Source organism: Mesorhizobium sp. WSM4806, assembly GCF_055811635.1.
Genome location: NZ_JBVVQZ010000025.1, coordinates 42,731 through 100,401, shown reverse-complemented (window position 1 = coordinate 100,401; position 57,671 = coordinate 42,731). Strand labels below are relative to the sequence as shown.

Sequence of the window (57,671 nt, the reverse complement as noted above, 5' to 3'; positions counted from 1 at the left end):
GTTCAGCTGCATGAGCACGTTGCCTTCGCGGGCCGCCAACTGGCCGAGCGCTGTGGCGTGGCGCGGAGCGGCTCGCAGATCCAGCCACTTGTCATTGGGGAGGTGACGCGCACCATGGCGATCGCGGCGGCTCTGCAGGCTCGCGGCTTTGACATACGAGGCATTCGTCCGCCGACAGTGCCGGAGGGTACCTCGCGGCTGCGCATTTCGCTGACGCTCAATGTCGGCAAGGCTGACATTTCGGCCATGGTCGAGACGCTCGTCGAGGTGTTGGGCACGGCATGACCACGCGTATCGTCGTCACCGGAACAGACACCGGAATAGGGAAGACCGTGTTTTCGGCTGGGCTCGCCGGGCTGCTCGACGGCTTTTACTGGAAGCCGGTGCAATCGGGTCTCGATGAGGAGACCGACAGTGAGGCGGTTGAACGGCTCGCCGGCCTGCCGTCAGGGCGCGTGCTGCCGGAAGCTCACCGCTTGAAGAGCCCGCTGTCGCCGCATCGTTCAGCCGAAATTGACGGCGTCTCGATTGAGGCTGCCGATCTTGCATTTCCGGTCCTGCCGACACCGCTCGTCATCGAAGGCGCTGGCGGACTGATGGTGCCGATCAACCGACAGACAAGATTTATTGACATCTTCGCTGAATGGCGGCTGCCGGTCATTCTGTGCGCCCGCACCGCGCTCGGCACGATCAACCACACTCTGCTGTCGATCGAAGCCCTGCGGGCTCGCTCCATCCCGCTGATCGGCATCGCCTTCATCGGCGAAGAGGTAGCCGATACGCAAAGGACAATCACTGAATTCGGCGCGGTGCGTCAGCTCGGCAGGCTGCCACACCTCGTTCCGTTGACGCGCGAAACTCTGCGGAAGGCGATGTTTGCCGGCTTCGACCTCGCCAAGATTGCCGGAGGCGAATGATGTCGCGGTCGCCGGTCTGGCATCCATTCACCCAGCACGCGATCGAGCCGGCCATGCCGTCCGTTGTCCGCACGGAAGGGGCTTGGCTAGAGACGAATGACGGAAGGCATATCCTCGATGCAATCTCCTCCTGGTGGGTGGTCACCCACGGACACCGCCATCCACGGATCATGGAAGCAATCCGGAATGCGACTGAGATGCTCGACCAGGTGATCTTCGCCGGTATCACCCATCAGCCGGCAGAGCAATTGGCCTCCGCCCTGATCGAAATAGTGCCGGCAGGCCTCGACTGGGTCTTCTATTCCGACAGCGGATCCACGTCCGTCGAAGTCGCGCTGAAGATGGCGCTCGGCTATTACCGCAACATCGGCGCGCCGCGTTCGCGCATCGCCGTCATGGAGCACAGCTATCATGGCGACACCATCGGCACGATGAGCGTCGGCGCCCGTGGCGTGTTCAACGCCGCCTATGAGCCCTTGCTGTTCGACGTCGACACCATCCCCTTCCCGGCCGCGGGGCGCGAGCAGGAGACGCTGGATCGGTTCGAGGCCGTCAGCCGCGACCGACGAGCCGCCGCCCTGATCGTAGAGCCGCTCGTGCTCGGCGCCGGCGGCATGCTGATGTATCCGGCCTGGGTCCTGGCCGAATTGAAAAAGATCACTGAGGCCTCCGGCACGCTGCTGATCGCCGACGAGGTGATGACCGGCTGGGGGCGCACCGGAAGCACGTTCGCCTGCGAGCAGGCGCTGATCTCTCCGGACATACTATGCACCTCGAAGGGCTTGAGCGGCGGCGCGATCCCACTGGCGGCCACACTCGCGACCGATGCCATCTTCCAGGCCCATTACTCCGAAGATCGGCAGAAGACCTTTTTCCACTCGAGCTCCTACACCGCCAATCCGATCGCTTGCGCGGCAGCACTCGCCAATGTCGAGATCTGGCGGGACGAGCCGGTGGCCGAGCGGATTGCGGCCTTGAGCGCCGGGCAGGCCCTCGGGCTTCGACGCTTTCGCAACAATGCCAACTTCACAGATTGCCGGGCGACCGGCACGATCGCAGCTCTCGATCTGCGCGCCGGCTCGGCCGGCTATCTGGCCGAGATCGGACCAAAGCTGCGCGCTTTCTTCCTCGAGCGCGGCCTGCTCGTGCGCCCGCTCGGTAATGTGCTCTATGTTCTGCCGCCCTATTGCATCACCGGAGAGGAACTCGACGGATTGTATGACGCCTTCGAAGAGGCCGGCGAACGCTTCGGTCCGAGCGCATGAGCAGATCGTCGCGCTTTCTCGGGTTTGGAGATCATGCGCCGGCCCGAAAGGTGGAGAACCAGGAAATCGAGACCCGTCTTGGACTCGAACCCGGCTGGATCGAGCGGCGCACCGGAATTCGCTCGCGCTTCTGGGCAACCGACCAGGATACGCTGTCGGGCCTTGCCGCGCACGCCGGCGACATGGCACTGGCGAATTCCGGCCTCGACCGTGGCGACATCGGCCTGCTATTACTCGCCACCTCGACGCCCGATCACCTTCTGCCGCCCAGCGCCCCGCTGGTAGCACATCGCCTGGGCTTAGGCCGCGCCGGTGCGATTGATCTCACAGGCGCCTGCGCCGGCTTCATCTATGCCCTGATGTTTGCGGACGGATTCACCCGCCTCCATGGCAAAGCGAGCCTGGTCATCGCCGCCAACATCCTCAGTCGCCGCATCAATCCAGTCGAGCGCGCAAGCGCGGTGCTGTTTGCCGATGCCGCCGGCGCCGTGGTGGTTGGTCCGTGCGAAGAGCCGGATCGGGGCATTCTCGGCGCCGCGTTGGCTTCGGACGGCTCGCGCTACGGCCTGATCCAGATTCCCGCCGGAGGAAGCAACACACCGTTCCACGGCGGCATGGACCTCGAGCAGACCCGCATGACGATCGCCAACGGCCGCGAAGTGTTCGCCAAGGCCGTGGAGATGATGTCTCGCTGCTCGCAGGACGCGCTCTCTGCTGCCCGAATGCGGTCGCAAGACATCGACAGGTTCGTGCCACACCAGGCCAATGCCCGCATTTTCGATGTGGTCGGGAGGAACCTCGGAATCGCCGATGAAGCAATCGTCAAGACGATCGCCGAGTACGGCAACTCTTCCGCCGCGACCATCCCGCTCTCGCTCTCGCTTTCGCATCGGGCGCAGCCGTTTCGGCCGGGCGAAAAGGTTCTCCTTGCGGCGGCGGGTGCCGGTCTCACCGGAGGCGCCCTCATCCTCGGAATTTAGCGGTACGACGGCCATGCACAGGATTTGTCACGAATGACACTAGCAAAACGGGCCCAATGCGAAAAAAATAGTCGCCGGCAAGCTGCATGGGCGCTGGTTCGGTGACGCGAGAGCGAAAACCCTGCAGACGATTTTCTCGAGCAGGACGATCGGCAAGGCTAGCTTGCTGGGCGAGGAGTGGTTTGCGCCAGTCTAGAGAGCGGAGGTATCCAACTCCTCATTGCGATGAAGTCATCCTCGATATGTCGGCCCTTATTGGCCAACATCGTAACGGCAGTAGTGGCAGCCGTGAATTGAATAACCGGCCCCTCGAAGGCATCAACCGTCATGCAGTCCGAAAAAAATGCTCATCTGCCTGTCTCAACAACGCTGGCTCCATTTCGGAACCCGGTGTTTCGCTCGATCTGGACGGCCACACAAATATCCAGCCTCGGGTGGCTCGTGCAAACGGTGGCCATCAGTTGGCTGATGGCCACGATTTCCGCTTCGGATCTGATGGTTGCACTCGTGCAGGCCGCATCCACATTGCCGGTATTCTTCCTCTCAATTCTTGCCGGAGCCATCGCCGACAACTTCAGCCGCCGATGGGTGATGTTTGCGGGGCACTTCCTGATAGCCTTGGCATCGACGACGCTGATGATTTCGGTGGGCCTGGGATTTGTCGATCCCTGGCTCCTACTTGGATTGGGCTTTCTGGCTGGCTGCGGCTTCGCTCTGAATGATCCGGCCTGGCATGCCTCGGTCGGCGATATCTTGGACAAGCGCGACATTCCGGCCGCAGTGACGCTGATGTCTGTCGGATATAACATCATACGCAGCATAGGACCCGCTTTGGGTGGGACGATGCTGGCCTTCTTTGGGCCGCTCGCCGCTTTCGCCCTGGCCGCGCTGAGCGATCTGGTCCCTCTCGGCGCGATATGGCGTACCAAATGGAAGGTTCGCACTTCGCCTCTCCCTCGTGAGCGAATGACGATGGCAATTCATGACGGAGTGCGCTTCACGGTATTGTCCTTGGAGATCAGGGCAGCGATTGCCCGTGCAACCTTTTTCGGGCTGGCAAGCATCTCCATACTTGCGCTACTCCCACTAGTCGTCCGGGATCAGCTGAAAAGCGGCCCAATCGTCTACGGCATCTTGCTGGCCGGCTTCGGCATGGGTGCTTTCGTCGCGGGCATGAGCAATAGCTTTTTAAGGCGGATCACGTCTCAAAACAGGCTGGTATCGTTCGCCTCTGTTGCTTGTGCAGCATGTTGCCTTTCCCTTGCACTCACATCCTCGGTCGCCGTGGCGGCCATTTCGCTGGCACTTGGTGGCGCGGGTTGGCTTATCACCTGGACCGGCATCGACGTGTCGGTGCAGCTGGCAAGCCCAAGGTGGGTCGTCGGCCGCACACTGTCGATATACTACGCCCTGAGCGCAGGGGGTATGGCGGCCGGCAGCTGGATCTGGGGTACTGTCGCACAGGACTACTCCTTAGCCTGGGCTCTGGAGGGCGCCGCAGGCGCTCTGTTGCTGGTTGCAGCTGCGGGTATACTGTTCCCGGTCCGTCCATGGGAAGAAGCGGATCAGGAAAGTTCGGATTTTCACCCGCCGGAGCTGGCACTCGAGTTGAAGCCGAGGAGTGGCCCCATAGTCGTCAAGGTCGAGTATCTTATAGCCGAAGAGAATATCGAGACCTTTCTGGGCTACATGCGCGCAAGGCGCCATGTTCAGAGCCGTGCCGGTGCGCGAAACTGGACACTCCAGCGAAATCTTCAAACGCCTTCGGTTTGGACAGAGACATTCCGCACGCCAACCTGGATGGACTTTCTTCGCCTGAATCATCGGCTCACGGCAGCGGACAAGGAAGTCGGCCAGCGTCTCCTGGCACTGCATGATGGAGAGCGTCCTCCGCAAACAGTGCTTTCGATCGAACGAACGACTGAGGCAGCTCGTACCCGTGCCTCGACAATCTTTTCTCGTCCTCCGAGGTGACGTGATCACGAAAGCGATCGCATCGCGCATTGGGATCTGCCGCGCCGGTCGACTTGAAGCAGCGCGAAGGCCGCATCCCAGTACGCGGAGCCTATGCGTCCGGCGCTCTCTCGCGAATACCCATGCCGCCGCGGGGCTCGAGGCCGGGGGCAGGAACGGTCCGTTCTGGGCCATCTTCGATGCGGCGCGCGACGGCAAGAAGGAGGGCATCGGTTTCGAGCGCTGGTGGTCGCGCCTGCGCACAAGCCGATCAGCATCACGTTCGACGTGCGCTTCAGCAGCGCTGTGCGGCTCAGAGACTGGCAGAGGAGGATCTGACTCGCTACCGGCTGGCGCTGGGCCAGCCGGAACCAGGCCTGTTCGAAGACGGCGCTGGCGCTCGACCTTTCGGCGCCGGACATGGAGTGAGGGTGGGCGACGGAGCACCAGTCGCCTTGACGCCCTTGCAGGACGCCATCTTAACCGCGAACGGCGAGCTTTCAGGGATCATTGCTGCGCCTTTGGGCGGCTTGCCGTTCCCGATGTTCGAACGCGTCGGTGAAGCTATCGAGTTCTTGGGGGGTCATCCCAAGCGCCCGCCCCTCCTCCCGCCATGACGCGACCGCCTTTTCGACTTCTGCGAGTATCGTCTTCGCTCGATCGCTCCTGATCCGGAAATAAGCGATTACCGACATCAGTGCGTCGACAGTCGCTTCGGGCCCAGTTTCTTCGGATATCCAGGTTTTCAGCTCTCGCACGCGCTCAGGGAACGGGTTGATGTCGAATGCAGGCGCCAGGCGCCATTGCCCGCGATGCACATGGAGAAAGCCGTGATTGTGGAGGTGGTCATCGACATTGGTGATAAGGATCGAGAACGCGATGCGCCGCCAAAGCTCTTCGATGTTGGCTGCTGGCTGGCTGCCGTGCTGACGAAGCACATCCACGAGTTCAGTATAGCTATGCTCGCCAACGTCCCCTGACTCTGCGCCGATCATCGTGGCGGCCGAGATATACATGAGTCGATTGCCGTTCGGAGTCCTATCGAAACGCCGTATGAGCGCGACAGGGGCGCCGTCGCTGTCGAGCAGACGTGTCTCAGCAGCATCCACGCCGGCTTTTCTGGCCAAATTCATAGCGAGCACTTCGCCTTTTGTGACAGATCGATCATCGGCAACGCTCGGAAACTTACCGATAGCGAGGCGTCCGTCATCGTCGACGACAGAGCATTTCGGACGAAGGCCCCCAAGAGACGTGCCACGTCCACGCAAATAGGCGAGATCCGTTGCCGTCTCGGTGTTCGTCTCGACGGCGTGCGTGGCTGCGAGGAGTTGACCGATTTCAATGAGCGGCGGCGTGGTGCGTCGACCCTCCTCGGTCGTTCTTTGGTAACGCCCTTCTTCGTCCTTCAACCGGAGCGCACCAATGCGGCTCATGTCGTCCACTGCCAAGAGGTAATCCATCGCGTTCAGAGGCCGCGTTTCGGCGACATTTCCCGCCCGGCGCACCTCTTGGCGACGCTTGGCGTGGTCGCGCTGGATGACACGCCGGGCCCATCCGTCCGGCTCCGTGTCGGCGATCGCGTTGTGGAACACGGATCCGTCGCCGGTCTTTCGATGGAATTGAGGGCCAGTAACGAGTGGCAGACCGGGTTCGATCGAGAAGCCTTCCGCTGCTCTCAGCCAACCTCCATCATATTCAAAGGCAGTGCTCTCGCGCGCACCCTGCTGATCATAGCGCAACGTACCCAGTGGCATCGCTTCTTCGCCAATGTGAACAGCAATAGAACGTCTCATATTGCACCCGGTGGCTTCCGCACCCTTACCCTCTTGGGCAAACGTTCGGCGTCGAGGAGCAGGCCTTGCTCATCGCGATGTGCGTCGATGATCTGCGCCAAAGCCTCATCAAAGCCCAAAACGAAAAAGGTCATGGCGTAGGCCCCCATAGCGACAGTCGGGTCTCCTTTTTCGATCTTCAGATAGGTGCTCTTTGCGACACCCAGTCGTTCCGCCATCATCATCACGGTCAGGCTGCGCTTCTTACGGGCGAGCGCAATGTCGGCGCCGAGCTTGCCAAGCGCCCTCTTGACTCTGGGAGGCAATGTATCTGTCACTGTTGAGCGCATGTTTGTCTCATACAAACGACCTTAACTCGTTCTAGGGTGCTTATATAAGACCTAAACCGTGATCTGTCGAGAGTTGGCCTGTTTGACCGATCGACAAGGCGGTGGCCCTGCAACCAACCACACTCTCGTGAGCATGCATCCATCCGATCCGCAATGGGCGCTAGGTGAGTCGCACGGGGGTGTGAACGATTGCGCCGCTGCAAAACGAAACGGGCCATCCTTGGCACGATCCAGATGTGTGCTGCAGCGGGGCTCCCGCCTGACGTACCGAGCGGCGCCGCCGCATGCTGTCTCGACCCGAGCTTCACAACAAACAGGTGCTGTCGGTATCGAACGAAAGTGTCACATATCGAACATACGAGCCTGTCCCAAAACGTCTGCTCGGTGCTCAGCCTGACCCCCAAAAAGCAAAAAGAAGGGAGCGCGACGAAGTTGCGCCGGCCAATTCAAGTGTCAGCGCGGAGCTACCTCTTCAGGATGGCACGTCGCTTGCTGCTCCGCATCGAACGCCGACGGCCAACCCACAAATAACGGAGATGAATATTGGTTCAGAAATGCTGAACCCCCGGTGTACTGAAAGAATTTGAGGAACGGTTGTGGGAAGCGCGGCAAGGCAATAGGCGATTTTGCCTTTCTTGGATCCGGACGGAGGTCGAATCTCACCTCGTTCGGGCAGTTGGTAGCCAACCACAGTTGTTTCTTCCATAAATCGAACTGCGATAAAGCACAGTACAAGTATCACTTGGCTTACTCACACCGGAACTCCTCTAGTCAACTTAGTATCGCGCATTCCTCAAAGAGGAGCGAGATGCACATGTTTTTGGTCCTGGGATAGGCCGCCGGTTCGCCCTTTGACGCGTCCGCCTTTTATTCTTTGAACTGGAGATTCAGAATGAACGTAAGCAGCCTTCTTCTCGGCTCAGTTGCGGCCCTGATCTCCGTTTCCGTCGCTCGCGCGACGGACGAAGTCTCCGCGCCGGCTCCGACCGAATACGTCAAGATCTGCGACGTCTACGGTTCGGGCTACTTCCATATCCCCGACACCGAGACCTGCGTGCGCATCGGCGGCTACATCCGTTACGACGTCGGCCTCAGCGATGTCCGATCGTATGACGGGATAAGAACCTCCGATGTGAGAACTGGCGAGGCTCAGGGCACCTGGCGAAACAACACGCGTTTCACGTTCAAAACTTGGACGCGCCAGGAGACCGAACTAGGCGCACTGAAGACCTATACTGAAACTCGCGTGAACTTCGGCAACCACAACGCTTATCCGGGTCCGGAAAGCCCTCACAACTATATCTTCAACAGCGGCGTCAAGTTGACTTCCGCCTGGATCCAGCTTGGTGGCCTCCGAGTTGGCAAGGACGATTCGGCCTTCGACACGTTTACAGGCTACGCCGGAAACGTGCTCAATAACGTACTCGTTCCGTACGGCGATTTCGATACCAACGTGGCTCAGTATTACTTCGATGCCGATAACGGCTTTTCGGCTCTGGTTTCACTTGAACAAGGGTCGGGTGTAGTCGGTACTATCGACAGCCATGTTCCGCACGTCGTCTTCGGCGTGAAACAGACGCAGGGCTGGGGCGCGATCACCGGCGTAATCGCTCGTGACAGCGACTACGAAGCTTTGGCCGGCAAGCTCCGAGTCGATGTCAATGTCACAGATGACCTGTCGCTATTCGGAATGTTCGGCTACGGCTCCATTGGCAATCTCAACGATGACCCAACCAACGCGGTCGCCGCTCACGGTCGCGGCATCTACAAAATTTGGAGCGGCAATTGGGCTTTCTGGGCGGGCGCCACTTACACGTTAAACGAGAAAACTTCGTTCAACCTTCAGGTCTCGGGTGATCAGCTCAGGGACTCAGGACTGGCTGCAAACGTCGCCTATATGGTCATTCCAGGTTTCACAGTCACAGCCGAAGTCGATTATGCCCATTACGCCAAGTTCGCTGCCGTCGACCGTTCCGGAATGAACCCGGCTCATGTCGGCAAAAGGAACAGCCTCGGCGGCGTGCTGCGATTCCAAAGCTCGTTCTAACGGAGCGAACCTGAATGTCGGAGGCCCGACTGGAGGCCTCGGTGTCTGGCTTTACGATGTTCAAGATGTGGTTCCGGACGATCATGCCCGGACATTGGTTGCCGGACTTCATAGCCTGATCAGCGAGGCTTCCATAGAGCGCTTAGCAATTCCACTGAATAACTCGTCCAGGACATGTCTCTCGGCCCCATCTGCATCCCTGTTGTGCTACCCTCATTGCGATGAGCGCTCGAGATCGAGAGCTTCGGAGGCACGGCAAGAACGGCTGAGAAATGCCTGGAAGCTTCGTCCAGGCATTCGTCAAGTTTCCTCAGTGGTTCAGAACGACCGTCATTGCAAAATCAGTTCGGTTCAGTAAGATTCTTGTTCTGTTTGGGTCATCTTGAAGGATTAGTGTCTGAGTCGCAGCGGACCGTCCAGAGGCGCGCAAGCCTTTGGTCCTGATCGAACGGAACGCGTGACAGCATAAGCTCGATCTTTAGTCCACGGTGGTGCTACGTTGCCTAGTTCTCCGGCGCGTGATTTGACGCCGAGATATGGCGGATCGAGCCGGCGTCCTCAGCAGCACCGCAAATTGTGCGTGATTGCATCCATGTCGTGGATGTTCTTTATCGAAGCAATCGATTTTTCTGGCTGTCCGATGATGAATATGAAGCGTCACTTGGCGTGGTGGGCGCCATCGGAGTAGTTGCATGGAATGTTTGTCCAGTGTGGCCCGGGTGCCGAGGCGATCTCCGGTGAGGTCGACCATGTGATCAGCAATCGAACGGCAATCGGCGGTCGTGGAGACAATGAGCACGGATTCAGCCAGATAGCTGGGACCATCTACCTGATTATAGCTGCTACAAACCGCATGTGGTCGGCGAGCACGGCTCAGCTGAGGCCCCTGCCGCCGTGAGGGGTCGAAGCACCGCCTGCGAGCTATATTCATCTGCTTCCAAGATCGTGAGGATGTGCTCCGCGTCGCGGAGGCTTTGGGAGCTCATCTCGTCCTGGAAGCGGACCAAGACCAAGTTTGGCAACGGTGTTAAACCGTCCTCATAAGGGGAGAGGTAGGCGTGGCTTTCCTGTTCCAGCAAAATCCGGCCGCATACCGAACCTATAAGGAGCTGGAATTCAGGTCGGACCTTCGCAAGGCGTGCACCACGGATCAAACGCCGTTTCCTTGGGGAACATGGCTCAGTTCCGACAAAGCAATTGTAATCGCCCTAGCTGCCTCGATTGCGCTCTTGGTCGGGACGCAGGGGCCCCAGATCAACGACGCGGTCCTAAGCCAGCTGCGAACGATTCAGATCAACGATGCATTGCTCCGGCGCGACGTCGCCCGCGCTCGGACCGATATGGCATTGGACTACCGTTCGGTTGCTTCTACCGGACAGGCATTGCAAAGGAATCGTGAATACTTGCAACGCCCTCTCGACGTTTCGCCCGATGAGAGCTCCGGGCAATCCAAATTGCTCGCGCAGCTCATAAACTCGATCGAAAACAAAGAGGCTGCCATCTCAGCCTTGATCAAGCAAAATCAGCTTATGCAAAGCTCTCTCGCAGATCTTGCTCGCTCGATTGGTCGCCTCGGGGGGGCACCCTTGGGCAGGGTTGAACTTTCGAAGCTGATCGTGTTTTCGGCTGAACCGGGGCTCACCCTCGCATCACAGATGGATCAGCCTCTCGACCGATTTGCTCCGAACCAGGCCCGAGCTGCCGCGGATGCTTTGGGTAATTTCCTGTCTTCTTTATGGAGGTTGGACGAAGCTGCCAATCAGATCGCATCCCTCGACACGTTCTCCATGGCAGCCGAACTGGAGCGAGAGCATCTGAAAGGCTACAGCTTGGCCAACGCGCAAGCGCAGCGTACGCGACTTTTCTTTGGCTTGGTGTCCATATGCCTTTGCTTGCTTGCGATCATTCGGTCCTCCAGGCAGCATCTGCGGACGAACCGGTTGAAAAGGCGGTTGGAGCTTGAAGAGGCGTTGAATGAGATCGAAGCTCGCTTCAACGATAGTAAAGCAAAGAACGCCTCGGCGCGCTTTTCCGCCGAAGCAGCGCTTAGACTCGTTCAACGCGTTTTCGATGCGGATCAATGCGCGCTTGCTCTGGTGGATCCGAGTCTCAGCAGGCATACCGAGTGCTTTATGGCCAACACGTGCATACCCGTCTGGAACGTCGCGCATATTGATCAAGTCGTTTCACTTGTCCGCCCCGGACGGCCAGTGTTTCGCGTCATTCCGGCGGCGGAAATGGTTCGGACCGCCATAGGCACTTCCGGTGTGTGTCAAATTGTTGGATGCCGGGCCTCCGATCAGCAGGCTGTGGTTTGCATCCTTGTTTTTGAAGGAGATCGCTCACTCCCCTCAGCAGACGACCTCCGGGTTCTTGCCAGTGCTATTGTGCGTTTAAGCAACCATCTTGAAATGCAACGTGTAAATGCGGAATGCGACCTTCTGGTGAGTCGATGGGAGCATGTGGAAAGGCTGAGGACTGTCGGCACAATCGCAAGCGGCGCCACACACGAATTCAACAATATTTTAGGAGCAATAATTGGATACTCAGAGATTGCCCAAAGTCTTGTGCGTCGTCCCTCAAGACTTCGTAACCACATCGATCAAATCATCTTAGCTGGACACCGAGCCAAGCTGATCGTTGACCAGATTTTGTCACTCAGCCGAAACCGACAGCGCGTGGCAGTGCCTTTCAATGTCTCTGAAATTCTTATGGATCTTGCGCCATTGCTGCGGGTCACAGTTCGTGCCGATGTTCAGTTGAACTTCAAGATCAACGAGTGGCAAACGGTGGTCGAGGGCAGCCCAACCGAGATACAGCAGATTCTCATGAACCTGTGCAAGAACGCGTCGGAGGCTGTCTTGAACGAGGGCCGTGTCGAGGTTAGCGTTTCTCGCGCCCAGGTGTGCCAAACCAAGCCGCTGGCTCAGGGAACCTTGAGACCTGGAGATTACGTTCTCATCTCCATCAGCGACAATGGCCCAGGAATCGCAAGTTCGATACTTCCGCATGTCTTTGAGCCCTTTTTTACCACGCGCTCTTGCGTCGGCGGGACCGGGCTGGGTCTTGCCGCGGTTGACAGGCACGTGAGCGCGCTCGCAGGATGCCTTGACGTCACCTCGGCTGTTGGCCGAGGTACGCGCTTTGATATTTACTTACCGGCCTCCGAGGAGGAGCCAGTCAGCGCTGACATCGCTTTCGGTCCCTACGAGGGATCACTCGGCAACGGAGAAATCATTGCAGTCGTGGAGCCCGATCCAGCAGAGTTGGAGATCTACAAGGACAAGGTCGCCGCGCTGGGTTATAAGCCGGTCGGCTTCGCGACCTTCGAAAGTCTTTGCGGCTGGATCGAGAGCGGGAAAGCAGCTGACCTGCTAATCTTGGGTAAAATGCCTTTCCTCGAGCGAGGACAGGCCGAATCCGTATGCCCCACCCTCATGACGGTGCCTGTCATAGTCGTCGGTGAAATCGACCCCATGCCGGTCACATCTGATAATCAGGCCTTCGTCCTTTGGCTAGCGAAGCCGGTCTCGTCCAGGACAATGGAGCATGCAATTCGTACAATGATCATGGCATGATGCCGCCGGCTCGCTCGGGCCTCAAGCAATCCGGGAAGGCCTCTCAAAAGACATCGAAGCAGAATAAAATGACGCGTCACATCACCGACTTATCGATCCCGAGACGTTGTTTCAACCTTAGTGCTTGTTGAGAAGGTCGGCTACTGTCTCTCCCCGTCGCCGGGCATCAGCGGCGAGCCATACTTCTCCCACCTCATACACTTCGCCTTGGGTACTGAACGGGACAATGACGTCAACGGCAGCCGACAGCATGTCAAGAAGCGTGCGGTCTTCCACAGCGGCTCCTTGCGCGCTGCTCTTGACGAGTGAAAAGAGCTTCTTGAAGCCTTGGACCGGATCAGCCCCGTGGATGGTTGATATTGATCCCGCATGGCCGGAGACGACTTCGCTAAGGTAAGCCCAAGCAGCATCATCGCGCATCTCGCCGAGCAATATTCGATCAGGGCGCATGCGCAAGCTGGCCTGCAACAGTTGCTCGGCTGTCACCGCACCTAAGCCTGATCGGTCCTTCGGATAGAGTAACCGGACATGATTCTCGTGCGGGATTGCAAGCTCGAGCGTGTCCTCGATACTGATCAACCTCTCTTGGGGGGGTATAGCATCGATCAAAGTCTTGCTCATTGTCGTTTTGCCGCTTCCAGTAGGTCCGCAAAGCAGCATCGTGAGCCGCCCGCAGACGCAGGCCCGCAAAAATTGCTCCAAGTCACCATGGTCGTAGTGCTGAAGAATCGTTTCGTCCTGCCGCTCCTGGCGCTCTTTTCGTGACCGCCATTGATTCCAACGCGAGTGTTCGTAGCGAGAAGAAACTTCCTTGAGTTCAGTCACACGACTTGAGGGACGCCGTATCGTCAGGCTTATTGTTCCTGAGGGAACGGCGGGCGGCAAACAGATCTGCAACCGCTCTCCGTTCGGCAGCTCAGTCGCACAGAGGGGGCTTTGCGGTCCGACATCTTGCTTGCGCAGCGCTCCAGCGAGGATCGCGATGTCCTCCAGATCGTCATAAGACAGCGGCAGCGGATGTTTCGTGAAAACGCCGGCCTGTCGGACAAAGGCTTCCCCAGGCCGGTTGATAGCGACCTCTTCGGTCCTTGGCTCCTCAAGCCATTTCAGAACGGGCTCGAGAAGCAAACGCAATTGAGGATCAGCCTCCGATTGCATTGTTGTCTCTCCGGCGTTTGCGATATTGGGGGGCTGGCGCCACGGCAGTCGCTCTAAGATCGTATACATCTGAGAAATCGAGGTCCCGAGCCACAAAGATGGATACGGCATCTCCCTGGTTTTTCTTCAGGGTTGGCGGAACGTTGATCGTCGCTCTCAGTGTCGTCTCGACGGCTTGTCCACCATTGCTCTGGAAGCTGTTGATGCCGCTTCCTCCGCCAGAGCTGGCCGCGTATTGACCGGCCGCCTGAAACGCGCCTTGGATGACGCTCATGAGCATCGCTCCGCCAAAGCGTTGCCAGAAGTGATTGTCCACCGTGCCAGGCATTCCGGAGCGGCCGAGCTCGTCAGCGCCCGGCGATGCTATCGAAACGAGGGCATGGTCAGGTGTTTCGATGCGCGTCCACAGCACGAAGACACGCGCATCCCCCTGCTGGAGACCGCGCTGGATCTCGCCAATCACGGTCGTCCCGCGATCCAAGAGCACGACATTGTTGGTGGCGCCGCGGACGTCTTTTGGTAAGACGCACTTCACATAGCCGGGTAAATTTGTGTCGACTGCCGTTTGCAAAATGCAGGGAATGATCGTTCCTTGAGTAATCACGAGATCAGGGTGCGGCATAAGTGTGGCCCGGCTCGGCTCCTGTATATCTGGCTTCAATCGGCCTGACAGATCGCCACCGTTTGAAATCTCATCCGCGGTCGCGGGAGTATCCTTATGGTTGTCTTCGCTCCGCTGACCGTCATTGGGCATTTGACTGCTGCTACTGTAGGCGAAAATTGGCGTTTCCTCGGGCGGCGGATCAGCTGGCGCCGGTGGGGGCGGCGTGGATGGCGCAGCATCTGCCGCCTGGGCCGCCTGTGCGGGTGCTGGAGGTTCGGGAGCAATCTCAATTGGCACAGGGCGGAATGGCTCGGCGTTGGCGACAATTGGCGGTTTTGGCTGAGACGGATCGTCTTGTGTGCCGGGACGACCTCCGAGCCAGATGAGCGATAGAGATGAGACGAGAACAAGAGCAGCGACGGCCAACTTCTGCAATCCCGAAACATGCCGGCGGGCCGGCTCCGAGACCATCGATCCGGATGCATGGACATCATGTCCCGACTGTGGGCCGGTTTCATTCATCGGCCCGAGCCTTTCAAAACGCGCCACACGTCGGGTGTCACTGTACCGGTCACTGGCGCTCGTCCCACAGGATCATAAGCCCTGTTGAAAATGGACAAGACCGTATTGCCATCTCTCAGACGCCATTCCCGGGCGACTGCGGATACTTCAACATAGTCCCCTTTGACCGTGTAATTGGCAGCGGCTTCTTTGCCGTCGGGATTGATAACGTAGAGGGAGGGTATGCGGGAATTGCTTGCGAAGCCAAATACGGTCGTAAAGCCGTTATCGAAAACTTCCAGCGGCGCCAGCGATCGATCGCCCTTTGCGACGTAGTGGAAATTGCTTTCGTCCGGACTGGCAGTTGCGGCGGGCCGATTCAACAGATCCTGAACTCTCTCGTCTTGCAGCACTTTCGCCCGGGCCTGACCAAGAATCGAGCGCCTTTCTGCTTCCTTTCTCTGAGCAGCAGCCTCATCAGCAGGATAGGTGAACTGCACACTGTAATATAGGTCAGGTTGCTGCTCATCGAGTTTTGGCATCGCTTTCGTTGAAATACTGAAGACGTATCTCCGTGTACCGGACTCACTCTCGGCCAGCACGATGACCGGCTGCGGCGGGAGCATCCGGCTAGCCTTAAAAAAGAGATAGTTGGCGCGCGGGAGCGCAGCCAGGTCTTTGCTGTTGGAAACGGCCACGGCTGCGACGGTCTCGTTGGCCGCGAATGTGACAACCAGCGTTGCCCCCACTGCGGTCGATAGGCGCACCACTTCGTCGGGACGGTAAGCCAGGTAGCGCATTCGCGCATCATGCTTGCCGGCAAGTGGCGTGTCTTCCGCGCACGCTTCCATGGTTAGGAAAAGTGAACAGGCCAGCGCGAGAAATGCTCTTTTTGTCATGGCTGCGCATAGCCCAGGTTCGATACGCTATCTTCCGAGGCTTGATAGGACGTGACGAGTAGACCTCCCGGATTGGTGAGTCTCGATTGGCCAGGCAGACCCGTCAAGCGCTCGTAGCGGATGGTAGCTGTCCAGGTGGTCACTATCGGCATCTGCCCATCGACAACAAGCGTACGCTTGTATCGGATCTGTTGAACGTCCGGACTGATGTCGTTTGAGGAAATATGCCCGACCTCGAGCTTGCCGCGCTTGCCGACCGTGACTTGCGGCGAGGTGGGATTCGGATAGTTGAAGAAATCTTGATATTGCTGTTGCACAGCCGGTGCGCTGAAACTGGACACGAGGTCATAGGCATATTGGGCTGTATCTGCTGTGTAGCCCTCGCGCAGGCGTACATATTCCCACAGCGAAGCATTTATGACGGCTCGATCTTGGGTTGCCGGCAGTCGAGAGATTGACACTTCGCTGTCAACGGTCCCATCCGGCCGTACCCAGAGGAACACAGGTACGAGCTTGGCCAACGGGACCATGGCAGCGATGGTAAATGCCTGGGCAACATTTCCTAGGACCGCCGCTGCGGCAAAGGCTATCAGGGCCTTTGACAGGCGCCGCGCAGACTTCGCTCGTGAAGTTTGAAACGCTTCCACCTTCTTGTAGTGGGCGGCTAGCGTTTCTCTCTCCACCAGAAGGGCATGTTCAGGAAATTTCACTTGGGCTCTTCCGCACATTCGACCTGAAGATCCTCAGGGGTGGTTTCCCATTGTCCCACGTTCAGTTGGAATGGCGCACCCGTGCAGGTCGCAAGCCGATCGGTTGTCTTGCAGGCCGCCAAAGCGAGGATTGACAAAAGTAGATAAAGTTTCATTTTTGGCACCGCGCTTGTCGATTGGTTAACCACCCGCCGTTTTGGCAAAGTGGCGATTGAGGTTGTTAAGAGGTTGGTTCGCACCTGCCCAAGAGCCGCCGGCGATGCTGCTGGCGATCGTCGGAAGCGCGACGATCAGAGCGTCACCAGCCAGGAAAAGCATGTCGAGCTCGTAAAGCCCGATGATCTTGGCTGCTGTCGTGCCCGAGAATTTGATCACCCCCAGCATGAATACCAGCGAGGCTGCTTCGGCAGCGATAACTATCGTTGCAACGATATTGAGGAGGAGAAGCAGCAGCCCGTACGAGAGCAGTTGGCCGATCCATCTGGTGGCTATGTCTCGAGTGTGATCAAAAAGGTAGCCTACAAGGACCAGGGGGCCGATCGCCAAGAGCACCTTCGTCAGGATTCCAACGGCATCGTAGATCTCGAACGCTGTCCACAGCGCGCCGTAGAAAATCCATTGCGCTCCCTGGAAAGCAAGTATGTCCTGGCCGTTCATAGGCCCAATTTCGGAAGCAATCACCTGAAAGACATACTGACTTGAAGCAAACATGAAGTCGAGCTTCTGGGGGATCGCCATGAAGGGCAAGTCGCTGCCACTGATGTGGTGAGCCAACCTCGGGATCGTGTCGTCGAAGACCGCTTCAATGTACTGCTGGTAGTTGGCCTGCCCTAAGATAAGAGCAACGACAATCGATACCATGATTACGCGCGAGATACCCCCGCGCGCATCGACTTGACCACGCATGACCAGACAGCCTTGGATTATTATCCAAAGCGTGACACACGCAACCAGAGGCGCACTGACCGCCTCTTGGATCTTTTCAAGCACTTCGTGCAGCCCTAACGTAAAGGCCTCATGAAAGATCGTGTGTATAGCCGTGAATGGCGCGGGAATTTTGAAATTCATGGCGTGAGCCTGATTTGTCCCTGATCAGCGCAGCTGAGCCGAATGAACTCTGCGTGGTTTACGGGAGGATGCTAAACATCTTGGCGGTGTCCTGGCGTTCGCGACGCTGCGTGGCGGCCTCCTCCGCGGCGTGAAGGCTGCCTTGTGCAGTGGCCATCGTCAGCAGACTCGTGGCCTGGGCATTTTGGATAATCGCATCATGAATCTGCTTGAGGACCAGACCGTTGGTCACGGTGGCCTGCACAATATTTCTCGAGCTGGAAAGCTGACCAAGCGTGTTGTCGTTAGCCTTAAGGCGCTTGTCCATTACGCCCAGAGTGTCGGCTGCAAGAGCTGCGGCATTGGCGGCACCAGCGATTTGCCCCTCTAACAGTTTCGCTTCTGCATCGGTGCCGGTGACTCTCCGAGTTGGGTCCTGCGCAATGTTACGCGCCATGGTCGAAACTGGCGCCCGAGCATCAAACATCTGCCCCTCCAGCGTATTGCTCGACGGGTAGTGATTTCCTTGGTTCAGTGTGCCCAGCAGTCCCGTGACACCGAATGACGACTTTAGCATATCCACCATTTCGATCGTGGTAGCGAGCGTCGTGATTGACCTCTCAAGGATCGCCGCATTGGAAATCGCTGTTAAGGTCACTTGTGTTTCTGTTACCGGGTCGCTGACGACAAATTGCGACCGGGCCTGTGTGCTAAGCAGAAAGGAAGCAGCAAGCGTTGTTGCTGCAAGCTTGGCAAATCTCATGAATATTCCTCCGTCAGTCTTGAATTTCGTGGTAACGAGCCATGAACTTGTCGAGCCACCCACTTGGGGCATCTCCGTACTGGTCACGAAGCTGGTCGGCAAAGCGCACGGTGTTGGCCCGCCCCGAGAGTACGGCTACATATTCGCGCATCTGCCCAAGATCGAATTCGCAAACAACACTCCCGCTGTCGCGCTTGAGCAAAAACTTGCGGCTGCCAATTGCCATTCCGTGGCGGATTGCCTCGAACTCCTGCGTAGTGCACTTCAAGCCATCGACATACGCCGCTCGGTCCGCCGTCGGTGATGGGTAGAAAATCTTCGTCATGCATTGTGCAACGAGACTAGCTCCGAGGGGCGATTCAAGCACGTGTTCAGGCTGCTGCGTTGCGAGTATCAACATCCCGTTGTTTTTGCGGACGGTGAGCAAGAACTTGTCGATAACAGCCGAGAACTGGGGGTTGAGCAGATAGAAACGAAATTCGTCGCAGCTCATGACAAACCGACGGCCATCGACAACAGCGCCCACGCGATGCAGAAGATATGCGGCGGCCGGCGCACAGACCTCCTCAAATTCCAGGAGCTGCGTCATGTCGAAGCCTGTAATGGAGGCATCCAGCCTTACTTCGTCCACATCGCCGTCAAACGCCCATCCAAGCGCATTCCCTCTACACCACCGCTGCAGCCGTGCTCCTGCGCCCTCGGAGGGGCTGTGCAGCAGAAATTCGCGTAGGCCCGCAAGTGAGCGCATGACGGGGTCGAACGAAAGTTGACGAACAATGCCACGTTCCAATCGACGGCTTTCCTCCGGCGAGATCGGACCACGGCCGTCACTCTCGATCAGGGCCATCAACCATTCGCGCAGAAAATCCAACGAGGCGGAGGTGTTGTCCAGTCCACGCAGGGGGGCCAAGCCGCTCGGAGTGCCTCTGCGCAACGCCAGATATGTCCCTCCCGTGGCTCGAACCAGCAGTTCACCACCCCGGTCCTTATCGAAAAATACGATGGCACCATCGCGATCGACCACGCTTTGCTCAAGCATCGCGAGGATAAACGTCATCAGCGTCGTCTTGCCTTTGCCGACGGGTCCGAATATCGCCGTCATGCCGACGTCATTCTCATGGGGGATGTAGTCGAATGAAGTTCCACCGTTCGTGCGAAAGCGCGCAACCGCTTTGCCCCAGTGGCCGGAAGTGGAACCGCTTGGGAAGTTTTCAAATGACACAAGCCCGGCAAAATTGTGCGAGGTGATCGCCCCGGGGCGTGTGCGCCACCTGTTGTTGCCCGGAAGTTGGGACCAGTATGCGGCCTCCATGCCGATACCCTCCTGGACGATAACGGCGCCCGCATCGGCCAGCCTTGCGCGCGCATTGGCTGCGCGATCTGCAAGGCTGTTGAGGCTCTCGGCATGGACGCACAGGCTCAGATGATGCGAACCCATGACGAACTCGTTGCTTGCCAGTGCGTCCTCTGCCTCGGCAAGTTCATTGATCTGGGTGAGAGCCTTGTCGCCGGCGCTCGTCATCTGGCTGGACTTAAGGCTAAGCTTCGCATGAGCTTGTGGCCGTGTGAGGAAGGAAAAGCTCTGGCTGAGCACAAGCGGGAAGTTGGCCGACAGCAAGGGATTTAGCATGCCTGGCCGCGTCGTCGCCGGATATTCACGGAATGAAAACAATGATCCCACGGAGCTATCCCCAGGTCTTCGAATCTCAAGCGCCCGCTTCCCGCAGATGACCTGGTCAGTGTAGATCGAGGCGCCGAGTGAGCCGGTAACCATCGGAACCGGAAGAAACCGGCACGTCATTATCAGCCGAAGCGCCTCACCGATTTCGGTGAAGAGCACGTTGCCTTTCTCACGAATACCCAACCGGCGCAGACCGTAACCGCCCAGTGAGCCAGCAATGATCTGCCAGAGGTCTTCCAGGCTTCGAATTTGGGCGGCTAGATCATTGTCATTCCGGCTGGGGGACTTGAAAAGCCGCAAGCCGATCTTGCCGATTGCGCTGCGGGGGAACACGACGACAGTGAGGAAGTGATCGTTGCGAAAGAGCTTTCCCGACAGCACACGGCGCTCGTAGGCCTCGCTCAGACTGCCGGCGAATGCACTTTGAAACTGGCGCGGCGCTGGCGCCGGCACATCATTGTGTCGCACAAGGTGAGCGTATATCGAGACATTGTCATCTGCGATGTTGCGCAAGAGAGTGTTGAACGCGCGGCAGCGCGAGTTGCGCATCTCAGCGTCTTCCAAATCAAACGGCAGCCCGTTCACATGTGCCATGGCCATGATCGATCCGTCTTCCAAAAGGACAACCTGATCGCTTAGATGACCGACATACGGAAGGTAGATCTCGCCAGATCTCTCGGTCCGGCCACTGGCGCCAAACATTACACCATTCCTCTTCCGCGTTTCGGCACTCTGATCGGATTGGCGCTGACGCTCGCGCCGCCCCAGACCGGCCCGTCCACGCTTCTGCCGGCCGTTTGCAAATAGAGGAACGCGACGCTTGCGGCGTTATAGTCACGCTCAACAATCAGCCGTGCTCCGAACCAGAGTGGCACGAGCACGACTTCATAAAGCGGGTTCTTAAGGATAATGATGATGAGCCCCGCCAGCATCATGAGCGCTCCGGCCAGTGTCAGCGGCACCCCCAGAAACAGTGCGGGGCGTGTCGCCGCCACATAGAGGGTGCTCACTTCCAACCGGTCGCTCATCAGCCACCGCCTATGAGCGCCTTGCCCAGGAAGCTGGCGCCAAACATGATGACAATTCCTCCAACAACACCCGCAACCAGGCCAAGTGAAGCACGACCGAACATCCAGGAGATGCCGATGGCCACGAGTCCGAGCACGGCCAGTGATTGTCCGAAGGGACCAAGTATGAAGGCGCAGATATTCTGGACCATCTTGGCAGGATCCGTCCCTCCGGTCACCTGGGCCGCGGCCGGCCCGCTGGAGAAGACCGTCCACGCGACGCCCGCAGCAGCGGCCGGTACATATTCAGCCGCCATGCGCAGCATGGAAAAAGGCGAAGGAACACGCGTTTTAAGTGCACGAAGTATTTTGAGTGGCTTCATCATTGTATCTCCATGTTTCAATCGAATACGAGTTTGTTCGGGTTCGAGGGTTCCCGCTCGTCCGCAGCCTGGCTGCCTGTCGGACCGGAGGGATCGGCCCCGGAGCGGTTTCGCTGATAGGAGCCCCAAACGTCCCACGAATCTTGTGCGGGCTGCTTTTCATTAGTCTGTTGGCTCTGTTCGAGCAGAGGGGGCACGGTTTTCGGACCGGCTGCCTCAAGGCCTGGCACATCTTGAGCGGTCGGCTCCAGCGTTCGCTCAAGGAGACTTGACATGTCCTTTGCGGCCGACTCGACCTTGCGTACATAACCGTTGGTGAAGCCACGCGTGACGTCGCCCGTGTTATAGGCCGAGATGGCACGGCGAAGCGCCAGTTGCTGTGCCACAGCAGTCGTGCCGCCGGCATACCGGCTTTCAAGTAAGTGGGCGGCAGCCGAAAGCGAGGCGCAGGGCTCGAAAGCTTTTTCCGGCGTGAGATTGAGCATGGGAAAGTTGTTGCTGTTTATCTGCATCAATCCAACATCGACAGAATGTTGTGCTTCGAGGCGGTGCTTGATGCCCCGCGTGGCTTCCAGGTGATCTATCCAGCGAAGCTGCTCACCTGTGGTGTTGTCATGAGCCACCAGCGTTTCAAAGCCACTTTCAATCTTGGCAATCGCGGCGAGGGTGGACGGCGCAACCCATGGAGCGCATTTGCGCGACAGGCTGTGGAACTCACGGGGAGAAAGTGGCGCGGGCTCGGCTGGGAGTGACATGGATGTCAACAGGACGATGGCCAGGGGCCAAGCTGCAATAAACATTCCCTATTACCTACCTTTCCAAGCCGCCGCACGAGTTCTGCCCCTGTCCGGCACGCGCTTATCGGGGAGGTTTGTTACTCTGTGATGTTCAATTTCAGCTTTTCGGTTTCAACTGAAGCAAAGACCGTGTTGGTGTCAGCGTGGGTGGAGCAGCTTGCGCATGCGTGGGGTGGCGCCGGCCCGATCAGCCAGCGACATCTGGAGCATCTTGGTACGATGACTCCTGTGCGGGATTGCTCGTCCCGGCCGTCCGTTGCTCCTGGACCGTGGCCCGCGACTTCGGCGTCATGGATGGTGATGGGACCTTTTGTCAGCGCTAAGCCAAGGACAAAATGGGAAGCTTGGCGGGTTTGTTCAGGCTCGGGATCACCGTGGGGAATCGACGAAGGCGCTAAAGCAGCCCAACTTTGCCGATATGCTGCCGGTGCTTTAAGAGACAGCCATGCGCGGCCCTGCACACTCAGATCATTGTTTGAGACCGCGAGCTCGTCCGCGAAGCTGGCTCGAAGGGGCAAATCCGCGGGGGCGAGGGTCAACTGGGAATACGTGGCGGCGCAGCCCACCTGGTGCGAGCCTGGTTCAGCTGATCGGTCGCGCCGCCAACGGGTGGATCATGCACAGTCCCATCGGCAGAAAACCGCACGCCATTAACGGAGTCCGACGGCGCAATGGACAAGCATAGTGACACCCTCCAGATGGAGGAGTTGCAGTAACTGAGAAATGTTAGCCCGGACGTTCACCGCAATCGGCGACCTGCCGGTCGCCCGAAACAGCATTTGGGCCGCCGGCCACCTTGGACGAAGCCGGCTTGGCAGGAGACATACTATTTGGCACAAGGCCGCTGCAGCGAATCACGGTCTTCTTCCGCCGACCGCCTTTCCGATCAACCAAACGCCGCGCTGCTCAACCATGTCCGAGCTGGATCCACGAGCCGGAGGATGTCGAGATGATCCAGGTCCGCAAACTCCAGGATGACAAGGATGCAAGGGCATAGCAGGAAACTTGGCATCCATGAGGTCGAACTCGAATGGTATTGGCAGGCCTGCACCAACGGGGGAGCTCGAAGCGAAAAAGCGAAGGACCACACGGCAGGGTCATCTCGGCGCTTGGACCTGTCTGGTGGCCACGGGCTGCCTGGGTGCGGTCAATTCGCCACGGATGAAAAGACCAGGACGAGCACGGCCTCACATTGGCCGCAGGCAACGGCGAGTGATATCAAGGGGCAGCTGTTCTGCGTCGGTGCCCCAGGGTTGCTCAGAAACAGGTTTAGACAAGGGGATTCAAGATTGAAGGTGTGCCGTTGAAACATGTTCTTGTCATTGACGATGATGCCGCAATGCGGCGCCTCATCGCCGGGTATCTCACGATGCATGCCCTGAAGGTAACCGCAGTCCACGATAGCAAGCAGTTTGACTATGTTCTTTCACATGAGCCAGTCGATCTCGTGGTTGTTGACCTTAACCTAGGCCGGGAGGATGGACTTGCGATTGTCCGCAATCTGGCGACAAGATCGGATGTTCCTATCATAGTGATCAGCGGCGACCGGCTTGATGAGGCGGAAAAAGTGGTTGCACTGGAGCTCGGCGCAACCGATTTCATTCCCAAGCCTTTCGGGATGCGCGAATTCTTGGCCCGCATTCGAGTAGCGTTACGCGAGCGCATTTCCAGTCCGCGAACCAAAGATCAGCGCTCATTTCGCTTTGGGGCCTGGAAGCTCAGCGTCAAGCAGCGGCGACTGATCTGTACGGAGCGTGGCGAGGTCAAGCTTACCGCATGTGAGTTCAATCTCTTGATCGCATTTCTGGAGAACCCCCGCAACGTGCTATCCAGAGAACGGCTTTTGCTCGCGAGCCGTGTGCGTGGAGAAGAGGTGTACGATCGAAGTATCGATGTCCTAATCATGCGCTTGCGCCGAAAGCTGGAGGCTGATGCGGCCAATCCTCGCCTAGTCAAGACATGCCGTGGTGCAGGGTACTTCTTCAACGCTGACGTAGACGTTAGCTACGGAGGCACCCTGGCCGCGTGACAGGTAGTTATGCTGGAGATTGGCTGACGAGGCTGTTCAAGCGTAAGACCGTATGTCCGCTTCTGCCGGTGAGGTGGCTCGCCCTACACTGCGCGTCCGAGGGTTGCTCGGGCGGGCCGAGCCGATCCTCATCACAGGAGGACGAGCCGTGGCAGATTATAGGGAAGCATTTGTCGGAATCGATGTTGCGAAGCAGAGGAATGCCGTCGCGATTGCGGAAGCCGGCCGGGAGGGAGAGGTTCGCTTCTTCGGCGAGGTCGATGCATCGGATACGAGCATGCGCCGCGTTATCCAACGGATCGCCGCCAAGTTCGATCGGATCCACCTCTGCTACGAGGCGGGCCCAACCGGCTATGGCCTCTACCGACTGATCCGTTCCCTTGGCCATGAATGCACCGTAGTCGCGCCATCGCTGATTCCAAGGAAACCTGGCGATCGGGTGAAGACGAACCGCCGGGATGCTCTTTCATTGGCAAGGCTGCTGCGCGCCGGCGAGCTGACCGCGGTGTGGGTCCCCGATGAAGACCACGAAGCCATGCACGATCTCGTTCGCGCCCGGGCCGCCGCGGTCGAGAGGCTGCGGGTCCATCGCCAGCAGGTGGGCGCTTTCATGCTCAAGCATGGTCGTGCCTATCCACGCAGGAAGAACTGGACCATGCGCTAGCTGCGTTGGTTGCAGGAGCAGCGGTTCGATTATCCTGCACATCAGATCGCACTCCAGGAGATGGTCGAAGCGGTGCGCGTCTCGAAAGAGCGTGTGGAACGGCTTGAGCGCGTGATCGAAGAGTTCATCCCGAACTGGTCGCTGGCGCCGATCGTGCGAGCGCTCCAGACATTGCGTGGGGTCGATCTGATCGTCGCCGTAACGTTCGCTACCGAGATCGGCGACGTAAGCCGTTTTGAGAGCCCTCGCCAACTCATGGGGTATCTCGGCCTCGTTCCCGGCGAGCGATCGACTGGAGAGACAATCAGGCGTGGCGGCATCACCAAGGCAGGCAATGGCCGCGTTCGCCACATGCTGGTCGAGAGCGCCTGGACGTATCGACACCCTCCCCGGATCGGCAAAGCGAAGCTGTACCGGCTGGAGCAGGCGCCGCCGAAAGTCGGTGAGATCGCATGGAAGGCTCAAGCCCGCCTGACGACCCGCTATCGAAAGCTGGTCGGGCGAGGCAAGCGAACGACGGTGGTCTGCACGGCGATCGCCCGCGAACTAGTCGGCTTCATGTGGGCCGTCGCCAGGGAGGCACGCTCCACCTGATCGCTCGCCGCGGCAGTGTACACCTCGCGCATGGGCGGAGGCGGGACCACGGCAGGGGAATGCCCGTCAGACGCTTTGTGGCCGGCAAATTGACCGACGCCCGCAGTAAGATAGGAACAGCCCCGGACGCACAATCGGGAATGCGGTAGCCAACCCGCGCATCAGAGCTTGATCACCGACGTCCTTCAGTTCCGCCTCCTCCCATACGCGATCATCAGCACGACAGCCGCTCCCCGGATCGGATGATTTTGTGCGCCCACAGCGTTGACAGCGGTCATCAGAGCGCTGTTCTCAGGCCACGGCTTTGAGCTCGGGCGCCCGGATGCAGGCCCAAGGCAGCAGGTCGTTGATCTGGCTGTTCGGATGGCTGTTGACGATCCTGGTGAGGACGTCGGCGAGATAGCCGAGTGGCTCGACACCATTGAGCTTGCAGGTTTCGAATCAGCGACGCGATGACTGCCCAGTTTTCGGCACCGCCGTCTGAACCTGCAAAGAGCGCGTTCTTGCGGTTGAGCGCCATCGGACGGCTTGAGCGCTCGACGGTGTTGCTGTCGATCTCGATGCGGCCGTCGTCAAGGAAGCGCGAGAGGCCTTCCCAGCGTGAGAGCGTGTAGCGGATTGCCTCGGCGAGCTTGGTCTTCTGACTGATCAGGCCGAGCTTTTCGCGCAGCCAAGGTTCAAAATCGGCGACAATAGCGCGGCTATTTTCCTGACGCATCGCGCGGCGTTCATCGGCCGATCGGCCGCGGATATCGTCCTCGATCTTTATAGAGGTCGGCGATCCGTCTCAGCGTCTGGGCGATCGGCGAGTTCCAGGCCTACATCGCCTTCCAGCAGTGCCAGCCTGATCAATTACGGCGAGAGCTACCGGTCCGGAGATCGGATCAGCGCCTCTGTCGTCAAAAGAGCCGTTCTGTTTGACCCCAGCCATGGAGCTCAACGCCCCGCGTCGGAGCGCTCTCTGCTTCTGAAGGAAGCCATTAGGTCGGCTCGGGCTTGATCGGAGGCTTGGTTGATGGACGTCGTGGTTGCTTCGCTCGGCTGCCGCCCCATGGCGAGGCTTTGCGGATTATCAGTCCTCTGCCTCTTCCCCGGTCTCAATAGCGCTGTGTAGTGTTCATTGTTTATGATGACGCCCCCGCTGTTCACGAGGTTGCTCCTGTCGAGTGTACTCGTCAGCTCGTCCTGGGCCTCGCGAGTCCTGCCCAAGCGCCGTTCAAACGGCGCTGGCGCGACTTGTCGGGCTTGCTGCTCTTGCAACACGGCTTGTTGCACCTGCGACGCGGCTCCAAAAGCTTCCGGGGGGATTGCGGCAAGCTCGTGCGGCAAGCGGCCCTGCCTCAGTCGGTTTTGCAGCGCCTGCCGATCGGCGACGAGGTCGTCGAGGTGCAGCGGCCGCAGCCGTTCCGGAAACTCTTGGTTCGCCAATCTCTGAACCAGCGCGCGCGTGCCGTCCACCACAAAGACTCCGCAATCAACACCGTTGTTCTGCCGGGCCATGGCGGGTGTCACCAGGGTGGTCGCGCCCAGTGTTGTTGCGAGCTCTCGTGCAGGCGCGTCATTGTATCCCCGTCCATAGCTCTGATGGATGGAATCGTAGTGATAGGCGACCGCTCTTTCCGGGTCGCGGCGATCAACGAGCAGCAGCGACCAATGCTCGTTGCGTCCATCAGTTGCCACCGTAGCCAAAGGGTTGCCACTGTTCACCGGCAGGAACACGAAGTCGGCTGCGACGTCGTTGTGATGATAGATGGACAGCAATGTAAGTTGCGGGTCCCGGTCGTGACGGCGCAGTTGCTGGGAGACCAAGGGATCCACCAGCCGCGTTCGGGCGGCGAGCGCTGGGTGGGCCTCCTGCAGGTCCTGCTCCAGCAACCGGTAATCCCTGTGGATATGGGCGTCGCTCAGCAGGTCGGCACCGAGCACCACCCCCTCGGGGAGGTTGGACGAACCTGACGGAAGCGCTGCGATCCGTGCCTCGGAGGAGGTGGTCAGATTGACTAATGGAACACCGCGATAGGTGTCTGACAGCCTGGCGTTCGCTGGCGAGGCGGGTTCTGGGGCCTTTGCCAGTACTGCTGCCGCTGCAGCTTCCCTCATCGGACCGCGATCGACGAGCCAAAAGTCGTTGCCCCCTTCTGGCCTCTCGGCGGTGTAGCCGTGACCTTTAATCTCGTAGTTCCATTTCGGGTTTTCCGCATCCGGCAAGAGGCCATGGTGGTCCAAGAAAGGGAGCATCGCGTCTGGGACGGGCTGAGTCCCATGGGAGAAGCCTTTGGGGACGGCGAATGAGACGTTTATGGAGTTCTCGATCGCAGCGGGGGGTGCCTCAAACCTTGCTGAGGGCGCGGCCTCCGCATGCAGCCTTCCGATGTGTTCGGACCCAGTCCCTTGAACGGGTACCCCTTCCAATGGCAATTCACCCAACTGCTGCATGGGGGGCTGCATCGGCACGCGGCCGCCTGAATGGCCGATTTCGCTCAGCGGCTGCTGAATGGCGGCGGCTTGCGGCGTATTCAGGGCCCTCTGCCTCTCCGCTGGCCTCAATAGCGCTGTGGAATGTTCATTGTTGATGATGACCCACCCGGGTGGCAGATGGTTGCCCTGGTCAAGCGCATCCGGCCAGGGCCGGATCTGCTGTTGGCTGGCAGCTAACGCTGGCGGGGCGGCGGCCTCAACTCCGGCGTGCCCAGAGCCGGCCGCTGCGAAAGCGTCGGCCACGCTGCTGTTGAGGTTATCCGGTCCAGCGAGATTTCCTGGGTCGCCGAAAAAAGACGAATCGGCTTGATCATCCTGCCGTCGCTGAAGCACTTCGCGGAACCCCTGTTCCAGTCGCAGAAGCTCCTCCGGATTGGTTGGCGACTCGTCAGCTTGAGCGAACAGCCTCCGAGCCTCGGAAACGTCTGACGCGGGCTCCGCATCGCGAACCCGTTCCAGCGCTAAGCGGAGATAGCGGTTGCCTGGAAACAACCTCTCGGCGAATTCGATCCGCGAATAGTGATCCAGCCCAGAGATCGTCTGGCCCCGACTCTCAAGCGCCTCAGAAAATTTGCGAAGATTACGACCATAGATAGCACGGGTGCTTGAGGCCAAGCTGCTGTCACTGGTCACTTGTTCTAAGACATGCGCGTCTGCCTTTGAGGGCACCGGCACTGGCCACCGGCCAGTCGCTGAATAGCCCGGCTCATGATACGCACGCAGGACGTTCAACGCCGTCTTTATATCAACGTTTTGCGGAAAGAAAGTATCTAGGTGATCGACCAGGGATTGGTGATTTTTTAGATCAGTCGCTAGGCCGCGAGCGCCGAGATCATTCGCCAATCGGCGAAGCGCATGCGAGTATATTCGGAGCGTCGCCGCGCTATGGTGTTGCTGAGCCGCAGCGTGGGCGATCGCCTTATCAATCACGTCCCGGTGTTCGCCGGACAGATGGCGATAGCGGGTAGCACGGGCGCCACTCGCGACAGGTTCGGCTCGGCGCGGCTCGGCCACGTGCTGCTCAAAGCTCACGTGCCGGGCCTGGCCCGCATCCGGCAAGGGGTCATGGCGGCCCAAGAAAGAGAGCATCGCGTCTGGGACGCGTTGAAAAGAGAGCATCGCGTCTGGGACGCGTTGAAAAGAGAGCATCGCGTCTGGGACGCGTTGAAAAGAGAGCATTGCGTCTGGGACGCGTTGAGTCACATGGGAGAAGCCTTCGGGGATGGCGAATGAGATGTTTATGGAGTTCTCGATCGCAGCGGGGGGTGCCTCAAACCTTGCGGAGGGCGCGGCCTCCGCATGCAGCCTTCCGATGTGTTCGGACCCAGTCCCTTGAACGGGTACCCCTTCCAATGGCAATTCACCCAACTGCTGCATGGGGGGCTGCATCGGCACGCGGCCGCCTGAATGGCCGATTTCGCTCAGCGGCTGCTGAATGGCGGCGGCTTGCGGCGTATTCAGGGCCCTCTGCCTCTCCGCTGGCCTCAATAGCGCTGTGGAATGTTCATTGTTGATGATGACCCACCCGGGTGGCAGATGGTTGCCCTGGTCAAGCGCATCCGGCCAGGGCCGGATCTGCTGTTGGCTGGCAGCTAACGCTGGCGGGGCGGCGGCCTCAACTCCGGCGTGCCCAGAGCCGGCCGCTACGAAAGCGTCCGCCACGATGCTGTTGTGGTCACCCGGTCCAGCGGGCATCCCTGGGTCGCTGAAAAAAGACGAGGCGGCGAGATTATCCTGCCGTCGCTGAAGCACTTCGCTCAACCCCTGTTCCAGTCGCAGAACCTCCTCTGGATTGGTTGGCGACTCGTCAGCTTGATCGAACAGCCTCCGGGCCTCGGCAAGGTGCTGCTCATCGCCCACTTGCCGGGCCTGGTCCGCTTGCCCCTCTTCCAACCCGGCGTCCTGCACCTGCGACAAAGCTGTTACACGGGATGGATTACTATTTCGCGGGTCCACACTAGCCTCACATCAAACTGTATCGTCAAAGTCTTGCGCCGATCCACGCAGCGGGTCATCGAGTTGAGATTCTGCGGAGAGCCCCTCGTCTGCTATCGTCAAGGGTACCGGCTCCGGGAGGGCGCCTGTCTGGCTTTCAAAGATGCGTTTCAGGATGCGATCCGAAAAATATCGCACCTTCCTCAACTGCAATGGTGGCAGACCTTTGATGAGAACGATCTCGTACTCGTCATTAAGTAGCCGCACCTGTTCGGGACGCAACAGCGGTGCACCCTGATGTGAATTCTGGATGTTCCAATCGAACGTTCGCGCCTGGCTGTAGGAAATCGATTGGGCTTGAAATGTGTATTCACCGATAGCTTTGGAAATGTAGTTCGGAGTCTCGTCATCGGCAGTGGCCATGAACACTTGCAGTCCGGTATTGCTGAGAAAATTCTGCTTGCCAGCCTCGCCATAGGCCCCCGTCAGTGCGGAGAGGCTCTGGATGATGAGCATGAAGCGACCCTTGTAGCCCGCGATGGTCGTAATTGCGGTCTCGATCGCCTCCAGCTTACCCAAGTGCTTGAACTCATCGAGCAGAAAGAGAACCTCGTTCTTTTCATCCCGGCGGGGCAGCGACCGCTGCAGAATTGAAACGATTTGCTGAAAAAACAAGCGTATCAAAGGCGCGATCACCTCAAGGTCGTTCGGACCAACACAAAGATAGATGCACGTTCTGCGACGGCGAAGATCATAGACCGAAAAGTCCGAGCGACTTGTAGCTGCCTTTACAGCGGGATCCGCCCACAGGTTGAGCCCGCCATCGCCGAGCACGGAAGTGTAGGAGGTCAGGATTTTCGTGTCGTTCCCCGCCATGTCGTCGAATATGCGTTGTGCCTCTTTGTTCTGGGTCTCCATGGCGAGTCGCGCGAAGAGCTTAAACTTCTCCCCCGGCTGGGCGAAGAGATCATAGACGGCGCCGATTGTTGGCGTGCCCCGCTCGATGCAGGCAAGGATCCCCGCGACAAAGATATCTCGCGCGCCGCTGACGAAACCTTCCGCGCCCTCCCCCTTGGCCGTAATCAGGTTTGCGGCCAAGCGGCGGGCTTCGGTGAATTGCTGCTGTGGCGGCAGCGCTATAAGATCCAACAGCGGATTGTAGCAGTTTGTGCGCCGCTCCGAATCCAGCGGCGCGAATTTGAACACGTCGTCGCCTGCGGCTTTGCGCGCCCTCGAGGTGAGCTCAAAGAGCTCCCCTTTGACATCCAGAGCTATCACTGAGCCTTTGAATGTAAGTAGCGTTGGAATGACTATGCCGACGCCCTTGCCAGCGCGGGTCGGTGCAACGATGAGGCTGTGAGGCTGCTCGCCATTGGTCAGGTAGTAGCCAGGCCAGAAAGGGCCACTCGTCTTCCCAAATACCGGGCCTGTCACGCCACGGTATCGTCGCAGATATCCGGTGCGTCGCATTTCATCCACTCGAGCCCAACGAGCCGTCCCGTGGTGTTCGAGCTTGCGGCGCAATACGATCTGCTGAATCAGCAAGACGACCGCGGATGTCGAGAGCACGATAGCCGCGCCCCGATAGAAAACGGGGGTTGCGAAACCCAGATAGAAGGGCGTCTCAAACCAAAAGGCACGGACATCAAACGTCATCAGAGCCTCGCCGCCACCGCCGTGGCGGAAGGTTGCGTACAGACTTGCCGCACAGAAGCCCAAGGCGAGTGAGCAGGCGATGCTAACGGCTATGTTAGGGGGCGTCGTTTTTGTTGAAGGCATTGTTCCATTGCCGATTAGCCGTAGCTAATGCTGCGCTTGCTTCAGACACCGAACCGACGTCGCGCGCGATGTCGCCACTCGACAGATCGATGCCGCAGCGGGTGGTGCGACGCTTGCATCGCACCACCCGGAAGACGTGGTTTTTGAAGTTACACTAAGCAGGTACGTCAACGGCCAGCGACCTGGAAACGGCAAGGCCGTAAACGGAATTCGGGAGAGAAAGCGTCCCTATACCGTGGCCGAGACCTCAACGGCCCTCGCGATCCCTGTTTCTGGTGGCCTCCAGTAGGTCCGCTCGGGCGTGACTGTAGTTGCGGTTTATGGCCTGCCCGATTAGACCACCCCGCTGCAGCTGTTCATAGGAGATTTGCGCGCCTGTCGCACGGGCTGCAGCCTCAAGACCTGCTATGTGGCCGTCCAGATTCGCATTTCGTTCCTCTGCCTCATGCTGCGGCGGAGGCATTTGCCGCAAGATGTTTTCCATGCCGGGAACTGCGTGAGCTTGGGCCTGTTGATTTGCATCGAACTGGTGATACGCGGCTATAATAGCATTGCGTGCCACCGTCCTGATGTTGCCATCCGGATCAGAAGCCAATTCAACGGCCTGATCAAGAATGCGAGATTTGTTTTCCTCATTGAACTTACCGAAGTTTGGCGCAACGTTAAAAGCTCCGAGAGCTTGCGAGGCCGGCTCCATGTTGCCAATGCGATTGACAACAGCATCTTGCATATGTGGCGTTAGGTAATTGGCTATGTTGCTGACCGCTCTGACTTGCTCCAATGCTACGTTATCCGGCCGGTACCCCAATTCGGATGTCAATTTCCAGGTCAGCTCTCTGGCTGATTGTCCGAGCTGATTGCCCCGCCTTTCAAATTTTGCGAGTTCAGTTTCTGACCCGGGTTGAGTGCCCCGAACGGCTGTTCGCGCTTGCCTCCCGAGGTCTTTGAAGCCCGCAAGATTTCGCGCTGTATCGCGTGGGTTAGCGGTTACCAGCCGTTCTGCTACCTCGCTTAATGGCCCCTCTGGAAGGGACAGGATGTTACTGGGTTCCCTCCCGCCTTGGGATGAACTTGCAGCTGCGCGTGCGCGTTTGTTATCGCGATCCATGCTCGGTCTCCAAAGTCGTTATTCTACGCAATGAGGTTACCACCGAAGCTTGACCTGCTGAACCGATATGATGTTACAGTTGTAGTCTGGCAGAGAGTTCCCAGCCCCGTCTAAGCCAAAGATGATGAGGCTGGCATCAAATGCGATGAGTGAGTTCTGCCTGAGCGCATGAATGGCACGCCCTCGCCGACTCTTTGGCTGCTTCCGGTCCTTGCAAGAGCCCGGCATGATGTCCGCCGCAGCAGCTTCTCCTTTGAGCGCAGGTTTGCATGCTCGAGGATTTCATGACGAGGATCGCCCACTCCGGCTGATCAGCCGCGGCCGAGTTGTCGTGCTCCCTCGGCAAGGAAAACAGTCGCGACCTGACCGGTAATTTGCGCAGCGCCGCGCCAATAGCATCACTGTGCCATGCCCGCGACTAAGGCATTCCTGCTGGAGGCCCGTGGCAATCTCCCGACCCAGCCGGCGCTAGGCGAGGAGCAAAGGTCCGACGAGGAAAAATCGCGCGTGGGCGGGCCGCACGGTCGCGCAATGCCGCCCCGTCCTTCACTCGGCCGTGTGTCGTCTATGAGTGCCGCGGTCGTCAGCACCAGCCGGTGGCGAGCCAACCAACGCCTGGGCGATCGCGACTTCTTCAATGCCTTTGGGCCTGGGTTTTCTCAACGGGAGTCGCCTGGCAGCCACCGCGGAACGGACGGCATATATTCAGCGCCACCTCCGCAGCAACATGACCGGCTGCAATTGCCGCGCTGCCCCAATCGCATCTTTGCAGGCGCACCATCGATATAACTTGCTTTGGCTGCATCATCCCTCGCCTTCCACGCCCCTCGACGGTGCAGGACTCACAGAAAATTTCAATTCCCTAAAGGCGGGTTCAGTTCTTCACGCTGCAGTCTGGGGCCAACCTTGCACGGTCCTACACGATCGGGTGCAAGGGGGTGAATGAGGGTGCAAATGGCGCCGACGCGCTCTGCTTGTGAGAAGCGATTGGCATTACTGCCGGAATGCAGCCATCCTGGCCGCCACCATGCCTGTTCATGGGCGCAGCCTGAATTGAAAGCCCTATCAAGGCTCAAATACGCTTCAGCTTACCGTCGCGATCGGCATTAGACACTCTCGCCACCCACATTTCTGCGCGATGCCAAAGCAAACGATCTACGCTAACTGTCAGGCCAGATTTCTCGAGTGGATCCGACCGCAATGATGTATTCGCCAGAGGGAGCATGGGCACGTACTTGTGACGTTTTTGCCTATGCCCCCGCGCCTCACCGCCGAGTCGGCTCTGGGCTTGCGTGGTCGCGACCGAAGATCCCAAGCCCTGTCGCCAGCCATGACGACCAGTGTCGGCTTTGCAACAAAGTCAGAGGTCCGACGGACAAGGGCGGCTCCTAAACCGTGTAATTGAAACCTTTTCTTTTTGGCACGCTCAGTGCAGCAGATGATCCTCAAACGATGCACGGAACCGCGATACACAGTGAGGGGAAATGAACATGACAGGCATCATTGCGTCGGTTGCGCTGTCAACTTTGTCTGGCTGCCAGAGGTTGGACCCAGGCCTGATATCGTTAGAGGTCGATCCTACAAAGCGGCATTCCACGTCCTGGGGGACCCCGATACGCAGAGCAACGTAGACGGTCAGCGTGTTTTCACGTGTGAAGGCCTGAGAAGCGGCTGTACACGGTTCCAACATTGATTTCGACCACGACCTGGGGAACGGGGGGCCGATCCCAGGCACAGAGACCGAGATTTACCACGATCACTGCGCCATGACGAAATCGTTGGATCATCAGGCATGGTTGAGGGCACCAACTATGATGGGAGCATCGACAGAGGCGATGGGTATGCAAGCCTGCTTAGCGACCAGCAACAGTTTGCTACTTTGAACGAGCTCTCACAACGAAGGCATCGTAGAGCCGGCCAGAGTTGCCTCTCGCCTGAAGCCGAGGCGCGCCTCAAACCATTTTGCTGTGCAGGTCTTTGCCGCCCCATGCGATTTGGGAGACCACGCATCGTTGAAGCGGATCAGCTTGCTTCTGCTGAGCGCATTTCGGGGGTCGGAAGAGAGTGGTTCGATCCGGCACTGACCCTAGAGCGGGGGGGCTTGGTTGAGCCGGTGCCGGACCGAACCGTCTCAGGCAACGCCGGCTATGTCGTGGGATATTGCGGCAACTCCGTGGCCAAACCGCGGCGGTGATGTGTCGCAGATTCACCGATTCCAACACGCGCATTGCAAACGTGACTGGACGTCCCGGAAACCGCGCAACGCTACTGGGTATGACGGGAGCTCTGCCGGTGGGCGGCCACTCTTGGCTATGAAAATAGCCGCCCGATCACGACAGTCCGATGCAGGAAGGAAAATACTCGCAATGTTGATTCCGTGGGGCGCCTGGCGACACACCACCACAAGCCAGCCTGCGTCGCCCGACCCCATCGAGTTCGACCAGATCCTTCGGACGGGCTCACAACAGAGGACATGCTATCCAAACATTCGGATTCGAAGCAGAAGTCATGCGCTTCAATATTGCGGACTGATGCAACAGGCCCGGCGATTTTCATGACCGGGCAAGGCCGTTCCGTTTGTCAGCGATGCCGGAATGGCGGAACGGCCCCGAGTCGGCAGTATAAAGGTGAGGCGAGCCAGCCGGGTGTAGGGTCGGGCTCTCGGCCTTTCGGGGAGACCGCATGAGCGGCAGGGTTTCGCGGCGCCAGTTCATCGCAGCGGCGGCTGGCGCGGGGATCGCGGTCAAGATCCGTTTTCTGGGCCGGCCCCCATCGGCTGCGCCCATTGCCAATTCGCCCGGCCATTCGCCAAACTGGATCGGACCGGACGGTCGGCCGCGTTTCAGGATCGACGCCGTGGCCAAGGTCACGGGGGACAAGACCTTCACCCGCGATTTTCGCGCCCGGGACATAACGGGCTGGCCGCACCAACAGAGCCACGCCTTCCTGATCCGCGGCACCTGGGCCGACGCCCCGTTGGACGGGCTGGACCTCTCACTGCTGGGCGAAGGTCTCAAGCCCGACCAATTGATAGCCGGCGAAGACCTTGTGCGCGATGGTCTTGCGCCGCCAGAAACGACGGCTCCCGGCTTCTATGGCGACATGTTCCTGGTGCCGAAGGGACGCATTCCGCGCCTGCTCGGTCAGCCGGTCGCGCTCTTGATCTACAAGGATTTCGCGCGGTTCGACGCGGCCAAGCGGCTGGTCCGTTTCGCCAAGGGCATCGTGCGCTGGGGCGCGGTCGGCGGCTACGACACGCCACCCCATTACAGCGCCAGCCGGTTCGTGCGCATCGGCGGCGCGACATCGGATGAAACCGATCCGCTCGAAGACACCACCATCTACGGCAGTTTCGACGGCGATCGGGTCGTCTGGCCGAAGCCGGATCAGAGCGGCGATGCGGCGGCCCGCGCCCTGTGGGCGGCGGGCGAGATCGAGCGTGAGATCATAGCAACCGGCGACGATGCGTTGGTCCTGAAGCGAAGCTATTTCTCGCAGTCGACCGACGCCTCCGCGATGGAACCCGACAATGGCAATGCCTGGTTCGAGCCGGGCAGTTCGACCCTGCACGCACTCATCGCGACCCAATCGCCTTATGAGGTGGCGACCTCGACGCTGGAAATGCTGTCGAAATCGCGGTTCGCGGTGAAGGCGCTCGACCTTTCGATCGGTTACACGGTCGGATACGGTACCAAGGATCATTCCATCTTTCCCTACTACGCTATCCTGGCAGGCCTCTATGGCGACGGGCGCCCGGTGCGTCTTGCCAACGACCGCCTCGAGCAATTCCAGATGGGGTTGAAGCGCCATGCCTTCTGGATGGAGAATACGCTTGTCGTGGATCGCTCCACGCACGCCTTCCGCATCATGAAAGGCAGGTATCGCATGGATGCCGGAGGGCGGCGCAACTTCTCGCCCGACGTTGGCAAGGTCGGGGCCAGCGCGGCGCAGAGCATCTATTATCTGCCGAAGAGCGATTTCTCGGTCGAAGTCCGCGCTTCGCGCGCTGTCGATGCTGGCTCGACGCGCGGGTACGGAACGCTGCAGACCATGGCCGCGACCGAGATGATGGTTGATGAGGCCGCCGAACTGCTCGGCATCGATCCGATCGAGCTTCGCCTCAAGAACGCGTTCAAGACCGGCATGAAGAGCTCGCAGGGCGCCATTGCCGGCGGGGCGCTAAGGACCGAGGAGATCCTGGAGCGGGCTCGTGCCCATCCGTTGTGGAGGGATCGCGATACGAACAAAGCGGCGTTCGATACCGCCAATCCGGGTAAGCGCTATGGCATCGGTTTCGCGCAGGTGCAGAAGGATTACGGCACCGGAGCCGAGGCAGCGGTGACCACGCTGTCATTCGATCCGTCCGGCCGGCTCACCATGCGCCAGAACGGCAATGATATCGGCACGGGCCTGACCACCTCGCAGGCGGTGATGGTCGCCGACATCATCGGCCGGGTGCCGGACGACTGCGCCTTCGGGATCGTCGACTGGCCCGAGATGCCTCTCGTCTCCACCGAGGAGCCCTATACGACGCCGCAGGACAGGGAGGACGCGCTGGCACGCAATCCACGCTGGACGCCCTCGTTTATTTCACCGATGAGCGCCTCAAACAGCGCCTATTTCGTCGGCCACGCCACGCGGATGGCGGCGCGCGCGCTGCTGCACCTGTCGCTCTGGCCGGCTGCGGTCGCGCTCTGGTCTAGTGGACCGGGCGGCGGGCGGGCGGGGCCGCTCGCTGTTGACATGGCGGACGTGCGGATCGCAGATGGCAAATTGACGGCTGGAGGGATGGAGCCGCTCGCACTGGAACAACTCGCGGCGGCGGCGCACAGGCTCGGCCTGGTCACGGGGGTCAGCGTCCATGTCTTCAATCGCGGGCAATGGGCCGAGGCGGTGTTCGATGTGCCGAACGTCGGCGCCGTCCGCTTGCCGGTCGACGCGCTTTCGGTCTGCTATGGCCAAAGCGCGCCGGCTGGTTTGAAGGCGCTGATGACCTGCGGCGGCTTCCATTTTCTCGACCGGCGCCAGGTCTTCTATCCGCCGGTACAGCGCCAGAACGCCGCTGGCACCTGTTACACGGGCGTGGCGACGATCGCCGAAGTCGCAGTGGACACCGCCTCAGGCGACGTGAAGCTCCTTTCGCATCATTCCATCCTCGAATGCGGCACTCAGATCGTGCCGGAACTTGTCTCGGGTCAGCTCCAAGGCGGCATGGCTATGGGCGTCGGCCACGCCTTGCTCGAGGAGTTGCCGCTCTATGAGGACGGTCCCGGCGACGGGACGTGGAACTGGAACCGGTATCGCCTGCCGCATGCCAGGGATGTCGCGGTCTGGACACAGACATCGGAGGTATTGGCGCCGCTTTCCGATATCGATCCACCAAAGGGAATGGCCGAGGTTGTGATGATCGCGATCGTTCCGGCGATCGTCAATGCCGTCAACCATGCCATCGGCAAGCGTTTTTATCAGACGCCGATCACGCCAGAGAAGATTCTGCAGGCCCTACCGTGACCGTTGCCACACGACCACTTTCGATGACCGTCAACAATCGCAAGGTCGGTCCGTTCGACGTACCTGACGATCTCATGATGATCGACTTCCTGCACGAATATCTCAACCTTACGGGCTCGCGGCTTGGCTGCGGCCAAGGCATCTGCCACGCCTGCGCGATCATTCTCGATGGGCCGGAAGGAAGTTCCCGCGAGATCCGCAGCTGCATCACCGGAGCGCATTTCTTCGAGGGCAAGTCTGTCCGCACCATCGAAGCGCATGCCGAACGCGACGCGAATGGCGATGTCGTTCGGCTCTCCGCGATTCAGCAGGCCTTCGTCGAACGTTTTTCGTTCCAGTGCGGCTATTGCACGCCGGGCTTTGTCACCGGTGCAACCGTGCTGGTTGAGCGTCTCAAAGAGAAGCCGGTCCGCAGGGCGGATGTCGAACGCACAATCGAGCAGGCGCTTGCGCCGCACATTTGTCGTTGCACCGGTTATGTCCGTTATTATGAGGCGGTCCGTCACGTGATCCTGAGCACGCCCGGCCTGGTACAGGGCTGAGGTCCGGCGATGAGGCGGTTCCTGGATATTTGGCCTGCGGCACGCATCAGGTCGACGTGCAGCACGGGCGTTTCTGTTTCCGGCACCTGGGCGTGTCCCTTTTGCTCGCCGCGATACGGTCAAATAGTTCCCGTCCGTGCCTGCGCTTGCGCGGCACGCCTCGCATTGCGGTTCATTACGCTTCCTATGTCGGTGTGCTTGGTCAAGCCTTGTTTGAGCGACAGCGCATCCACATCCATCATCGCGATGAAACCGCGCTTCAGGACTGCCGACCAGCGTTTCCAGTTGCGTCGCGCTAGATGCTTTTCCCGACAATGCCACGGTGACCGGCGCGTTCATACAAAAAAGGACAGCAGGCAGCCCTGCACAGCTCACGCCCTCTTCCTCGCCGAACCCAAGGCACTGTTGATGGCAACTTCCATCTCCTTGCAGCTCTGCACGACCGCCCCGAAATCCGGCGCGTCTGCGGCTGTGATGCCGCTTTCCTGCATGATGCGGTAGTCCTTCTCCAGTTCTTTCAAGGCGGTGCCAGAAGGCACCATAACGATCTCGCCGGAGACCGCCTTGCCGTAGTCCACGATCTGGCCGTCCTTGTCCTTCTCCTTGAAGAAAAATGACTTGTGGCGCGCGACCTTCCTCGCGAGCTCCGCGTCTTCGAGCGCAGATGCCCAATGTTTCGACTTGTAGATATAATGGAGATCATGCCAGTGCCTCGAGAAGCGGTCTTTCTTGAGGTTCTGCTGAAGACAATAAACGTGAGCCGCTGTCGCCTTCTCCCAAAAGGTGCGCTCCACCGCCATCGCGTGGACCGACGCGGTCGGAAACACGAGACCTGTGTTCGCCTGAGCCGCATCGCAAATTATTGCGTGTTCTTCGGCCGGCCGACCTGTGGACCGAGCGCCGAACTCCAAGAGAACCGATGAGCGAACGTAAGAGTGACCATCGAAACGACTCTCAAAGTCGACATTGAGCGTTTCCGAGGAATTATAGGCCAAGGTCACCTTGATGCCCTTGTCGGCCATGGCTCGCGCCATCATCGGAGCGAATTCGTCTATGATCCACTCCGGCAAGCGCTTCCTGACCATCTCAGTTAGCTTGCTCGCCTGCGATCCGCTCGGAGGATGCCGTCCTCGTCAAAATTCCCACCATCAAGGAACTTTGTCATGTCATCGGTCAGATCCAAGTCTTCAATGTCGATCAGCCGATAGACTTTGGAAAGCGATGTTCCCCCTTTGAAGTACAGGAGGTCCCTGAACGCGGATGTGTAGACAGCGTCAAGCGTCAATCCTTTTCAAGGATATGCGGCTCGCGTCCCAATGTTTCCGAAGCGGCCAGAAGAGCGTCTCTTTGCTGGCTACGTTTCAAATCGAAGAAGGATTCACCGCGCATTTTCTGCTTTCGAGATCGCCGCATGGACCCAAGCGGGCACTTTCGCCTTGAGAGCGACTACGCGAGTCCATTCCTCGAGGGTCAGTCTGTTCTTGAGCAATTTCGCGTAGTGGACACCGTTAGCTCGGCCAAGGTGCGCGATCGCCCGGATGGCTTCGCCCGACCTGTTCTTTGGCAGGCTCGTGATCCAAGCGGGCGCGTGCTTGAGGCGTATTGTGCGGCGGCCAAGTTTCAGGTTCTTCGACTTTCCGGTCGTGAGAAAGACTTTTTGAACCGGAACTTGTGTCGTCAGGCCCAGCTGGTTCGCCGCCGTAGCACCGGAATTGACGACCTTCTCACCTGACAACGAAGCGTACGACTTCACGACGGCTTCCGCTTCCGGCAGCACATACCCATACGGCGTTTTCCTGGAGGGCGTGTATATTCCCCTGTAGACGCGCGCCAGTTCGCCCTTTTTCGCAAGTCTGCTCAGAGCTTGATCGGCTGCCGCACGGTTTCCAGAGCCAACGAATTCCTTCGAAGTGAGCAAAGCACCTTCCTTGGCTCTTTTCGTACGCATTTGAACCGCTCGCGCGACCTCTTCCATGGCATTAGCTCCTGTCAGAGAGAAGATTCGAGTTTCTGACCGAATTGGCTCATATCATATTGATTGCAAAGAAACAGTTCAAGATGGGCTTTGGCCAAATCTGGACGCTATTTCCCACCCAAATTATGACGCGGCCTGCCTGTCCAAACGGGACGTCTGGCATTGAGCTTTTGGAACGGGATTAGGCTGCCGCAGGTCTTCGAGCCTTGCATGGATGAGGCATTCCCGGGTAAGGCGACTGAGGAAGTTGGTCGAGTCATTGCCGCCCTCGCCCGCAACTTCAGGCCCGACGAGGTTGCCGATGATCGGCAGCTCCATTTCGGGGCCGCGGCTTAAGGTTTTTTGGGGATCAAATCGCGACCATCTTACGGCCGCACCAAAGTCGAAATCGGCCAATTCAGAATCCGAGCTTCAGCGTCGGATCCACAGTTTCCCGTGTTTTCCTGAAGGTCTCGGCGAAGTTGTCTTCCAGAGCCACGTTTGCCAGCGCAAATTCGACGAGCTCGGTATCAGATGTCAATCCGCTTCGAGCTTTGGCCTTCTTAATTAGATCAGCACTCACCCGTCCCGCAATCCTGCCGTCCTTCTCAGCGCGCAGGCCGGATTCTTCCGCCCTCTGCAGGACGGCGTTAATCCTGGCCAAGCGACGCATCTGCAATTTCTCAGCCAGTTTGGGAAAGGTTCTCGTCCGCTTGCCCACCGACCCTTGGCCGCGACGCATACGTACAGCTATCTTCGTCATCGGGGTTCCTCGCAGGTCCCATTAACAAAAATCGATTTTAGACAACATAGCCGGCGAGGTGATTTTTCAAAAACCCCAAAATAAAAGGCGGTCGTTGGCAGCCCCGGAGGTTGGGTTGCTGAAGCTCTCCAAAAGGAGGGATGTCACGGCTGCAGCGACCGGATGGCTGGGTTTCGGAGCGCCAGGTCGTAGGCGCTCCCGGGCCAAGCTCGCAGCGGTGAGTTTTCACCTCATCCGAGCGGCCCGGCAGCGCCAAGTTGGCACGATTCGGGTGTTGCCAGCATCGCGCCAATTCGAAGATCGGTGAGGCCTTGACCCTCGCCAGCACCTGACATGCTTTCTATAAGCAACTTGCGTAGGGATCGCGTGTGCAGCTATGATATCGAACTCATTGTGGACGCTGACATTTCGGAGGACCCTGCCTCCTCTTTGATGTCGTCTAGCCCGATGGCGTGCTTCAGCTATTGGGGGACGTGGAGATGGGCAGCAACCATCTGGTTGTCCGTGACCTGCATATCGGGGGCGATGCCCAGGTCCAATGGGGTTGATCCAAATTGCGCAAGCTCGGTCGAGTGATCGCGGAGAAGCTTAATGTCGACTACATCGAAGTTCATGGAGCGGTTCGGACAACGGGTGCGAACCCGGGACGTCGTCCGGGTGTCGTCAGGCTCTCCCGTCCGGCTGAGCCTCAGCTTTCTACACGGCGCGAATACTCCTGAGGCTGCTCGGGTTCTTGTCAGGAGACAGCTGCCGCTGAGGACGGCCCATGCGGTACTCACGGAAATGGTCGATCACGGCAAGGCGTTCGTAACTGTTCCTTGCGTCGACGACCTGCGGGCACTTAAGGACGAACTCTCGTCCGCAGGAGTGATCGCGAAGGTTCATGCGCCGCGGCCGATAAGCGTTCGCGAAGTTCGGGATCGCACCAAGCTGTCCCAGGAGGCGTTCTCCGTGAGGTATGGCCTCGATCTGGCAACGCTTCGGAACTGGGAGCAAGGTCGCTCGGAACCGGATGCAGCGGCGAATACTCTCCTTTGGACCATCGCCCGGAATCCGGAGGCAGTCGAAAAATCGCTCGACATGGAGGACGAAGTGGCGGCGCCGTCTCCCTAGTAATCTAAGTCTGGCTAGACGCCGTCGGAACGGCCACTCCATCGCGCGGCTACTCGGCAGCCAACGCGATGGCCGGCCGCCGGGCGGAAGGCTCCGTCACGATCCGCGAGATGAGCGGATCCGGCCTGCTGTAGTAGCGCCTTCCCGTCAGCCGTTTCTCGCCTGGCCGCCGCAGTGCCAGAACGGGCCGCCCGCCTTCCGACGCGTGTAGTGGCCTCGCTCACTCAGCAAGAGACTCCATTTGCTGCGTGCTGAATATAGGCATTGGAAGTCAGCATCTATATGTTGCCGCAGATGACTATCAAAGGACGCAAATATCCCGGTGAGCTAGTGTCGCCACAGCAGGTTCACGGGCTGGCGGAGGAATACCGCAAGGCGGCCACCTCCTTCAGCTCGGACGACCCGGTAAGCCGCTCACCAGAGCGCCGTTCAGATTGGCGGCGATTCAAGCGATTGAACTCTACCTGACCGCGCTTTTGCTCCATCGTGGGCACAATCCCAATCAGATCCGCACGGAGCACGACCTGTCGAGACGCACGGAGCACGCCGTGGAGGCGGGCCTGCGCCTTCGCGGGAAGACGGCCAAGCAGCTCCAGTCCCTTAGCCGGAACCGGAATATCTCGTCACCGCTACGGCCCGGAACTGGCCGCCACCGCCTCGCAGGTAAACCGGCTCACCGCCACCCTTGAAGAGGTGGCGGCAAAGGTCACTGCATTGATAGCGCGGCCCGCGAGATTGCAGCACGCAGATCCAGCTGCCTCCGGGGAGTAGAGTCGAGGGGGGCGACAATGGTTGAAGTGTTCCGCGGAAGGAGCGGTAAACTCGAACACGAAGGGGCCGCGCCCGGTAGAGTCCATGCGCAGGCAAATCACCGCAAGGCGATGGGGTACTGGCTCGGGTTCTTGAAGGGCGTGATGGCCAGCGAGCGGGTCGAGCTGCGGAGATGCCGCCACTCAGGGTCGAAGCTGAGCAGTTCCTGTCCCTTCTTCACGACGATGATGCTGCCGAGCTCATCCGCGATCTGGATGTGTGGGGTAACGCGCCCGAAGAGATCTACGCCGTCCTTGAAACAATAATCGGCATACGCTCACGTGAGTTTGTCGCCGCTGACGACAAGGACGAAGTCAACGAGTTCTACGGGTTCTATGCCGGCATCGCCTGCGACAACTCCATCACCGCCCGCAGAGGTCGAAAAACTGCTGTCCAGGTTGGACTTGAGTGTGGTCCTGCAGAGAGACAGCCGCGTGGCATCTCTCGGTGAACTGCCAGAAGGTCCATTGATGACGGTCGTATAACCGCCGAGGAGGCAGAAGACATATGCGGGTGGATTGCCCGTCTTGTGACACGGGCTGCCTACCTTCGGCAATGTGGGTGTCATTGACGGCGCCTTGGAGGATGCAAGCCAGTTCGTGATTCCGAGAGCTGATCGACGTCGCCGGCAAGCGGGGCGGCTTTGCAGTCCGTTGGCTGCATCAGGTTGACGTGCAGCCAATACGGCGGATGCGGCTATTTGCTTGAAAACCTATAGCCGGCTTCGACCAATTCCCAGACCGTACACTGTCGATCTGCTCGCGTGACTTACAACTACGTGATGGTTCCATCGCTTGGCGCTGACCTGCTTTACAAGTGCTTACTCGTGATCTCGCGGTCGAGCAGGACCGTCACATACTGCGTTCCGTCGCGCGTCATTGAACTGCCAAATGTTTTCTGGCAACGAGAGAAATTTGAGGTTTCATCAACTATTGGGACCAGTTGGACGATTTTGCACCTCGTGGCCGCCCGGCGACCTGCTTGACGCTCGTTAAATACCGTCGCGCAACATAAATCACGCATCCTAGACCGATGCCATCCAACCGCAAGGGGAGCACCGCCCGGACTGCCCGCGCCTTGATCAAACCCTGCGTTCTGGTTATATTACTGGAAATACGTCGGAGGCAACTATGGACAGCTCGCAAAAACGCGCCATTCAAAACTATCGATCTCGACTCAGCGAGCGCGGCTTGGCGCGCTTCGAAGTGCTTGGCCGCGATGCCGATCGCGACCTCATTCGATCTTTGGCTCGCCGCCTGGCCGAAGATGGGCCGGATGCCTCTAGCCTGCGCGCTGCTGTCAGCCAGACCATCGCGGGCGAGCCACCCAAGCCTGGCGGGATCCTCGCCGCATTGCGTCGTTCGCCGCTGGTGGGAGCTGACCTCGATCTTTCCCGCCCCCATGAAGAGGGACGGAAGATCGACCTGTGACACGCTACCTCCTCGATACCAACATCATCAGCAATGTCGTCAAATCGCAGCCGTCGGAATCGCTCCTGGCATGGATGTCGAGACAGCGTGACGAGGATTTGTTTATCGCTTCGCTGACCGTTGCGGAAATTCTTCGCGGGGTTCTGGAGAAGCCGCGCGGGAAAAAACGCGACGCACTTGAAAAGTGGTTCTCTGGGCCTGAGGGGCCGCCGGCGCTGTTTGCGGGCCGCATCCTCTCGTTCGACGACAAAGCCGGGCTGATCTGGGCGCGGCTGATGGCAGGAGGAAAAGCGGCCGGCAAGCCGCGCAGCGGGCTCGACATGATCATCGCCGCTGTCGCCGGAGCGAACGAGTGCGTGCTGATAACGGATAACGAAAAAGACTTTGCCGGGCTCGAGGTCGTCAATCCGATACGCGGAGCGGTCTGATGCGGCGGCAGGTCAAGGAATGCTCGGGAGGGTAAGATGGCTGAAACTCAGATAGAGTGGACAGACTCCACTTGGAACCCGGTCGCAGGATGCTCGATAGTTACGGCAGGCTGTACCCATTGTTATGCAATGGAGATGGCCAAACGGCTTGAGGCCATGGGCATTGCGAAATATGCCGGGCTTACCCGTAAAACGGGAAAGCGCACGGTGTGGAATGGCGTGGTGCGGGAAGACCGCGAGGCGCTGGCCATTCCATACGGATGGAAGAAACCGCGGAAAATCTTTGTAAATTCGATGAGCGACCTCTTTCACGAGGGTGTCAGCGACGAGTTCATCCTCAAGGTCTGGAAGGTCATGCGCGAGACCCCGCGCCACAACTATCAAATTCTTACTAAGCGTCCCGAGCGAATGGCAGCCCTTGTCGCCTCGCAGATGGGCGACATCCTGCCAAATGTCTGGCTGGGCACGAGCATTGAAAACGCGGACGTCGTGAGCCGAGTCGACTATCTCCGCCAGGCACCCGCGACCATTCGCTTCATCTCCTTTGAGCCTCTGATTGGATCGGTTGGCACCGTCGATCTCCTTGACATCCATTGGGCAATCGTAGGCGGTGAAAGCGGCAAATTCGCTCGACCGATCAGGGAAGAATGGATCGATGAAATTTACGGCCAATGCCTGACGGCCGGTACCGCCTTCTTCTTCAAGCAGTGGGGAACCTGGGGCAAGGACAATAAAAGGCGTTCTAAGAAAGCCAACGGGCGTGAGTATCGGGGCCGGACCTGGGACGAGATGCCGACTACCCCGCAGGACGCGGTAGCAATGTAGAATAACATCCGGCGGGGGGAGTTTAGGTGGTCGAAAAACGATATGAATGGGTTGACGGAGCAAAGCTGGAGGAACACTCTCGCCGCAAGCATAAAATATTGCGCGAATATGTCTTCGACTACCTGACGGTTCGCTGCAGGCTGCCTCAGCAGGAGCGATTTCGCCTTGCTATCGTCGACGGTTTCGCTGGCGGCGGGCGCTACCAGTGCGGCTCACCTGGATCGCCGTTGATTTTCATCGAGGAACTGAAACGAGCCGTCGAGGCGGTGAACACGCAGCGCGCCGTCCAAGGGCTTGGCGCTGTCGAAGTTGAATGCCTCTTCGTATTCAACGACGCCAGCCGCGAAGTCATCGAGCTTTTGAAGACGCACGTCGCGCCCATGCAAGCGGAGGCAAGCCAAGCCTGCCCAAAATTGCATTTACGCGTCGAGTATCTGAACGAGTTCTTCGAAGTCGCCTATCCCAATATCAAGCGCCTCCTGGAGCAAGGCCGGTATCGGAGCGTCATCTTCAATCTCGATCAGTGCGGGCATAGTCACGTCGAGCGAAACACCATTCTCGACATCATGCACTCCTATCCCGCAGCTGAGATCTTCTACACCTTCGTCATTAGTTCCCTGCTGGCCTTCCTTCAGAAGGACCAGCCGGAGCGACTTCGCGCCCAACTGGATCATCTCGGCTTGACGAGCAATGACATCCAAGCGCTGGATGCGCTAATGAGTCAGAAGGATTGGCTCGGCACGGCCGAGAAAATCGTCTTTGATGCTTTCCGGTTGTGTGCACCCTATGTCAGCCCATTCTCGATCAACAACCCCGGGGGATGGCGGTATTGGCTGATCCACTTCGCCAATGCTTATCGGGCTAGGCAGGTCTACAACAATATCCTCCACGACAACGCCAGCTTACAGGCACATTTCGGTCGGTCTGGCCTTAACATGTTGTCCTACGATCCAAAGCATCATGAAGGCATGCTCTATCTCTTCGATGTCAGCGGTCGAGCTTCGGCGAAGAATCAGCTTCTCGGGGATATTCCGCGCCTGATCACGGAATCTGGGGACGCCATGTCCGTCATGGACTTCTATGAGAGCATCTACAACATCACACCTGCACATGCGGACGATGTGCACGCGGCGATCATAGAGAATCCGGACCTTGAGGTCATAACCCCCGCTGGAGGTGAGCGGAGGAAGGCCAATACAATTGGCGTCGATGACGTGATCAAGATCAAGAAGCAGATCAGCTTCTTCCCAATGTTCCTGAACGCCGGGACAAAGGGCGGTGCCAAGGGATGACCGCGCGGCGTCGGGACCGGGAATGGCGCGAGTTCGAACGCCTAGTCAAAATCAAGCTGCTAATTGGCCCCAAGCTCGCTGCTGAGGCTGCCTGGGGCATGAGGAATGCAGCTACATCTCTAATGACGTTCCCAAGATCACCCGGATCGTGAGCGACTTCTCCAACAAACGCGCGCCAATGTCGCTGCTTTTGCGCATCCTCGGCAAAGGCCGGCGTCAGCGCATTGGGCAGGTCTTGAGGTATCGCCGTTCCGCGCCGCGCGAAGGTGGCGGCGATCGCTCGTGGCAACCTGTCGTCGTCGAAGGTGAAGGACCGGCTGAGAATCCAAATATCGTAGAAGTCCTTCATCCTGCTATTCGCCCGCCCCAGCGCCACCATCGCCTGATATTTCTCGGCAATGACAGTTTCCCGCGCATAAGCCCGCAGCCGGGGCATGGGAAGTCGAGCATGGAAGGATAGTCCAGCTCTTCGGCACCAGGCTCCAGCGCATCGCCAAAGCCGATGTCGATCGTCAGGCTGACCCGGGCGCCGCTGATCGAGGCCGTCGTCCGCAGCCTGAGCCCACCATACTCCAGCTCCTCGCGTATGCGGTCGACCCGGAGTGCGTCAGCGTCGAACTCGACGCCATCGCCGGCGTCCTGCGCCAGGACCTCCCGAAAGGTCGCCAGCATTGGCTCCGCGCTCGGATCGCCAAAATCCAGCAGGTCAAGGTCGCGGGTGCCGCGGTGCGGATCATCGAACCAGCTCATCATCAGCATCGCGCCTTCAGCACGAAACGGTCGGCGTGGGGTGACTGGCTAAGCCGGAAAAGCAGCCGCTCGAGGGCGAAGCGGGTCAGAACCAGATCGAAGCTCTGGCCACTTACCTTGGCGAGTTGCAGCAGACGTGCGCGCACCGAGGCGCCGATGTTCTTGATCTCTTTAGCCATTGGCAGTCAGCGCCTCGATATACGGCCGGATGACGTGGCGACACCGCCACGCTCGGACTGCCTGGCAATTCCGCCGGGCGTGGCCTTGCGCTGGCGAAGCGCTTCCTGGAGGCCCTCGATCGCCACCGACAGGCCGATCTTGTTGCGATATCGGAAACAGTCCGCGATTGTTTTGACAACCCCAAAGACCTTTACGGTCACGCCCTCGACAACATGAGTTTCGACGCTGTCGTTGAGCAGACTTTCGGTAAAACGCACGATGCGAATGGGTGTGCCGTTGGGTTTGGGAGCCCAGTCCTTCTGGCCGATGGCCAGCCATACCTGTCTCGGAAGCTGATCGGTCAGCTGGTGGAATGCCAGGGCTGACACAAGGCAGACAACGCCTTTGGGTACGCGCTTGGCAGCCTCGGCTAGGCTATGATTGGCGTCGAGCGGCGCATCGGAGAGCTGGTAGAGGCCGCGTGCGAGCCGGAGCACCTCCCTATCCCGTTCCATGCGACTCATCGTGGCCGCTGTTACGCCGGCGTTGCGCAGCTCCGCGAGACGCGCGATTCCGCGCACTGTCAGAAGTGCGTGGGCGATTTGGCGCTGGGGAGCGGGCTCTGGCATTGATACGAAATCTCGGGACTAAGGGGTTACAGTCCGAGGATTTGTATCACTTGTTGAGAATCAATGAAGCCAATCGTCAGCTGCATTGAGCCTTGCGCCGCAGCCATGCTTTGAGTTCGCCGTGGACGGCGGCGACTTCGAGCAGGATATTGGTTTCCCTGGGATGTGGTCCATCGGGATAGAGATCGGAGCCATGGACAACATGGATTTTTCATCCCCGTCGATGCTGAGCGTCCCGCCCATCGCGCGGGGACCAGCGCATGAAGGCCTCGGCCGTTCGCCGCATCTTCGCAAGCCGGCCTTACCGCGCAGCCGCCGTTGTGCTGGGGCGCATCCTAGCCGGTATGCACGTGTCGCAACAGATCCTTCAAAGAAAATCGCGGACTTTTAGCACTCTAAACCGCTGAGAATATGTACATTGAGCCTGTCATTTGGGCCGCGGGTCGAGACCGTGGCGTATCGGAAACGATCTGCGATGCGGTCGGGCGTATTGACCTCGCCGGACGGCAAGATTGCCTCTGAAATTAGTGGGAGGACGCCAAATGGACGAAGTCAATACAAGGAGTGCCGGCCGATGGTGACACTGGTCATGCGCCTAAAGGCCGCGGCTCATCTTGATCGACTTCGAATCCTGGGACTTTGTGCGCATGCGGACCTAACCGTCTGCGAGCTAGCAGAAGTTCTGAGTCTGTCTCGCGAGCACGTGGTCGCACACGTCCGCCAGCTCGCCAGAGCCGGCTTTCTTCTCGGCAACGAACAGCGCCCCTGGCCTTCGTACCACCTCGAAGCAGGAGGCTCGGACGGCGGCTTGGTTCAATTGCTGGTTGATCTCCTGCCCCACGGCGATGGCCATCACACACAAGACCTACAGCGCCTGGAGGCGATACAGGGGGCGCGGTCCAAGGTGGCCGCCTGCTTGTCCTGAAACTTAGTCCCAATGGAGCGCGAAGCTGATATGAACAATTCGACTGGCGGCGCCATCGCGGAGCCTGACACTTACGGGTGGCCTCACCTGGCTGCCGTAGATTCTCTCGTTCACGAGCTGCTTGTAAGACAGGAGCGCCAGGAGCGGACGACCCTCAAACTTATCGCCTCCGAGAACTTCGCGTCCTCGGCGGTGTTGGAAGCGACCGGGTCTATTTTCACCAACAAGTATGCCGAGGGATATCCCGGCGCGCGCTACTACGCCGGAAACGAGATCGTCGATGAGCTTGAGAACCTCGCCATCGGGCGATTGAAGGCGCTATTCGGCTGTGAACACGCCAACGTGCAGCCTTATTCCGGCTCGCCGGCCAATCAGGCTGTCTGTCGAGCGCTGTTGTGTCCGGGAGACAAGATGATGGGCTTGACCCTCCCCGGCGGCGGGCATCTGACTCACGGTTGGGTCGTCAACTTCTCCGGCACTGACTATCAGCGAGTTCCGTACGGGCTGCACGAAAAGACGCAGCAGATTGACCATGACCGCTTGCGCGAGACGGCCAAACGGGAACGACCGAAGCTCATTTGGGTCGGCGGAACTGCTTATCCGCGTATCTTTGACTATGAGGCAATGGCCGAAATCGCTTCGGAGGTGAACTCCTATCTGGTGGCCGACATCGCCCACATCAGCGGCCTAGTTGTCGCAGGAGTGCATCCGAATCCTGTTGGCCATTGCGATGTGGTCACCAGCACCTCTCATAAATCGATCCGCGGCCCCCGTGGTGGCTTCATCTTGTCGAGGAATGAAGACCGCTATCAGGCGCTCTATCATTCCAAGAGCAAACACGATCTGGCCAAACGCATAGACCGTGCCGTGTTCCCTCTCCTCCAGGGCGGACCGCATATGAATACGATTGCCGCGCTAGCTGTCGCTCTGCACGAAGCAGGGAATCCGTCCTTCCGCGTGTACGGTCAGCAAATCGTCCACAACGCCAAGGCTCTGGCCCACGCGCTTCTGGAGCGAGGTTATGAACTCGTCACCGGGGGCACTGACAATCACATGCTGATCCTTGATCTTCGGGACCGGCCGCTATCCGGGAAAGCCTATGCCGAGCGCTTGTCGCAAGCGGGCATCATTACGAATTTCAACATGGTGCCGGGCGACCGGCGCCATCCCGCGCTCACCAGCGGCATACGCTTAGGCACGCCAGCAGTGACGTCTGTGGGCATGCGCGAGGCGGAAATGGTGCAGATTGCCGCTTTCATCGACCTGGTCTGTCGCCAGCCCGATGATTCGGACGTGCATGCCAGGGTGCGCAGAGACGTTGCCGACTTCTGCGCTGCGTTCGACGTGCCTGGCATCTCCGACAGGTAAGACGACCAGATCAACTGTCACATCCAATTCCAACGTTTGAAGCGAGGACATTCCATGACCAGACAATTCGTGTTCTCTTCCGAATCCGTCGGCGCGGGACATCCCGACAAGATGGCCGACAATATCTCAGATGGCGTCCTCGATGCGATCCTCCGCAAGGATCCTACGGCTCGTGTTGCTTGTGAAGCGTTGGTGAAGTCAGGGATGGTCGTTCTGGCTGGCGAGATCACCAGCGAAGCGCAGATCGACTACAGCCAAGTTGCCCGCGATATCATCTTGGACATTGGATATGACGACGATGCGATCGGCTTTGACGGCCGGCGTTGCGCCGTGATCTTGGCCTTGACCGAGCAGTCGCCTGACATCAGCCAGGGCGTCGACGAGGGACGAGGGCAGGATCTCGAGCAGGGAGCGGGGGATCAGGGTCTCATGTTCGGGTATGCGTGCAACGAGACCGAAACATTGATGCCGTTGCCAATCCAACTCGCTCACGAATTGACAAAAAAACAGGCAGAGGTGCGCCAAACCGGACGCCTTGGCTGGCTTCGCCCGGACGTTAAATCTCAAGTGTCCGTCCGTTATGAGGGTTTGCGCCCGGTAGCGCTTGATACCATAGTCCTGTCGACGCAGCATGACGAGGAGGTCTCACAAGCCACAGTCCGCGAAGGCGTCATTGAGGAGATCATAAGGCCGGTCTTGCCCCACGACTTGGATACGACGGGGATAAGATTCCTGGTCAATCCAACAGGCCGGTTCGTGGTCGGTGGGCCGCGCGGCGACTGCGGGCTCACCGGACGCAAGATCATCGTCGATTCCTACGGTGGGATGGGGCGTCACGGCGGCGGCGCCTTTTCGGGCAAGGACCCGTCCAAGGTTGATCGCTCGGCCGCCTATGCGGCGCGGTACGTCGCAAAAAATGTCGTTGCAAGCGGCCTTGCGGATGTCTGCGAGGTTCAGCTTGCCTACGCGATCGGTGTGGCCGCGCCGGTGTCTATCCTGATCAATACCTTCGGAACCGCAAAGATCGACGAAAAAAGGATCGAGCGCGTCGTTCTTGAGCTTTTCAATCTTCGACCGAAAGGCATCATCAAGATGCTTGATCTCTTACGCCCAATATACCGCAAGACCGCGACATACGGACACTTCGGCCGCGAAGAGCCGGAGTTCACGTGGGAAAGGACGGACAGAGCTGAGGACCTGCTGCGTGAGGCAGGACCGGCAGCAGCGTGATGCGCCGATGTTGGATGCAGCGGCATACGGCAACTCCATTCCACACCTGCAAAAACCCGCCCGCGCCCGGCGCGGCAGAGGGTGGGTTTTTGGCGGAGATATGAATAGATGCTGGACTATGACGTGCTTTGTATCGGTAATGCCATTGTCGACATCATCGCCCAGTGCGACGAGGCATTCCTTGAGACGAACGGCATCATCAAGGGCGCGATGAACCTGATCGACACGAGGCGCGCCGAGCTGCTCTACAGCCGCATGGGCCCGGCCATCGAAGCCTCCGGCGGCAGCGCCGGCAACACGGCGGCGGGCGTCGCCAGCTTCGGCGGCCGCGCCGCCTTCTTCGGCAAGGTCTCGAACGACACGCTCGGCGAAATCTACGCCCATGACATGCACGCCCAGGGCGTGGCCTTCGACACCAGGCCGCTCGATGGCGAACCGCCGACGGCGCGCTCGATGATCTTCGTCACGCCGGACGGCGAGCGCTCGATGAACACCTATCTCGGCGCTTGCGTCGAGCTCGGTCCGGAGGATGTCGAGGCGGACAAGGCGTCGGGCGCCGCCGTCACCTATTTCGAGGGCTATCTGTGGGACCCGCCGCGCGCCAAGGAAGCGTTCCGGCAGACGGCGAAGCTCGCCCACGCAGCCGGGCGCGAAGTGTCGATGACATTGTCGGATTCGTTCTGCGTCGACCGCTACCGCGAGGAGTTTCTGGAGCTGATGCGCTCGGGCACCGTCGACATCGTGTTTGCCAACAGCCACGAGATCAAGTCGCTGTACCAGACCGCCTCGTTCGACGAGGCACTGGCGCAGATCCGCACGGATTGCAGGATCGCCGCCGTGACCTGTTCTGAAAAGGGCTCGGTGATCGTGCGCGGCGGCGAGACCGTGGTGATCAAGGCGACCGCGATCAAGGAACTGGTTGACACGACAGGCGCCGGCGATCTCTATGCCGCCGGCTTCCTGCATGGCTACACGCAAGGCCGCGACCTGCAGACCTGCGGCGACCTTGGCTCACTGGCGGCCGGATTGGTGATCCAGCAGATCGGCCCCAGACCCCGGCAGAATTTGCGCCGCGAGGCTGAACAGGCGGGTTCGCTGTAGGGCGGCATTTCCGCCACGTGTTGCCCACCTTCCTGTTGTGCAGGCTGTCCAGACGAGCGCGTGTAAATCGAACGCGTACCAGTCCGAGAAGGATGGCGGTTTTTCTCCAAATTTCTGGTTGTTGAGGCTCAGGACTTGTCGCACTTCGGGCCAGTACTGCCGCCCGATCATGAATGGCCAACACGCGCCATTTTTGACGAAGTTCGTTTTGGGACGGAATCGTACAAATGGCAGATTGCCCGAGCGGCGAGGCACAGCCTGCGCAGACCGGAGAGTGGCGCAGAAGGCTCAGCTCTACGGCGACCTGCGACTTGGGAACGCGCCGCAGGTAAACAGTTCACATAAACACATAAACATTTCTTTATACGTTATTGACAACAATGCGAGCTGCTGCGATTGTCCGCATGTCGTGGTTCTCCGCAAGGTGTTGCCGTAGCGGAGCTAAGAGGGAAACCGGTGCAATGCCGGCGCTGCCCCCGCAACTGTAAGCGGCGAGCCAACCCACCAATGTCACTGGGCGACCTGCCCCGGGAAGACGGGGCAGAGGCTGTGACCCGCGAGCCAGGAGACCTGCCACGGTGAACAACGTCCACGGGCGGGGTGTCTGGTGGCCGCGGCAGCTCGGTGTTCATGCCGGCCTGCTAGCGCCTTCCTTGTCCCCGCCCCAACCATCGGGGTATGGAATGAATGTCTCCCAGCAAGTTCCCATAGCAACGCTTGGCATGCCGCGTGTCGGTCGCCGGCGAGAACTGAAATTCGCGCTCGAAAGCTACTGGTCCGGAAAATCTTCTGCTGCCAACCTTCTCGCGACGGCGAAGGCACTCCGTGCCGCCAGCTGGAGCGAGCAGCATGATCGCGGCGTGTCGAAAATCCCGTCGAACGACTTCTCACTGTATGACCATGTGCTCGACACCGCAGCAATGGTCGGCGCCGTGCCAGCTCGTTACGGCTGGACGGGCGGCGAGGTCCCGCTCGACATCTACTTCGCGATGGCGCGCGGGACGCAAGGCGATACTGCGGGTTGTGGACACGCCAGTCACGGGCATGCGGTTCAGGGGCAGCGCGTAACCGCGATGGAAATGACCAAATGGTTCGACACTAACTACCACTACATCGTGCCGGAGCTGAGCCAGGATCAGACATTCGCCCTCTCGTCGACGAACCCAGTCGATCACTTTCTGGAGGCAAAAGAGCTTGGCATCCATACACGCCCGGTCATCCTTGGACCGGTCACCTTCCTCAAGCTGGCGAAGTCTCCCGACCAGGGTTTCGATCCGATAGCGCTCCTACCGCGGCTGCTGCCCGTCTACGAGCAACTCCTGCGGACGCTGGAGCTCTCGGGGGCGGACTGGGTGCAGATTGATGAGCCGGCGCTTGTGCTCGATCTTAACCCGAACGAACGAGCTGCCTTCGAATTCACATACGGCCAGCTGTCGAAAGCCGCGCCCAAGTTGAAAATTATGCTGGCGACCTATTTCGGGCCGCTGGGAGACAATCTGGAGACCGCGCTTTCGCTGCGCCTGGCGGGCCTACATCTCGACCTCGTGCGCGCTCCCGAGCAGTTGGAGACGGTTGGTCGGCTCGCACCGAAGGATCTGGTGCTCTCACTTGGCTTGATCGACGGCCGCAACGTCTGGCGCGCGAATCTGGCTGCCATTCTCGACCGCATCAAGCCGATCGTTGCCGGCTGGCCGCTGGATCGCGTCGAGATTGCGCCTTCCTGCTCGATGCTTCATGTGCCGATGGACCTGCGGATGGAGACCGCGCTCGATGTGGATGTCAGTTCGTGGCTGGCATTTGCCGCCCAGAAGAGTGAAGAGCTGCTTGTGCTGGCCCAAGCCTTATCCGAAGGCAGGGAGGCCGTAGCAGGCGCACTGAAAGCTTCTGCCGAGGCGGCCGCCGCGCGCGCAATGTCTACAAAGGTCCATGATCCGCTCGTCCACGGTCGAATTAGCAGCATTGACGGCGTCATGAAGCAACGAAAGAGCGCATTTGCCAAGCGCTCGAGAGTCCAGGCCGACACGCTCCGCCTGCCGCCGTTCCCGACGACGACCATCGGGTCCTTCCCGCAGACGCCCGGGGTGCGCAGGGCGCGCTCCGCTCACGCGAAGGGCCGGCTGAGCTATGTCGACTACCAGGCCTTCCTGAAGAAGGAGACTGAGGCGGCTGTGCGTTGGCAGGAGGAGATCGGGCTGGACGTGCTGGTACACGGCGAGTTCGAACGAAACGACATGGTGCAGCATTTCGGCGAGCAGCTGTCCGGCCTCGCCTTCACCCAGCATGGCTGGGTGCAAAGTTACGGCTCCCGGCTCGTGCGCCCTCCCATCATCTTCGGCGACGTATCGCGGCCCAATCCGATGACGGTCCTCTGGTGGCAATTTGCCCAGTCGCTGACGAAAAAGCCGGTAAAGGGCATGCTCACAGGCCCAGTGACGATTCTTAACTGGTCTTTTGTGCGCGACGACGTACCCCGCGCCGAGGTCTGCCGCCAAATCGCGCTCGCCATCCGCGATGAAGTGGCCGACCTGGAAAGAGCTGGCGCAAGGGTGATCCAGATCGATGAGGCCGCGTTTCGCGAAGGCTTGCCCCTGCGGAAGTCCGACTGGAAACATTATCTCGGCTGGGCTGTCGAATGCTTCCGGCTCGCTTCAACGGGTGTAGCGGACGCGACCCAAATTCACACCCACATGTGCTATTCTGAGTTCAATGAGATCATCGACTCGATCGCTGAACTGGACGCGGACGTAATTTCGATTGAGACGTCGCGCTCCAAAATGGAACTGCTAGACGCCTTCACGAAGTCCAAATATCCGAATGACATCGGTCCTGGCGTCTACGACATTCACTCACCACGTGTCCCGGAAGTCGGCGAGATTTTACATCTCGCCCAACTTGCCCGCGCGCGACTGTCGGACAGCCAACTGTGGGTGAATCCGGATTGTGGCCTCAAAACAAGGAAATGGGAGGAGGTCCGGCCTGCCCTCATGAACATGGTCGCTGCCGCATGCGCGCTGCGGGAGAAAGAGCGGGCGCAGGTCGCTGGGCCAGTGTGACCGGCAAACATGTGACCAGCGGGATTCGCGGATCGAATTCAAGGCAGAAGGAACGGCATCGAAAAGCCGCGCACTGCTCGAAGACGCGTGCGAGGCCCCCCACCCTTGTCGTCCAGCCGAAGGTCCGCGCGACGACTCAGCGGCGGGCAGGATCTGGAAGCGCTTCTGGTCGTCCGAAGGACGGATGATTTCGCCACGAAATGAAGGAAGACGGCTTTGTCCATGAGCTGCAGCCTCTCACAGGCGCCAGCGGCCAACAGACACTTCACCGAGGGCCAACGCTTGAGGATGCCGCCTGAGCACCGGCACCATCGAGATAGCGGCCGATCCAGTCGAGTCCGTTACAGCCGGACTCGTCGCTTCGATGACGTAGCTTCGGTTGGACAATGGATGTCCCGGTCGCGGCCCGACGTACGAACCCGGACCTCAGCGCCAACCTAAGGAGACCGACGCACCTTGGGTTGGCCCTACTGTCGGGTTTGTCGAGTTAGCGACACGGCGATGTTCGGCCCGGCGTGTCGCCGCGCTTTCAGTGAAGCCATTGATAACGTGCAGAACAGTTTTTCTGAGGCGCTTCCTACCCAGTTGGCACGACTCTTGATGTTCTAGTGGTATGGCGGCATACGCGTCCGACCGGCATCACTGATTCATGCTCTTATTCAGCACTAGAATGGGCCAACAATGACGACCGATATCTCAGCCTATGGTGTGACCGAATTGGCTCCCGAAGAAGCATCTGCAATTTCGGGAGGGATGTTTTGGGCAATAGCTTTCGCGATTTTGGGACGT

41 protein-coding genes, 4 pseudogenes and 1 riboswitch (1 of these 46 cut by a window edge) are annotated in these 57,671 nt (G+C 59.3%); of the genes and pseudogenes, 21 read left to right on the top strand and 24 right to left on the bottom strand.

Features of this window, described 5'->3' with window-relative positions; translation table 11 throughout:
- The 5 genes from AC0L2M_RS30355 to AC0L2M_RS30335 form a co-directional block, all read left to right on the top strand.
- On the top strand, positions 1-285 hold the end of the coding sequence (locus AC0L2M_RS30355; RefSeq protein WP_473536721.1) for an 8-amino-7-oxononanoate synthase. The gene continues 855 nt to the left of window position 1, outside the view; 285 of the gene's 1,140 nt are visible here — the last part of the coding sequence; its start codon lies beyond the left edge, outside the window; the stop codon is at positions 283-285.
- The gene (gene bioD, locus AC0L2M_RS30350) at positions 282-917 is read left to right on the top strand and encodes a dethiobiotin synthase (RefSeq protein ID WP_473536719.1); all 636 of its coding nucleotides are present in this window, start codon (positions 282-284) and stop codon (positions 915-917) included. The genes AC0L2M_RS30355 and bioD overlap by 4 nt, the downstream gene beginning before the upstream one ends.
- Positions 917-2,182 (top strand): adenosylmethionine--8-amino-7-oxononanoate transaminase, encoded by a 1,266-nt coding sequence (locus tag AC0L2M_RS30345; RefSeq protein WP_473536718.1) that lies wholly within the window; start codon positions 917-919, stop codon positions 2,180-2,182. The genes bioD and AC0L2M_RS30345 overlap by 1 nt, the downstream gene beginning before the upstream one ends.
- On the top strand, positions 2,179-3,162 hold the full coding sequence (locus AC0L2M_RS30340) for a beta-ketoacyl-ACP synthase III (RefSeq protein ID WP_473532487.1): 984 nt from the start codon (positions 2,179-2,181) through the stop codon (positions 3,160-3,162). The genes AC0L2M_RS30345 and AC0L2M_RS30340 overlap by 4 nt, the downstream gene beginning before the upstream one ends.
- A gap of 327 nt (positions 3,163-3,489) precedes the next feature.
- Positions 3,490-5,136: an MFS transporter gene (locus AC0L2M_RS30335; protein ID WP_473536717.1), complete on the top strand. Its 1,647-nt coding sequence runs from the start codon at positions 3,490-3,492 to the stop codon at positions 5,134-5,136.
- A 479-nt stretch (positions 5,137-5,615) separates the two neighbouring features.
- Here AC0L2M_RS30335 and AC0L2M_RS30330 read toward each other — a convergent pair whose 3' ends face one another.
- Positions 5,616-6,908 (bottom strand): type II toxin-antitoxin system HipA family toxin, encoded by a 1,293-nt coding sequence (locus AC0L2M_RS30330; RefSeq protein ID WP_473536716.1) that lies wholly within the window; start codon positions 6,906-6,908, stop codon positions 5,616-5,618.
- Positions 6,905-7,237: a helix-turn-helix domain-containing protein gene (locus AC0L2M_RS30325; protein ID WP_065010596.1), complete on the bottom strand. Its 333-nt coding sequence runs from the start codon at positions 7,235-7,237 to the stop codon at positions 6,905-6,907. Before AC0L2M_RS30325 ends, AC0L2M_RS30330 begins: the two co-directional genes overlap by 4 nt.
- A gap of 892 nt (positions 7,238-8,129) precedes the next feature.
- Between AC0L2M_RS30325 and AC0L2M_RS30320 the strand changes: the two genes are divergently transcribed.
- Complete coding sequence (locus AC0L2M_RS30320; protein ID WP_473536714.1) at positions 8,130-9,284, top strand: porin; 1,155 nt, start codon at positions 8,130-8,132, stop codon at positions 9,282-9,284.
- Positions 9,285-10,342: 1,058 nt separating this feature from the next.
- Complete coding sequence (locus AC0L2M_RS30315) at positions 10,343-12,862, top strand: two-component system VirA-like sensor kinase (RefSeq protein WP_473536713.1); 2,520 nt, start codon at positions 10,343-10,345, stop codon at positions 12,860-12,862.
- Positions 12,863-12,979: 117 nt separating this feature from the next.
- Here AC0L2M_RS30315 and virB11 read toward each other — a convergent pair whose 3' ends face one another.
- From virB11 to AC0L2M_RS30260, 11 genes are all read right to left on the bottom strand, one after another.
- On the bottom strand, positions 12,980-14,020 hold the full coding sequence (virB11, locus tag AC0L2M_RS30310) for a P-type DNA transfer ATPase VirB11 (RefSeq protein WP_473536711.1): 1,041 nt from the start codon (positions 14,018-14,020) through the stop codon (positions 12,980-12,982).
- Positions 14,004-15,146 (bottom strand): type IV secretion system protein VirB10, encoded by a 1,143-nt coding sequence (gene virB10, locus AC0L2M_RS30305; protein WP_473536709.1) that lies wholly within the window; start codon positions 15,144-15,146, stop codon positions 14,004-14,006. The genes virB11 and virB10 overlap by 17 nt, the downstream gene beginning before the upstream one ends.
- On the bottom strand, positions 15,143-16,024 hold the full coding sequence (locus AC0L2M_RS30300) for a TrbG/VirB9 family P-type conjugative transfer protein (protein WP_065010590.1): 882 nt from the start codon (positions 16,022-16,024) through the stop codon (positions 15,143-15,145). The genes virB10 and AC0L2M_RS30300 overlap by 4 nt, the downstream gene beginning before the upstream one ends.
- Positions 16,021-16,734 carry a type IV secretion system protein VirB8 gene (locus tag AC0L2M_RS30295; protein ID WP_065010589.1) on the bottom strand — a complete coding sequence of 238 codons (714 nt, stop codon included), beginning with the start codon at positions 16,732-16,734 and terminating at the stop codon, positions 16,021-16,023. The genes AC0L2M_RS30300 and AC0L2M_RS30295 overlap by 4 nt, the downstream gene beginning before the upstream one ends.
- Complete coding sequence (locus AC0L2M_RS30290; RefSeq protein WP_082982598.1) at positions 16,731-16,889, bottom strand: type IV secretion system lipoprotein VirB7; 159 nt, start codon at positions 16,887-16,889, stop codon at positions 16,731-16,733. Before AC0L2M_RS30290 ends, AC0L2M_RS30295 begins: the two co-directional genes overlap by 4 nt.
- Positions 16,890-16,914: 25 nt before the next feature.
- Positions 16,915-17,802, bottom strand: a complete 888-nt coding sequence (locus tag AC0L2M_RS30285; RefSeq protein WP_065010588.1) for a type IV secretion system protein — start codon at positions 17,800-17,802, stop codon at positions 16,915-16,917.
- Between the two features lie 58 nt (positions 17,803-17,860).
- The gene (locus AC0L2M_RS30280; RefSeq protein WP_065010587.1) at positions 17,861-18,544 is read right to left on the bottom strand and encodes a TrbJ/VirB5 family protein; all 684 of its coding nucleotides are present in this window, start codon (positions 18,542-18,544) and stop codon (positions 17,861-17,863) included.
- A gap of 13 nt (positions 18,545-18,557) precedes the next feature.
- Positions 18,558-20,927, bottom strand: coding sequence for a type IV secretion/conjugal transfer ATPase VirB4 (virB4, locus tag AC0L2M_RS30275; protein WP_473512899.1), 2,370 nt, complete (start codon positions 20,925-20,927; stop codon positions 18,558-18,560).
- Positions 20,927-21,253, bottom strand: a complete 327-nt coding sequence (locus AC0L2M_RS30270) for a type IV secretion system protein VirB3 (RefSeq protein WP_065006389.1) — start codon at positions 21,251-21,253, stop codon at positions 20,927-20,929. Before AC0L2M_RS30270 ends, virB4 begins: the two co-directional genes overlap by 1 nt.
- Positions 21,253-21,558 (bottom strand): pilin major subunit VirB2, encoded by a 306-nt coding sequence (virB2, locus tag AC0L2M_RS30265; RefSeq protein WP_404927828.1) that lies wholly within the window; start codon positions 21,556-21,558, stop codon positions 21,253-21,255. The genes AC0L2M_RS30270 and virB2 overlap by 1 nt, the downstream gene beginning before the upstream one ends.
- 74 nt (positions 21,559-21,632) lie before the next feature.
- A complete protein-coding gene (locus AC0L2M_RS30260) occupies positions 21,633-22,415 on the bottom strand; it encodes a type IV secretion system lytic transglycosylase VirB1 (protein ID WP_065006391.1) in 783 nt (260 codons plus the stop codon).
- Positions 22,416-23,715: 1,300 nt separating this feature from the next.
- On the opposite strand from AC0L2M_RS30260, the gene virG reads away from it, so the two are divergent.
- On the top strand, positions 23,716-24,441 hold the full coding sequence (virG, locus tag AC0L2M_RS30255) for a two-component system response regulator VirG (protein WP_473532493.1): 726 nt from the start codon (positions 23,716-23,718) through the stop codon (positions 24,439-24,441).
- Between the two features lie 148 nt (positions 24,442-24,589).
- Positions 24,590-25,699, top strand: a pseudogene (locus AC0L2M_RS30250) (IS110 family RNA-guided transposase).
- 291 nt (positions 25,700-25,990) lie between these two features.
- Here AC0L2M_RS30250 and AC0L2M_RS30245 read toward each other — a convergent pair.
- The 4 genes and pseudogenes from AC0L2M_RS30245 to AC0L2M_RS30230 all read right to left on the bottom strand — a co-directional run.
- A pseudogene (locus AC0L2M_RS30245) lies at positions 25,991-26,508 on the bottom strand (IS66 family transposase); the annotation flags it as partial.
- Positions 26,509-26,635: 127 nt separating this feature from the next.
- Entirely contained in the window at positions 26,636-30,094 is a 3,459-nt protein-coding gene (locus AC0L2M_RS30240; RefSeq protein WP_473536708.1) for a Ulp1 family isopeptidase, read from the bottom strand.
- Between the two features lie 51 nt (positions 30,095-30,145).
- Complete coding sequence (virD4, locus tag AC0L2M_RS30235; protein ID WP_065010962.1) at positions 30,146-31,891, bottom strand: type IV secretion system ATPase VirD4; 1,746 nt, start codon at positions 31,889-31,891, stop codon at positions 30,146-30,148.
- Between the two features lie 247 nt (positions 31,892-32,138).
- Entirely contained in the window at positions 32,139-32,999 is an 861-nt protein-coding gene (locus AC0L2M_RS30230) for a hypothetical protein (protein ID WP_065010963.1), read from the bottom strand.
- Between the two features lie 2,682 nt (positions 33,000-35,681).
- On the opposite strand from AC0L2M_RS30230, the gene AC0L2M_RS30225 reads away from it, so the two are divergent.
- Both AC0L2M_RS30225 and AC0L2M_RS30220 read left to right on the top strand, forming a co-directional pair.
- Positions 35,682-38,510: a xanthine dehydrogenase family protein molybdopterin-binding subunit gene (locus AC0L2M_RS30225; RefSeq protein WP_473536707.1), complete on the top strand. Its 2,829-nt coding sequence runs from the start codon at positions 35,682-35,684 to the stop codon at positions 38,508-38,510.
- Positions 38,511-38,533: 23 nt separating this feature from the next.
- Positions 38,534-39,052 carry a (2Fe-2S)-binding protein gene (locus tag AC0L2M_RS30220; protein WP_473536706.1) on the top strand — a complete coding sequence of 173 codons (519 nt, stop codon included), beginning with the start codon at positions 38,534-38,536 and terminating at the stop codon, positions 39,050-39,052.
- Between the two features lie 371 nt (positions 39,053-39,423).
- Here the strand turns inward: AC0L2M_RS30220 and AC0L2M_RS30215 are convergent, their stop codons facing one another.
- The 4 genes from AC0L2M_RS30215 to AC0L2M_RS30200 all read right to left on the bottom strand — a co-directional run bounded on the left by AC0L2M_RS30215 (position 39,424) and on the right by AC0L2M_RS30200 (position 41,769).
- On the bottom strand, positions 39,424-40,137 hold the full coding sequence (locus AC0L2M_RS30215) for a nucleotidyl transferase AbiEii/AbiGii toxin family protein (protein ID WP_473536705.1): 714 nt from the start codon (positions 40,135-40,137) through the stop codon (positions 39,424-39,426).
- Between the two features lie 293 nt (positions 40,138-40,430).
- A complete protein-coding gene (locus AC0L2M_RS30210; protein ID WP_473536704.1) occupies positions 40,431-41,027 on the bottom strand; it encodes a DUF6088 family protein in 597 nt (198 codons plus the stop codon).
- Positions 41,028-41,150: 123 nt separating this feature from the next.
- On the bottom strand, positions 41,151-41,423 hold the full coding sequence (locus tag AC0L2M_RS30205; protein WP_473536703.1) for a hypothetical protein: 273 nt from the start codon (positions 41,421-41,423) through the stop codon (positions 41,151-41,153).
- Position 41,424: 1 nt separating this feature from the next.
- A complete protein-coding gene (locus AC0L2M_RS30200; RefSeq protein WP_065010969.1) occupies positions 41,425-41,769 on the bottom strand; it encodes a hypothetical protein in 345 nt (114 codons plus the stop codon).
- 783 nt (positions 41,770-42,552) lie between these two features.
- Between AC0L2M_RS30200 and AC0L2M_RS30195 the strand changes: the two genes are divergently transcribed.
- From AC0L2M_RS30195 to AC0L2M_RS30170, 6 genes are all read left to right on the top strand, one after another.
- Positions 42,553-42,882 carry a helix-turn-helix domain-containing protein gene (locus AC0L2M_RS30195; protein WP_065010979.1) on the top strand — a complete coding sequence of 110 codons (330 nt, stop codon included), beginning with the start codon at positions 42,553-42,555 and terminating at the stop codon, positions 42,880-42,882.
- A gap of 943 nt (positions 42,883-43,825) precedes the next feature.
- A complete protein-coding gene (locus tag AC0L2M_RS30190; protein WP_473536702.1) occupies positions 43,826-44,143 on the top strand; it encodes a hypothetical protein in 318 nt (105 codons plus the stop codon).
- A 679-nt stretch (positions 44,144-44,822) separates the two neighbouring features.
- The gene (locus tag AC0L2M_RS30185) at positions 44,823-45,122 is read left to right on the top strand and encodes a hypothetical protein (protein ID WP_473536701.1); all 300 of its coding nucleotides are present in this window, start codon (positions 44,823-44,825) and stop codon (positions 45,120-45,122) included.
- The gene (locus tag AC0L2M_RS30180; RefSeq protein ID WP_473536700.1) at positions 45,119-45,550 is read left to right on the top strand and encodes a PIN domain-containing protein; all 432 of its coding nucleotides are present in this window, start codon (positions 45,119-45,121) and stop codon (positions 45,548-45,550) included. Before AC0L2M_RS30185 ends, AC0L2M_RS30180 begins: the two co-directional genes overlap by 4 nt.
- Positions 45,551-45,586: 36 nt before the next feature.
- A complete protein-coding gene (locus AC0L2M_RS30175) occupies positions 45,587-46,375 on the top strand; it encodes a DUF5131 family protein (protein WP_473536699.1) in 789 nt (262 codons plus the stop codon).
- Positions 46,376-46,401: 26 nt separating this feature from the next.
- Positions 46,402-47,667, top strand: a complete 1,266-nt coding sequence (locus AC0L2M_RS30170) for a three-Cys-motif partner protein TcmP (protein WP_473536698.1) — start codon at positions 46,402-46,404, stop codon at positions 47,665-47,667.
- A 70-nt stretch (positions 47,668-47,737) separates the two neighbouring features.
- Here AC0L2M_RS30170 and AC0L2M_RS30165 read toward each other — a convergent pair.
- The 3 genes and pseudogenes from AC0L2M_RS30165 to AC0L2M_RS30155 form a co-directional block, all read right to left on the bottom strand.
- Positions 47,738-48,596 (bottom strand): annotated as a pseudogene (locus tag AC0L2M_RS30165) (nucleotidyl transferase AbiEii/AbiGii toxin family protein); the annotation flags it as partial.
- A pseudogene (locus AC0L2M_RS30160) lies at positions 48,589-49,205 on the bottom strand (type IV toxin-antitoxin system AbiEi family antitoxin domain-containing protein). The pseudogenes AC0L2M_RS30160 and AC0L2M_RS30165, both read right to left, overlap by 8 nt.
- Before the next feature lie 670 nt (positions 49,206-49,875).
- Positions 49,876-50,058, bottom strand: coding sequence for a hypothetical protein (locus AC0L2M_RS30155; protein WP_065010976.1), 183 nt, complete (start codon positions 50,056-50,058; stop codon positions 49,876-49,878).
- Positions 50,059-50,160: 102 nt separating this feature from the next.
- On the opposite strand from AC0L2M_RS30155, the gene AC0L2M_RS30150 reads away from it, so the two are divergent.
- From AC0L2M_RS30150 to metE, 4 genes are all read left to right on the top strand, one after another.
- On the top strand, positions 50,161-51,498 hold the full coding sequence (locus AC0L2M_RS30150; protein WP_473536697.1) for a serine hydroxymethyltransferase: 1,338 nt from the start codon (positions 50,161-50,163) through the stop codon (positions 51,496-51,498).
- Positions 51,499-51,552: 54 nt separating this feature from the next.
- On the top strand, positions 51,553-52,728 hold the full coding sequence (metK, locus tag AC0L2M_RS30145) for a methionine adenosyltransferase (protein WP_473536696.1): 1,176 nt from the start codon (positions 51,553-51,555) through the stop codon (positions 52,726-52,728).
- 108 nt (positions 52,729-52,836) lie between these two features.
- The gene (locus AC0L2M_RS30140) at positions 52,837-53,829 is read left to right on the top strand and encodes an adenosine kinase (protein ID WP_473536694.1); all 993 of its coding nucleotides are present in this window, start codon (positions 52,837-52,839) and stop codon (positions 53,827-53,829) included.
- A gap of 393 nt (positions 53,830-54,222) precedes the next feature.
- Positions 54,223-54,421, top strand: a riboswitch (cobalamin riboswitch).
- A 115-nt stretch (positions 54,422-54,536) separates the two neighbouring features.
- Positions 54,537-56,882, top strand: a complete 2,346-nt coding sequence (gene metE / locus AC0L2M_RS30135; RefSeq protein WP_473536728.1) for a 5-methyltetrahydropteroyltriglutamate--homocysteine S-methyltransferase — start codon at positions 54,537-54,539, stop codon at positions 56,880-56,882.
- Positions 56,883-57,671 lie beyond the last annotated feature (789 nt).

Coding starts and splice junctions, on each gene's coding strand:
- bioD (WP_473536719.1), top strand. CDS start 282: ATGACCACGCGTATCGTCGTCACCGGAACAGACACCGGAATAGGGAAG.
- AC0L2M_RS30345 (WP_473536718.1), top strand. CDS start 917: ATGTCGCGGTCGCCGGTCTGGCATCCATTCACCCAGCACGCGATCGAG.
- AC0L2M_RS30340 (WP_473532487.1), top strand. CDS start 2,179: ATGAGCAGATCGTCGCGCTTTCTCGGGTTTGGAGATCATGCGCCGGCC.
- AC0L2M_RS30335 (WP_473536717.1), top strand. CDS start 3,490: ATGCAGTCCGAAAAAAATGCTCATCTGCCTGTCTCAACAACGCTGGCT.
- AC0L2M_RS30330 (WP_473536716.1), bottom strand. CDS start 6,908: ATGAGACGTTCTATTGCTGTTCACATTGGCGAAGAAGCGATGCCACTG.
- AC0L2M_RS30325 (WP_065010596.1), bottom strand. CDS start 7,237: ATGCGCTCAACAGTGACAGATACATTGCCTCCCAGAGTCAAGAGGGCG.
- AC0L2M_RS30320 (WP_473536714.1), top strand. CDS start 8,130: ATGAACGTAAGCAGCCTTCTTCTCGGCTCAGTTGCGGCCCTGATCTCC.
- virB11 (WP_473536711.1), bottom strand. CDS start 14,020: ATGCAATCGGAGGCTGATCCTCAATTGCGTTTGCTTCTCGAGCCCGTT.
- virB10 (WP_473536709.1), bottom strand. CDS start 15,146: ATGAATGAAACCGGCCCACAGTCGGGACATGATGTCCATGCATCCGGA.
- AC0L2M_RS30300 (WP_065010590.1), bottom strand. CDS start 16,024: ATGACAAAAAGAGCATTTCTCGCGCTGGCCTGTTCACTTTTCCTAACC.
- AC0L2M_RS30290 (WP_082982598.1), bottom strand. CDS start 16,889: ATGAAACTTTATCTACTTTTGTCAATCCTCGCTTTGGCGGCCTGCAAG.
- AC0L2M_RS30285 (WP_065010588.1), bottom strand. CDS start 17,802: ATGAATTTCAAAATTCCCGCGCCATTCACGGCTATACACACGATCTTT.
- AC0L2M_RS30280 (WP_065010587.1), bottom strand. CDS start 18,544: ATGAGATTTGCCAAGCTTGCAGCAACAACGCTTGCTGCTTCCTTTCTG.
- virB4 (WP_473512899.1), bottom strand. CDS start 20,927: ATGTTTGGCGCCAGTGGCCGGACCGAGAGATCTGGCGAGATCTACCTT.
- AC0L2M_RS30270 (WP_065006389.1), bottom strand. CDS start 21,253: ATGAGCGACCGGTTGGAAGTGAGCACCCTCTATGTGGCGGCGACACGC.
- virB2 (WP_404927828.1), bottom strand. CDS start 21,558: ATGCTGCGCATGGCGGCTGAATATGTACCGGCCGCTGCTGCGGGCGTC.
- AC0L2M_RS30260 (WP_065006391.1), bottom strand. CDS start 22,415: ATGTTTATTGCAGCTTGGCCCCTGGCCATCGTCCTGTTGACATCCATG.
- virD4 (WP_065010962.1), bottom strand. CDS start 31,891: ATGCCTTCAACAAAAACGACGCCCCCTAACATAGCCGTTAGCATCGCC.
- AC0L2M_RS30230 (WP_065010963.1), bottom strand. CDS start 32,999: ATGGATCGCGATAACAAACGCGCACGCGCAGCTGCAAGTTCATCCCAA.
- AC0L2M_RS30225 (WP_473536707.1), top strand. CDS start 35,682: ATGAGCGGCAGGGTTTCGCGGCGCCAGTTCATCGCAGCGGCGGCTGGC.
- AC0L2M_RS30220 (WP_473536706.1), top strand. CDS start 38,534: ATGACCGTCAACAATCGCAAGGTCGGTCCGTTCGACGTACCTGACGAT.
- AC0L2M_RS30215 (WP_473536705.1), bottom strand. CDS start 40,137: ATGGTCAGGAAGCGCTTGCCGGAGTGGATCATAGACGAATTCGCTCCG.
- AC0L2M_RS30210 (WP_473536704.1), bottom strand. CDS start 41,027: ATGGAAGAGGTCGCGCGAGCGGTTCAAATGCGTACGAAAAGAGCCAAG.
- AC0L2M_RS30200 (WP_065010969.1), bottom strand. CDS start 41,769: ATGACGAAGATAGCTGTACGTATGCGTCGCGGCCAAGGGTCGGTGGGC.
- AC0L2M_RS30195 (WP_065010979.1), top strand. CDS start 42,553: ATGGTCGATCACGGCAAGGCGTTCGTAACTGTTCCTTGCGTCGACGAC.
- AC0L2M_RS30190 (WP_473536702.1), top strand. CDS start 43,826: ATGCCGCCACTCAGGGTCGAAGCTGAGCAGTTCCTGTCCCTTCTTCAC.
- AC0L2M_RS30185 (WP_473536701.1), top strand. CDS start 44,823: ATGGACAGCTCGCAAAAACGCGCCATTCAAAACTATCGATCTCGACTC.
- AC0L2M_RS30175 (WP_473536699.1), top strand. CDS start 45,587: ATGGCTGAAACTCAGATAGAGTGGACAGACTCCACTTGGAACCCGGTC.
- AC0L2M_RS30155 (WP_065010976.1), bottom strand. CDS start 50,058: ATGGCCATCGCCGTGGGGCAGGAGATCAACCAGCAATTGAACCAAGCC.
- AC0L2M_RS30150 (WP_473536697.1), top strand. CDS start 50,161: ATGAACAATTCGACTGGCGGCGCCATCGCGGAGCCTGACACTTACGGG.
- metK (WP_473536696.1), top strand. CDS start 51,553: ATGACCAGACAATTCGTGTTCTCTTCCGAATCCGTCGGCGCGGGACAT.
- AC0L2M_RS30140 (WP_473536694.1), top strand. CDS start 52,837: ATGCTGGACTATGACGTGCTTTGTATCGGTAATGCCATTGTCGACATC.